The organism is Delftia sp. WSY_12, from assembly GCF_043104645.1.
GTDB lineage: Bacteria > Pseudomonadota > Gammaproteobacteria > Burkholderiales > Burkholderiaceae_C > Comamonas > Comamonas tsuruhatensis.
In genome coordinates this window covers 165,548-215,600 of sequence record NZ_JBICKW010000034.1, presented here as the reverse complement: position 1 = coordinate 215,600, position 50,053 = coordinate 165,548, and the positions used below count along the sequence as shown (strand labels likewise).

At 66.5% G+C, this 50,053-nt stretch carries 47 protein-coding genes, 1 tRNA gene and 1 pseudogene (1 of these 49 only partly in view); 12 read left to right on the top strand and 37 right to left on the bottom strand.

All coding sequences use genetic code 11. The features are described 5' to 3' along the window. Positions 1 to 1,937, bottom strand: a pseudogene (locus ACF8LI_RS21255) (hypothetical protein); the annotation flags it as partial. Between the two features lie 480 nt (positions 1,938 to 2,417). Between ACF8LI_RS21255 and ACF8LI_RS21250 the strand changes: the two are divergent. Both ACF8LI_RS21250 and ACF8LI_RS21245 read left to right on the top strand, forming a co-directional pair. Next, a complete protein-coding gene (locus ACF8LI_RS21250; RefSeq protein ID WP_227740817.1) occupies positions 2,418 to 3,755 on the top strand; it encodes a tetratricopeptide repeat protein in 1,338 nt (445 codons plus the stop codon). Further along, a complete protein-coding gene (locus ACF8LI_RS21245; RefSeq protein WP_016449811.1) occupies positions 3,755 to 5,263 on the top strand; it encodes a murein L,D-transpeptidase family protein in 1,509 nt (502 codons plus the stop codon). The genes ACF8LI_RS21250 and ACF8LI_RS21245 overlap by 1 nt, the downstream gene beginning before the upstream one ends. A gap of 12 nt (positions 5,264 to 5,275) precedes the next feature. On the opposite strand, the gene ACF8LI_RS21240 is transcribed toward ACF8LI_RS21245, so the two are convergent. The 13 genes from ACF8LI_RS21240 to ACF8LI_RS21180 form a co-directional block, all read right to left on the bottom strand. Continuing rightward, entirely contained in the window at positions 5,276 to 5,665 is a 390-nt protein-coding gene (locus ACF8LI_RS21240) for a hypothetical protein (protein WP_016449810.1), read from the bottom strand. Between the two features lie 192 nt (positions 5,666 to 5,857). Further along, positions 5,858 to 6,910, bottom strand: a complete 1,053-nt coding sequence (locus ACF8LI_RS21235; RefSeq protein ID WP_392412855.1) for a GntR family transcriptional regulator — start codon at positions 6,908 to 6,910, stop codon at positions 5,858 to 5,860. Between the two features lie 63 nt (positions 6,911 to 6,973). Beyond that, positions 6,974 to 8,164: a PotD/PotF family extracellular solute-binding protein gene (locus ACF8LI_RS21230; protein WP_374005916.1), complete on the bottom strand. Its 1,191-nt coding sequence runs from the start codon at positions 8,162 to 8,164 to the stop codon at positions 6,974 to 6,976. Positions 8,165 to 8,177: 13 nt separating this feature from the next. Further along, positions 8,178 to 9,221: a GTP-binding protein gene (locus tag ACF8LI_RS21225; RefSeq protein WP_016449807.1), complete on the bottom strand. Its 1,044-nt coding sequence runs from the start codon at positions 9,219 to 9,221 to the stop codon at positions 8,178 to 8,180. Beyond that, the gene (locus tag ACF8LI_RS21220) at positions 9,218 to 9,511 is read right to left on the bottom strand and encodes a hypothetical protein (RefSeq protein WP_016449806.1); all 294 of its coding nucleotides are present in this window, start codon (positions 9,509 to 9,511) and stop codon (positions 9,218 to 9,220) included. The genes ACF8LI_RS21225 and ACF8LI_RS21220 overlap by 4 nt, the downstream gene beginning before the upstream one ends. Before the next feature lie 182 nt (positions 9,512 to 9,693). Beyond that, a complete protein-coding gene (locus ACF8LI_RS21215) occupies positions 9,694 to 10,452 on the bottom strand; it encodes an SDR family NAD(P)-dependent oxidoreductase (protein ID WP_047217833.1) in 759 nt (252 codons plus the stop codon). Between the two features lie 11 nt (positions 10,453 to 10,463). Further along, positions 10,464 to 11,240 (bottom strand): SDR family NAD(P)-dependent oxidoreductase, encoded by a 777-nt coding sequence (locus ACF8LI_RS21210; RefSeq protein WP_392412852.1) that lies wholly within the window; start codon positions 11,238 to 11,240, stop codon positions 10,464 to 10,466. 7 nt (positions 11,241 to 11,247) lie between these two features. Beyond that, a complete protein-coding gene (locus ACF8LI_RS21205; RefSeq protein WP_392412850.1) occupies positions 11,248 to 12,693 on the bottom strand; it encodes an MFS transporter in 1,446 nt (481 codons plus the stop codon). Between the two features lie 28 nt (positions 12,694 to 12,721). Further along, positions 12,722 to 13,597 (bottom strand): polysaccharide deacetylase, encoded by an 876-nt coding sequence (locus tag ACF8LI_RS21200; RefSeq protein WP_016449802.1) that lies wholly within the window; start codon positions 13,595 to 13,597, stop codon positions 12,722 to 12,724. Between the two features lie 16 nt (positions 13,598 to 13,613). Beyond that, a complete protein-coding gene (locus ACF8LI_RS21195; RefSeq protein WP_047325908.1) occupies positions 13,614 to 15,050 on the bottom strand; it encodes an amidase in 1,437 nt (478 codons plus the stop codon). A 137-nt stretch (positions 15,051 to 15,187) separates the two neighbouring features. Further along, on the bottom strand, positions 15,188 to 15,433 hold the full coding sequence (locus ACF8LI_RS21190) for an SIP domain-containing protein (RefSeq protein WP_392412848.1): 246 nt from the start codon (positions 15,431 to 15,433) through the stop codon (positions 15,188 to 15,190). Continuing rightward, positions 15,352 to 15,960, bottom strand: coding sequence for a siderophore-interacting protein (locus tag ACF8LI_RS21185; protein ID WP_392412847.1), 609 nt, complete (start codon positions 15,958 to 15,960; stop codon positions 15,352 to 15,354). The genes ACF8LI_RS21190 and ACF8LI_RS21185 overlap by 82 nt, the downstream gene beginning before the upstream one ends. Then, positions 15,953 to 17,161 (bottom strand): arabinose transporter, encoded by a 1,209-nt coding sequence (locus tag ACF8LI_RS21180; protein WP_026062431.1) that lies wholly within the window; start codon positions 17,159 to 17,161, stop codon positions 15,953 to 15,955. The genes ACF8LI_RS21185 and ACF8LI_RS21180 overlap by 8 nt, the downstream gene beginning before the upstream one ends. 60 nt (positions 17,162 to 17,221) lie before the next feature. On the opposite strand from ACF8LI_RS21180, the gene ACF8LI_RS21175 reads away from it, so the two are divergent. After that, positions 17,222 to 17,881 carry a TetR/AcrR family transcriptional regulator gene (locus ACF8LI_RS21175; protein ID WP_013803729.1) on the top strand — a complete coding sequence of 220 codons (660 nt, stop codon included), beginning with the start codon at positions 17,222 to 17,224 and terminating at the stop codon, positions 17,879 to 17,881. A gap of 211 nt (positions 17,882 to 18,092) precedes the next feature. On the opposite strand, the gene ACF8LI_RS21170 is transcribed toward ACF8LI_RS21175, so the two are convergent. Both ACF8LI_RS21170 and ACF8LI_RS21165 read right to left on the bottom strand, forming a co-directional pair. Continuing rightward, the gene (locus ACF8LI_RS21170; protein WP_047217830.1) at positions 18,093 to 19,565 is read right to left on the bottom strand and encodes a glycosyltransferase family 39 protein; all 1,473 of its coding nucleotides are present in this window, start codon (positions 19,563 to 19,565) and stop codon (positions 18,093 to 18,095) included. Positions 19,566 to 19,816: 251 nt separating this feature from the next. Beyond that, complete coding sequence (locus ACF8LI_RS21165; RefSeq protein ID WP_047325903.1) at positions 19,817 to 20,734, bottom strand: LysR substrate-binding domain-containing protein; 918 nt, start codon at positions 20,732 to 20,734, stop codon at positions 19,817 to 19,819. 226 nt (positions 20,735 to 20,960) lie between these two features. Here ACF8LI_RS21165 and ACF8LI_RS21160 point away from each other — a divergent pair, with 226 nt between their 5' ends. From ACF8LI_RS21160 to ACF8LI_RS21140, 5 genes are all read left to right on the top strand, one after another. Continuing rightward, a complete protein-coding gene (locus ACF8LI_RS21160; RefSeq protein ID WP_047325902.1) occupies positions 20,961 to 21,929 on the top strand; it encodes a tripartite tricarboxylate transporter substrate binding protein in 969 nt (322 codons plus the stop codon). Positions 21,930 to 21,945: 16 nt separating this feature from the next. After that, on the top strand, positions 21,946 to 23,634 hold the full coding sequence (locus ACF8LI_RS21155; protein ID WP_392412844.1) for an FAD-dependent monooxygenase: 1,689 nt from the start codon (positions 21,946 to 21,948) through the stop codon (positions 23,632 to 23,634). Between the two features lie 145 nt (positions 23,635 to 23,779). Beyond that, the gene (locus ACF8LI_RS21150) at positions 23,780 to 24,904 is read left to right on the top strand and encodes a porin (RefSeq protein WP_392412842.1); all 1,125 of its coding nucleotides are present in this window, start codon (positions 23,780 to 23,782) and stop codon (positions 24,902 to 24,904) included. A gap of 77 nt (positions 24,905 to 24,981) precedes the next feature. Then, complete coding sequence (locus ACF8LI_RS21145; RefSeq protein WP_016449792.1) at positions 24,982 to 25,818, top strand: fumarylacetoacetate hydrolase family protein; 837 nt, start codon at positions 24,982 to 24,984, stop codon at positions 25,816 to 25,818. A gap of 76 nt (positions 25,819 to 25,894) precedes the next feature. Then, on the top strand, positions 25,895 to 26,872 hold the full coding sequence (locus ACF8LI_RS21140; RefSeq protein WP_047325899.1) for a VOC family protein: 978 nt from the start codon (positions 25,895 to 25,897) through the stop codon (positions 26,870 to 26,872). A 146-nt stretch (positions 26,873 to 27,018) separates the two neighbouring features. Here ACF8LI_RS21140 and ACF8LI_RS21135 read toward each other — a convergent pair whose 3' ends face one another. From ACF8LI_RS21135 to ACF8LI_RS21090, 10 genes are all read right to left on the bottom strand, one after another. After that, positions 27,019 to 27,591: a recombinase family protein gene (locus ACF8LI_RS21135; protein ID WP_197942714.1), complete on the bottom strand. Its 573-nt coding sequence runs from the start codon at positions 27,589 to 27,591 to the stop codon at positions 27,019 to 27,021. A gap of 201 nt (positions 27,592 to 27,792) precedes the next feature. Beyond that, positions 27,793 to 28,818, bottom strand: coding sequence for a zonular occludens toxin family protein (locus ACF8LI_RS21130; RefSeq protein ID WP_392412839.1), 1,026 nt, complete (start codon positions 28,816 to 28,818; stop codon positions 27,793 to 27,795). Continuing rightward, a complete protein-coding gene (locus ACF8LI_RS21125; protein WP_392412837.1) occupies positions 28,819 to 29,109 on the bottom strand; it encodes a DUF2523 domain-containing protein in 291 nt (96 codons plus the stop codon). Next, positions 29,110 to 30,405, bottom strand: a complete 1,296-nt coding sequence (locus ACF8LI_RS21120) for an IgG-binding virulence factor TspB family protein (RefSeq protein WP_392412835.1) — start codon at positions 30,403 to 30,405, stop codon at positions 29,110 to 29,112. Positions 30,406 to 30,441: 36 nt separating this feature from the next. Beyond that, the gene (locus ACF8LI_RS21115) at positions 30,442 to 30,795 is read right to left on the bottom strand and encodes a hypothetical protein (RefSeq protein ID WP_392412834.1); all 354 of its coding nucleotides are present in this window, start codon (positions 30,793 to 30,795) and stop codon (positions 30,442 to 30,444) included. Between the two features lie 121 nt (positions 30,796 to 30,916). Beyond that, positions 30,917 to 31,288, bottom strand: coding sequence for a major capsid protein (locus tag ACF8LI_RS21110; RefSeq protein WP_392412833.1), 372 nt, complete (start codon positions 31,286 to 31,288; stop codon positions 30,917 to 30,919). Between the two features lie 178 nt (positions 31,289 to 31,466). Beyond that, positions 31,467 to 31,787: a hypothetical protein gene (locus tag ACF8LI_RS21105; RefSeq protein WP_197942720.1), complete on the bottom strand. Its 321-nt coding sequence runs from the start codon at positions 31,785 to 31,787 to the stop codon at positions 31,467 to 31,469. A gap of 20 nt (positions 31,788 to 31,807) precedes the next feature. Next, a complete protein-coding gene (locus ACF8LI_RS21100) occupies positions 31,808 to 32,914 on the bottom strand; it encodes a replication initiation factor domain-containing protein (RefSeq protein ID WP_392412831.1) in 1,107 nt (368 codons plus the stop codon). Between the two features lie 408 nt (positions 32,915 to 33,322). After that, the gene (locus tag ACF8LI_RS21095) at positions 33,323 to 33,544 is read right to left on the bottom strand and encodes a hypothetical protein (protein WP_392412829.1); all 222 of its coding nucleotides are present in this window, start codon (positions 33,542 to 33,544) and stop codon (positions 33,323 to 33,325) included. Further along, positions 33,541 to 33,897 (bottom strand): hypothetical protein, encoded by a 357-nt coding sequence (locus ACF8LI_RS21090; protein ID WP_392412827.1) that lies wholly within the window; start codon positions 33,895 to 33,897, stop codon positions 33,541 to 33,543. Before ACF8LI_RS21090 ends, ACF8LI_RS21095 begins: the two co-directional genes overlap by 4 nt. Positions 33,898 to 34,178: 281 nt before the next feature. On the opposite strand from ACF8LI_RS21090, the gene ACF8LI_RS21085 reads away from it, so the two are divergent. Beyond that, positions 34,179 to 34,490, top strand: coding sequence for a hypothetical protein (locus ACF8LI_RS21085; protein ID WP_392412826.1), 312 nt, complete (start codon positions 34,179 to 34,181; stop codon positions 34,488 to 34,490). On the opposite strand, the gene ACF8LI_RS21080 is transcribed toward ACF8LI_RS21085, so the two are convergent. From ACF8LI_RS21080 to ACF8LI_RS21045, 8 genes are all read right to left on the bottom strand, one after another. Further along, positions 34,476 to 34,563 (bottom strand) — tRNA-Ser (locus tag ACF8LI_RS21080). The two genes, ACF8LI_RS21085 and ACF8LI_RS21080, sit on opposite strands and share 15 nt — an antisense overlap. Before the next feature lie 114 nt (positions 34,564 to 34,677). Next, entirely contained in the window at positions 34,678 to 36,975 is a 2,298-nt protein-coding gene (locus ACF8LI_RS21075) for an NADP-dependent malic enzyme (protein ID WP_012204029.1), read from the bottom strand. Positions 36,976 to 37,160: 185 nt separating this feature from the next. After that, a complete protein-coding gene (locus tag ACF8LI_RS21070) occupies positions 37,161 to 38,648 on the bottom strand; it encodes a nucleobase:cation symporter-2 family protein (RefSeq protein ID WP_016449790.1) in 1,488 nt (495 codons plus the stop codon). Positions 38,649 to 39,022: 374 nt separating this feature from the next. Next, positions 39,023 to 40,315 (bottom strand): M20/M25/M40 family metallo-hydrolase, encoded by a 1,293-nt coding sequence (locus ACF8LI_RS21065; RefSeq protein ID WP_252652439.1) that lies wholly within the window; start codon positions 40,313 to 40,315, stop codon positions 39,023 to 39,025. Then, positions 40,312 to 42,087 (bottom strand): 2-oxo-4-hydroxy-4-carboxy-5-ureidoimidazoline decarboxylase, encoded by a 1,776-nt coding sequence (gene uraD / locus ACF8LI_RS21060; protein WP_392412824.1) that lies wholly within the window; start codon positions 42,085 to 42,087, stop codon positions 40,312 to 40,314. Before uraD ends, ACF8LI_RS21065 begins: the two co-directional genes overlap by 4 nt. 6 nt (positions 42,088 to 42,093) lie before the next feature. Further along, entirely contained in the window at positions 42,094 to 43,050 is a 957-nt protein-coding gene (puuE, locus tag ACF8LI_RS21055; protein ID WP_016452629.1) for an allantoinase PuuE, read from the bottom strand. Then, the gene (locus ACF8LI_RS21050; protein WP_012204034.1) at positions 43,047 to 43,724 is read right to left on the bottom strand and encodes a GntR family transcriptional regulator; all 678 of its coding nucleotides are present in this window, start codon (positions 43,722 to 43,724) and stop codon (positions 43,047 to 43,049) included. The genes puuE and ACF8LI_RS21050 overlap by 4 nt, the downstream gene beginning before the upstream one ends. Before the next feature lie 86 nt (positions 43,725 to 43,810). After that, entirely contained in the window at positions 43,811 to 44,734 is a 924-nt protein-coding gene (locus tag ACF8LI_RS21045) for a LysR family transcriptional regulator (protein ID WP_392412822.1), read from the bottom strand. A gap of 124 nt (positions 44,735 to 44,858) precedes the next feature. Here ACF8LI_RS21045 and ACF8LI_RS21040 point away from each other — a divergent pair, with 124 nt between their 5' ends. The 3 genes from ACF8LI_RS21040 to ACF8LI_RS21030 all read left to right on the top strand — a co-directional run bounded on the left by ACF8LI_RS21040 (position 44,859) and on the right by ACF8LI_RS21030 (position 48,410). Beyond that, positions 44,859 to 45,965, top strand: coding sequence for a tartrate dehydrogenase (locus tag ACF8LI_RS21040; RefSeq protein WP_034391100.1), 1,107 nt, complete (start codon positions 44,859 to 44,861; stop codon positions 45,963 to 45,965). A gap of 52 nt (positions 45,966 to 46,017) precedes the next feature. Further along, positions 46,018 to 46,983, top strand: coding sequence for a tripartite tricarboxylate transporter substrate binding protein (locus ACF8LI_RS21035; RefSeq protein WP_392412820.1), 966 nt, complete (start codon positions 46,018 to 46,020; stop codon positions 46,981 to 46,983). 104 nt (positions 46,984 to 47,087) lie between these two features. After that, a complete protein-coding gene (locus ACF8LI_RS21030; protein ID WP_392412819.1) occupies positions 47,088 to 48,410 on the top strand; it encodes a glycerate kinase in 1,323 nt (440 codons plus the stop codon). A 42-nt stretch (positions 48,411 to 48,452) separates the two neighbouring features. On the opposite strand, the gene ACF8LI_RS21025 is transcribed toward ACF8LI_RS21030, so the two are convergent. The 3 genes from ACF8LI_RS21025 to ACF8LI_RS21015 all read right to left on the bottom strand — a co-directional run. Continuing rightward, a complete protein-coding gene (locus ACF8LI_RS21025; RefSeq protein WP_392412817.1) occupies positions 48,453 to 49,376 on the bottom strand; it encodes a Fic family protein in 924 nt (307 codons plus the stop codon). Beyond that, on the bottom strand, positions 49,366 to 49,704 hold the full coding sequence (locus tag ACF8LI_RS21020; RefSeq protein WP_392412815.1) for an antitoxin VbhA family protein: 339 nt from the start codon (positions 49,702 to 49,704) through the stop codon (positions 49,366 to 49,368). The genes ACF8LI_RS21025 and ACF8LI_RS21020 overlap by 11 nt, the downstream gene beginning before the upstream one ends. 95 nt (positions 49,705 to 49,799) lie before the next feature. Then, a protein-coding gene (locus ACF8LI_RS21015) for a LysR family transcriptional regulator (protein WP_016449783.1) crosses the window boundary here: on the bottom strand, positions 49,800 to 50,053 show its 3' end. Its footprint extends 664 nt past the window's final position; the window shows 254 of its 918 coding nt (coding positions 665-918); its start codon lies beyond the right edge, outside the window; its stop codon occupies positions 49,800 to 49,802.

Genomic DNA, 50,053 nt, shown 5'->3' with positions numbered 1-50,053 from the left:
TCTCCCGTGCCGCCACCCGTGCCGCCGCCGGGCACCAATCCACCCAGCAGGCTGCCGACCAGTCCGCCGAGCCCATCTTCGCCCAGGCCGTTGCCCAGGCCGGCAATCAGCTCGTTGAGCGTGCCGATCACCGGGGCCAGGCCTTCGCCGTCCACCTGGGTGAGGCCGTTGACCAGTTCGGTCAGCACACCCAGGGGGCCGCCCTCGACATTGGTCAGGTTCTCCAGCGCGCCGGTCACGGTGGACAGCAGTCCGTCCGTGGGATTGGCCAGGGCATCCAGCAACTGGCCCACAGGCGCTGCCACCGTGCCGCCCAGCAGGCCGTCCACGACGTCCTGCACGGACGTGACCACCCCGCTGTCAGGCGTGCCGGGCGGGTTGCCCGTTCCGCCGCCCACCAGGCCGCCCAGCAGGCCACCCACGCCGGCGAGCAGGCCGCCCAGCGCACCGTCTTCGTCGAGCAGGCCGCCGAGCACGTTGTCCACTACCGTGCCGATGGAGCCGCCGGAGCCCGCTTCATCCAGGCCCTTGAGCAGCTCATTGAGCGTGCTGATCAGGGGCTCCAGGCCCTGGTTCTGGATGTTGACCAGGCCGTCCACCAGCTCGGTGAGCACGCCCAGCGGCCCGCCATTGGTGCTGGTCAGGCTCTCCAGCAGGCCTGTCACCCCGGACAGCGTGCCGCTGCCGGGATTGACCAGCGTATCGATCAGGTTGCCCACCGGGCCGGCGACCGTGCCACCGGACAGCGCACCCACCACGTCCTGCACGGAGGTGATCAGGCCGTGGCCATCCGTGGGATCCGTCGGATTGGTGGGGTCCGTGGGATTGGTCGGATTGGTCGGGTTCGTCGGGTCCGTGGGATTGGTGGGGTTGGTCGGGTTGGTGGGATCCGTGGGGTTGGTCGGATTGGTGGGGTTCGTAGGGTTGGTCGGGTTCGTGGGATCCGTGGGGTTGGTCGGATTGGTCGGATTCGTGGGGTTGGTCGGGTTCGTGGGATCCGTGGGATTGGTCGGATTGGTCGGATTCGTGGGGTTGGTCGGGTTCGTGGGATCCGTGGGGTTGGTCGGATTGGTCGGGTTCGTGGGGTTGGTCGGGTTCGTGGGATCCGTGGGGTTGGTCGGATTGGTCGGGTTCGTAGGATTGGTCGGGTTCGTGGGATCCGTGGGATTGGTCGGATTGGTGGGGTTCGTAGGATTGGTGGGGTTCGTAGGGTTCGTCGGATCCGTGGGATTCGTAGGATTCGTCGGGTTGGTGGGATCCGTCGGATTGGTCGGGTTGGTCGGGTTCGTGGGATTGGTCGGATTCGTGGGATCCGTGGGGTTGGTCGGATTCGTGGGATCGGTCGGCACCGGGGGGGCTGGGTCGTCGTCGTCGTTGCTGGCTGCGGCGATCAGGCCCACGCCGCCCGCGCCGATCAGGCCGGCCAGCAGGAAGTCGCTGAGCACGGAGCCGCCGGCTGCGGCTGCGGCGCTTTCCTTGGTCACGATCAGGCCCACGGCGTCACCGTCACTGGCGGGCGCCACCTGGACGTTGCCAGATGCCAGGTCCAGCACCATGGCGCCTGCGCCATCACCCTCGCGCTGGGCCAGCGTGGCCTGGGTGCCGCCCTCGAAGGTGCCGACCAGGGTCTGGCCGTCCTTGCCCTGGAACAGCGCCTTGGCGCTGCCATCGGCGGGCACGATGATCTTGTCGCCGACCTGCAGGGCACTGCCCGGCTGGGCCATCAGGGTTTCCCCATTGCGCACGATCTGCACGCCCGGGCTGACCTGGGACAGCGTGGCGGGAGGCGTGCCCCGGGACATGACCGCTGCGGCTGCGCCGGGCTGCATGTTCGACGTATTGAGCTGCGCAAGCACAACGCTGGAGGGCTGCGGGTCACCGAACTGCACGGGGCTGACGGTGGTGTTGCCGGTGGGCTGCATCGATTGGGCGGTCATTTACTCTCTCCAGACAAGGGTTGAGACGACAAGGTCAGACGGTGGCTTGGAAGCCGTGAAAAATCTGTCGAGCCCTTTTGTGCAACATGCATGCCACGTGCACGCTGCAGGTCCGGATGGCCTAGGAATCATCCTAAGATATTGATTTGTATGGATTTATCTATTGATCACAATGTCTCATCAAGGGTCTGTTACGGCACACGTTACGTAACGCTGCCGGGTCTGCTCCGTTACTCGGGCGCCGGTGCCGCGCCATGTTTCATGGCCCTTGACTCGCGGGCCCATGCAGCGGGGCAAGATGGCTTTCGCCTATAAAATCGCTGGCTTTTGGCTGCAGGCGTGTATCGGCGCATGCAGTAAGCCCAAAAGCGAACAGGCCCGTCTTCCAACTTTCATTGCGTAGAGAGCGCCCATATGCTGATTTCGTCCAGAGTTCCGTCGCGAGTGCCGGGTCGTACCTATTTGCGGATAGCCCGGCCCGTGGCCATTGCCGCCTTCAGTCTGGGGGCGGCTTTGTGCGGGGCGTTTGCCCATGCATCGCAGGAGGCGGTGGACGAGGTCTCACGGCTGCTGGAGCAGGGCAAGGCGCCCCAGGCCGCCAAGCAGGCCGAGGCCTACCTCAAGCAAAACCCGGCCGATGTGCAGATGCGCTTTCTGCAGGGCGTGATCGCCGCGGAGCAGCGCCAGAACGCCCAGGCCATCAAGATCTTCACGGCGTTGACCCGTGACTACCCCAGCCTGCCCGAGCCCTACAACAACCTGGCCGTGCTGTACGCCGCCGAAGGCCAGGAACGCAAGGCCTCGGAAGTGCTGGAGCAGGCCATTCGCACCAACCCCAGCTACGCCACGGCGCATGAGAACCTGGGCGACCTGTATGCGCGCATGGCCAGCGATGCCTATGCCAAGGCCTTGCAGCTGGACGGATCGCGCCAGGCCATCCAGCCCAAGCTGGCCCTGATCACGCAGATCTTCCCCAAGCAAGGTGGCGCCCAGGGCAAGACGGTCCAGGCTGCAGCTGCCTCGACCAAGGTCGCCGATGCCAAGGCGGCCGATGCCAAGGCCCGCGAATCCGACGCCAAGCTGGCCGAGGCCCGCGCCGCCGAGACCAAGGCGGCAGAGGCCAAGGCCGCCGAATTCAAGGCCGCTGAAGTGAAGGCCGCCGATGCCAAGGCAGCGCAGGCCAAGGCCGCAGAAGCCAAGGCGGCGGAAGCCAAGGCCGCAGAGGCCAAGGCAGCGGAGGCCAAGCTGGCCCAGGCCAAGGCAGCGGAAGCCAAGGCCGCCGAGACCAGGCTGGCCCAGGAGAAGGCTGCCCAGGCCGCACAGGACAAGGCGCGCGCTGCCGAGGAAGCCAGGCAGGCTGCGGCCAAGGCCGCCGCCGTGACCACCACCGCTGCGGCCCCTGCCGCCGCCGCTGTGGCCGCCGCCGAGCCCGCCAAGGCAGCGCCTGCCGTCGACGAGAAGAAGGCGGCCCAGTCGGCCGCAGCGCAGGAAGTGGAGGCCGCCGTCAAGGCCTGGTCCACCGCCTGGGCCGGACAGGACATGGACCGCTACCTGGACGCCTACAGCGACCACTTCTCCCCGGCCGATGGCAGCAGCCTGGCCAAGTGGAAGGAACAGCGCCGCCAGCGCATTGTCGGACGCACCACCATCGTCGTCACCGTGCGCGACCTCAAGGTGACGGTGGACGGCGACAAGGCCACGGCCCAGTTCCGCCAGTACTACGCATCGGGCGCGCTCAAGACCACGACCCGCAAGACCCTGCGCATGCAGCGCGAAAAGGGACAATGGCGCATCACCCACGAAGGAACCGGTTCCTGATGCCTGAAAGAGCGCGCCCCCTGGCACGGTCATCCGCCGGCTTGCTGCGCCTGCATGCGCGGGCCGCCGGCGTGGCCGTGCTGCTGGCCGCTCTGTCCACGATGTCGTTCGGCACGGCGGCCTACGCCAAGCCGGCCAAGGCCTCCAAGACGGCATCCGCCAAGCCTGCAACGGGCAAGACCAGCAAGACCGGCAAGGCCGGCGCAGCCAGGCTGCGCTCGGCGTCGGGCAAGACGGCCGTGGCCGCCGCTGCGGTGGCGGCTACGGCAGGCGGCGTCGCTGCCACGGCAGGCCATGCCAAGGCGGCGGCCGGCTCGCAAAGCCAGGCGGAGGCCCGCCTGCTGGCCATCATCCGCCAGGTGGAGCAGCGGGATCTGGATGGCGCCCTGAAGGCGGCCGCCGATCTCACCGCCGAAGTCCCCAATTTCCGCGCAGCCCAGCTGGTATATGCAGACCTGCTGCGCTTCAAGACCGGCCGTGCCGGCGAGGTGCTGGCGGGCACGCCCGTGGCTGCGTCCGCCGCCCCCAGCCATCCGGGCCAGGGCGTGCTGGTGCGGCACAACCTGTCCGTGGGCAGCGTCACACGGCTGGAGGGTCCGGCCAGTCCCGCGCAGGCCCAGCTGCAGGATCTGCAAAACGAACTCAAGCGCCGGCTGCAGGCGGACAGCGGCGCGCCGCCTGCGGGTTCCGTTCCCGGCGAGTTTTTGATGCTGGGCGCATCCGTGCGGCATGCCATTGCCATCGACGCCAGCAAGTCGCGGCTGTACCTGTTCGCCCATGAGGCAGGCGGGCTGCGGCTGCTGGGGGACTTCTATGTCTCCGTGGGCAAGCTGGGCACCGACAAATGGCAGGAAGGCGACCAGCGCACGCCGCTGGGCATCTACTTCGTGGGCCGCCACATCCCCGGGCCCCGTCTGCCGGAGTTCTATGGCAAGGGTGCGCTCACGGTGAACTTTCCCAATGACTGGGACAAGGCCGTGGGCCGCTCGGGCAGCGGCATCTGGCTGCATGGCTCGCCGCCCGACCAGTTCTCGCGGGCGCCCGAGGCCAGCGATGGCTGCCTGGTGCTGGCCAACCCCGATCTCACCTTGCTCATGCAGACCGTGGACCGGCAGACGCCGGTGCTGATCCGCGAAAAGCTGCAATGGGTGGCCCCCAAGGCCCAGGCCCAGCAGAAGGCGGCAGACGCCTTCGTGCGCGTCATCGACGACTGGAAGAGCGCCTGGAACGGTGCGGACCCGCGCAAGCTGGCCGCCCTCTACGCGCCCGACCTGCTGCAGTCGCCGGCCTCGCGCACATCACAGGAGCGGCTGGCCGCCTACCTCAACCGCCCCGGCGTGACGCTGCAGGACCTGTCCATCTATTCCTGGAAGGACGCCAAGGGCGAGATCCGCGTGGTCAACCTGCGCGCCAGCAGCAAGTCCTTTGCCGAGGGCCTGCCGCTGCGCCAGTACTGGCGCAAGACGGGCGGGCGCTGGCAGCTTTTCTCCGAGGACGTGATGGGCTGAGCCCGGCGCAGCTCAGGTGTTCTCGTTGTGGCGGTTGCTGTCGAAGCGGCGCTCCGCATCGAACAGATGCTGTATCAGCACATGCGAGGTCATGTTCACGCCGATGCCGCCAATCATGGCCGGCAGAAGGTACAGCGCCGTGGACAGCTCGGAGACGAAGAGGGTGTTGTCGGACAGCGAAGGCGTCGCCTTGGCCGCCGAGGCCAGGCTTTGCAGCAGGTAGACATCCACCCCCGCCATGGCCACCAGGGCCAGCCCGAACAGCAGCACCGTGGTGCGCGAGATGCTGCGCTTGGCCAGCAGGGCGGCGTAGATGGCGCAGGGAAGAACGACCGAGAAAACCACCAGGCTCCAGAATCTGGCTTCGGTGAAGACGGTGGTGCTGATGCGCAGGGCATTCATCGGTGCGGTCTTTCGGTGCGGTCCTTCGGTACCTGTGGGTTCCTGCGGTTCCCTGTCGGCCGCCCAATATGCCGCGCTTGCGTAAACGCCCGGTGAACCCGGCGCAAACCGGTGGTTGCACATGCAACCAGGCGCACCGGTCGCAGTCTTGTCCGCTTCGGCCCTGCCTGGCCCGATGCGTCCCTCAGGGGGTCACGACTGCCGCACCAGATAGGCCGGCAGCTGCGCCTCGGGCAGCACGGACAGGACCTTGAGCTGCAGCTGGGCGCGCTTGCGTGCCTGGGCCAGGTAGTCCTGCAGCGCCTGCGCGGCCCGCTCGTACTCACCATCCCACAGGGCGTCGATGACCTGGCGGCAGTTCTCGAGCAGGGGCGGGTTGGGCGACTGCGGGAACATGCGGTCAAAGGTGCTGTGGATCAGCCACGGCATCTGGCACTGCTGCAGCATGCCCACCAGCTTGTGGTTGGGATGCCGTGCCAGCAAGGCGCCGTGCAGGTGCTGCTCCAGCCGCAAAAGCTCCTGCGCTTGCGTTGCGGCGGGGGCGTGCAGGCGGCGGCGCAGGTCTGCGAGCATGTCCCTGTCCAGGCGCGGGCCGCTTTCGCGCAGCGCCGCGGGAGCCAGCAGCGCCAGCAGCTCGAAGTCCTGGTTCACCGCGCGTGCCGTCAACGCCGCCACGCGCCAGGAGGCATAGGTGCTCTTGTCCACCAGTCCCCGGTCCACGAGCCGGCTCAGCACCTCGCGCAGGGCCACGCGGTTCACGTTGAAGTGCTCCATGGCCGCGCTTTCGTCGATCTGGAAGCGCCCGAAGATCATGGCGATGGAGATGGTCTGCTCCAGCTCGTCGTGGATGCGCTCGCTTTCCGAGGGGATGTGGATGGTGGCGTTGCCCTCCTCCAGGCCCAGGGCCCGCGCGTCCAGCGGCAGGCGCTGGGGCTGCACGGCCTGCCCGGGCCGGGCCACCAGGTAGCCGCGTCCGTCGAAGGTGCACAGCAGCCCTTCGGCATGCAGCAGCTCGAAGGCCTTGCGCACGGGTATGCGGCTGGTGCCGAAGACCTTGGCCACCGGCCCCTCCAGCAGCACCAGGCCGGGCTCGATCCGCTGCTCGACGATGGCCCCGCGCAGGCGCTGGCGTATCAGTTCATAGCGCAGCCGGCGTTCGCCGGGATCGCCGGATTCACCGGATTCGCCGGGGCCTGCTTCCTCGTCGCGGGCAAGCTGCGTGGGTGCTGGGGTGGCTCTTGTCATTCCTGCTTCATCTGCATGTACCTGTGCACCGGCCGCCGCAAAGGGGGCCGGTATCCGGCAGGACTATAAGGGGCGGGCGCGGCGCAGCAGCGTGGCCCATTGGCGCACCAGGTAGTTGTGCTCGTCCATGACGGTGTTCCAGACGGCGATGTGGCCCAGGCGCTGCTCGTAGGAGCCGCCGTCGCGCACGCTGCCGCGCGGGATCAAGATCTGTCCGTCGGTGCCCCGCAGGTCCTCGGCGGCAGGCAGGCCGGCGTACCAGTAGTCCCATTCGCTGGCGCGCAGGTGCTCGCGGCTGCGCAGCGGGTTGGAGATGTAGTAGCCCTGCCGTGCCATCGCCGCACCGGGCCAGCCGGACTGCCACCAGTTCAGGTAGCGGTAGGCGGCATCCAGCGTGTCGCCCCTGGCCTGGCTGGAGATGCCCAGGCCGCCGTACCAGGCCCGGTAGCCTTCGCGCGGGCAGGCCAGCCGGTAGTCCAGCCCCGCCGCGCGGTAGTGGGCGATGGCCGGCGACCAGTGGCTTTGTATGGCGACGCCGGCATCGATCATCAGCCGCGCCGCATCGGCGTAGTTGCCCCAGAAGCCCCGGAACTGCTCCGACTCCTGCCGCTGCAGCAGCAGGGCCATCATCTGGTCGATCTCCTCCAGTCCCAGGTTGCTGATGTCGCCAAAACGCATGTCGCCGCCGGCCTGCAGGGCCAGGGCCGCATCCAGCGCGCCGATGGCCGCATCCGCCTGCAGGGCCGCACGGCCACGGCAGGCGGGAGACAGCAGCCACGACCAGCTCTCCTCGGTCTGCGCGAACAGATCTGGCACGGCGGCGGGCAGGTAGACGAAGCTGTCGGCGTTGTGCGTCAGCGGCAGCATGCTGATGCGCGATGCGGGCGTGCCGCCCAGGGTGCCATCGGCCTGCACGTACAGGCGCATGGCCGGGTTGCAGCCCGCGCCCAGGGCCGCCTGCGGCGTGATGCGCCCGGTCTTGGGCAGGGCGTTGACCTCGTCCCAATGCGCCAGCCTGCCGATGTCTATGGGTTGCAGCGCCCCTGTCGGCCACAGGCAGTCCAGGCTGTGGAACCACTGGTCGTAGAGATCGAAGCTGTCCTGGCGCATGACGGCCTGGCGCTGCGCGTCGAAGCCGTCGAGCACCTCGAAGCGGATGCGCAGGCCCAGGTCCTGCTCGGCGCGGCGGCGCATGGCCTCGGTCAGGGTCACCGAGGTGCCCAGTACCCGCAGTTCAGGCATCTTCTTGCGCATGGGGTGTTCCTTGTCAATGGAAGGCGGCCGGGCCGGGTGCGGCGCCGGGCTGCGCCCCATTGTCCTGCGCGAAGAAACGCTGGAACGACTGCCAGGAGTCGTCCACCTGCTGCCCGTTGAGCCCCGAGGCGATGAAGACCAGGCGCGAGCGGCCGTCGCCACCGGGCCATTCGGCCAGATGCTCGGGCGCATGCATCAGATGGCCCATGCCGTGCAGCACCGTCGGCTGCCCCTGCGGCCATCCTTCGGCGGCCACGGCCACGAGCCCCTTGAGCCGCAGCACCCGCTCGCCATGGCGGTGCAGCAGCCAGGTCAGCCACAGCGTCAGCGCACACCAGTCCACGGGGCCGTCGAGTTCCAGGCAGAAGGCCTGGATGCTGCCGTGCGGCTCCTGGCCCTTGCGGCTGCGAGGCGTGCCTGCAATGGCGCGTGCCAGCCAATTGCTCTCCTGCACGGGCTGCTCCTGCCAGGCTGGCAGCGCCTGGCGGCTGTTGCCGAGCACGGCCAGCGGATTGAGCCTGGCAAGCTGCGCGCGCAGCGCCTCGGCGTCCTGCGGCCGGGCCAGGTCGGTCTTGCTCAGGTACAGCCGGTCGGCGGCGGCGACCTGGGCCTGCCATTCGGGCCGCTGCGCATGCGTGGCCGCGTGCAGGGCATCGACCACGGTGGCGACATGGGCGGGCCTGAAGACCTGGCGCAATTGCGCATCCCCTATGAGGGTGGCGATCACCGGGCCGGGCGCGGCAAGGCCCGTGGTTTCGATCAGCACGCGCTGGAACGCAGGCAGCTCGCCGCGCTCGCGGCGCTGGTGCAGCCGCCACAGCGCCTCCTTGAGTTCGCCGCGGATGGCGCAGCAGATGCAGCCGTTGTCCAGCAGCACCGTGTCGGCGTCGATGCGGCCCACCAGCAGATGGTCCAGCCCCACGGCGCCGAATTCGTTGATCAGCACGGCGGTCTCGGCAGCGGGAGAGTCCTGCAGCCATTGCCTGAGCAGCGTGGTCTTGCCGCTGCCCAGAGAACCCGTGAGCACACCCACGGGCAGGCGTGCATCGCCGGTCATGGCGCCTGCTCCGGTTGCGGCCAGGGCATGGCCAGCGGATCCAGCTCGCGGGCCAGCAGCCGCTCGGCCGCAGGCCACAACGCACCGAAGTCGGGCACCAGAACGCTGGCGCCCGTAGGCCCCTGCAGCAGGTAGGACTGGCCGTGGAAGTCGCTGAGCCGCAGCCGCCACAGCGCCAGCAGCCGGTTGGCGCGCGCAATCTGAATCAGCCGCTGGCGGCGCCCGGCCGATCCGGCCGGCGCCTGGCTCCAGTGGCCGGAGCCCTGCAGCAAACCGCACATTCCACACATGACAGAAACCCTTTCGGTTGCGAATGGAGCCGCCTGCGAAACTGGCGCAGCCAAAGAGCAGAGACACCCAGGAAGGGCCTATGCCGGCCGTGCCGCCCCGCACCGAGGGTGTCGCCGGCTGCCCGTACGCCCCCCTCCGAAGAGAGGGGGAAGGCGCGAAGCGACTCAGGGGGTGCTTCTTTTCACGGCATGACATCGCCGGAATTGGGCCCCAGCGTCTGCCCCACATACAGATTGCCGCCGGGGTCGGAGGCCAGCAGCACGGCCGTGGGAGCCACCTCGTCGGCGCGGCCGAAGCGGCCCAGCGGCAGGCTGGCCTCCTTGGCGCGTTTCCAGTCCGCGCTGATGCCGTCGACCAGCGGCGTGGCGATGGGGCCGGGGGCAATGGCATTGACCAGGACATTGTCGGGTGCCACTTCCAGCGCCAGCGACTTGGTGAAGCCGATCACGCCGGCCTTGGCCGCCGCATAGTGGCTCAGCTCCACGCCGCCCTTGATGCCCAGCTGCGAGGCGATGCTGATGATGCGTCCCCAGCGCTGGGCCTGCATGTGCGGCACTGCGCGCCGCGCGCACAGGAAGACGCTGCGCAGGTCCACGCGCAGCATCTCGTCCCACATCGCGGTGGACATGTCGGCACAGCGCGACTGGGTGAGCATGCCGGCGTTGTTGACCAGGATGTCGATGCCGCCGAAGGCCTGCACGCAGCGGTCGATGATGCGGTGGGCCGTGGACTCGTCGCCCACGTCGCCGATGACGGTCTCGGCCTGCGTGCCTAGCGCGCGGCAGCGCCAGGCCACGTCCTCGGCCCGCGCGGCATCGATGTCGGCCAGCAGCAGCCGCGCGCCGGCCTGCGCATAGGCCAGGGCGATGGCCTCGCCGATGCCGCTGCCGGCGCCTGTCACGACGGCGCGGCGGCCGTCCAGGGGCTTGGAGGTGTTCATGTCGGATGTCCTCAACTGGGCCAGCGCACGGTCAGGCCGCCGTCGGCAATGATGGATTGGCCGGTGATGTAGGAAGCCTCGTCGCTGGTCAGGAAGCGGATCAGGGCAGCGATTTCTCGGGCCTGCCCGACACGCCCCAACGGAATGCTTTTTGCCGCCTGCGCCAGGCCCGCCGGGCCCAGCGAGTTGACCGGGTCTAGCGACTGCGGCGTCTCGATCAGGCCCGGAATCACGGCGTTGCAGCGTATGCCGCGCGGTGCCAGCTCCATGGCCACGGCGCGGCACAGCCCGGGCACGCCTGCCTTGGCGGCCGCATAGTGGGCATGCTGCTCCCAGCCGTAGACGCCGCCTGCAATGGAGGAGACGGCCACCATGGCCCCGCCCGCCGCCATGTGGCGCGCGCTGGCCCGGAAGGTGCGCATGACGCCGCCCAGGTCGATGTTGATGACCTCCTGCCACTGCGCATCGCTCATCTCGGCCAGGGCCGCCTGGCGCAGCAAACCTGCATTGGCGACGGCGAAGTCCAGCCGGCCGAAGCGGTCCACGGCGACCCGGGCCAGGTGCTCGACCTGTTCGGCATCGCCCACATCGACCGCCTCCATGACGCACCGCCCGCCCGCGCGTTCGACGAGTTCCAGGGTCTGGCCGGGATCGTGCGGATCCCGGGGGTAGTAGCTGCCGGCCACGGCAATGCCTGCCTGCGCATAGGCCAGGGCCAGCGCCTGGCCGATGCCGCTGGCGGCGTCCGTGACGAGGGCCACCTTGTTGCTGGGGGTGTCCGGGTTCATGGCGGCCTCACTTCACGGTCTCGGGATCGACATGGGGCGCCAGAAACATCAGCAGGCCCGAGGCCGCGCAGGGAATGGCGCCCCAGTACAGCGCCGCCTGCACCCAGTCCGAGCCTTGCGACAGCGTCCAGGTCACGCCAAAGCCTGCCGCGATGGCGCCCACCTGGCCCATGGCGTTGACGAAGGAGCTGGCCGTGGCGCGGATGTGGCTGGGAAAGCTCTCGCCGATCAGGAAGAGGGCCGCTGCATAGGGGCCGATCAGGAAGAACAGCCCCAGCGAGTACAGCGGCACGATGCGCCAGAAGTCGCCCGAGGGCGCGTTCAGCATGAGCGCGAAGGCCAGGCCACCCAGCATCCAGCCTATGGCCACGGCGTTGCGCCGGCCTATGCGGTCACCGAGCCAGCCATGGAAGACATAGCCCAGGAAGCCCGCGAGATTGGAGATGATGAGCACCTGCAGCGCGCTGGAGAAATCCACGCCCTTGCCCGGCGTGCCACCGGCGCCGCCCAGCACCGAGGTGCCCAGCACCGCGAAGATCACGATGGCGAACCAGTTCAGAAAAAAGCCCAGGGCCAGCGACAGCGTGGGCCGCAGCGAGGCACCGCGGAACATGGCCGACAGGCCGGTGTGCTGCTCCTGCTGTGGGCTGGCGCCATGCTCCTGCGCCAGGCGCATGGCCTCTGCCTCGCGCCCGGCGCGGCGCAGATCGGCCACGCGACGCGCGGTCAGGAACTGGGGCGTCTCCACCAGCCGGCGGCCCAGCACGGCAATCACCAGGGCGGGGAACATGGCGAACACGAAGGACAGCACCCAGCCGCCGCCCTGGCCGAACCAGCGCTCGCCCAGCGGATACAGCAGGGCCACCAGCACGGCCGTGAGCACCGCGCCCACGGGCCAGCCGCCTTGCACCAGCGAGTAGATGAAGCCGCGCCGGCGCAGGGAGGCCGGGTCCGTGTAGACCAGGGAGAACAGCTCGCTCAGGTAGGTGGCGTTGATGCTTTGCTCTGCATAGCCCAGGCCCGCCAGCGAGCGCACCACGATCAGCAGCACGAAGCCCAGCCCCGCCGACAGCCCGATCACCCAGCCGGCCAGCGCCGTCAGGCCCGAGCACAGCGCGGCGCCCGCCACGGCGATGATGATGCCCTTGCGCCGGCCCAGCCGGTCGGCGATGGGGCCGATGCCGAAGGCCACGATCACCGTGCCCAGCGTCACCCAGGTGTTCAGCCGCGCCTGCTGCTCGGCGCTCCACTGGAAGTGCTCGCCCAGTTGCGGCAGCAGGGTGCCGAAGAGGATGAAGTCGTAGACGGCGAACACCCAGGCGAAAAAGCAGACCCAGGTGGCGTAGCTGACCTGCCTGCGCGTCACGGTGGGCGCGGTCCAGGGGGCATCGGTCCCGGCCGGGGCCGGATGGCCGGCGCCTGGGGCGTCGGAGGCAATGGCGGAGGTATTCATGGTGTCCTCGCTGAGGTGGGATGCGGCATCAACGCGGCTGGCGGCGCAGGAAGTCGTCGGCGATCTGGTCGCACGTCATGAAGCGCACGCCGTCGTGCGACTGGAAATGCTCGATCAGGCGCTCCAGCATCAGCAGCACCTGGGGCCGGCCGGAGACATCGGGGTGGATGGTGATGGGGAAGACCGCGTAGTCGTGCTCGCGGTAGACCCAGTCGAACTGGTCGCGCCACATCTGCTCTATGTCGCGCGGGTTGACGAAGCCGTGGCTGTTGGGCGACTTCTTGATGAACATCATGGGCGGCAGGTCGTCCAGGTACCAGTTGGCGGGGATCTCGACCAGCCGTGTCTCCTTTCCGCGCACCAGGGGCTTCATCCAGGTGTCGGGATGCTTGCTGTAGTCGATGCGGGTCCACTGGTCGCCCACGCGCACGTAGTACGGGTGGAAGTCGTTGTGCATCAGGCTGTGGTCGTACTTGATGCCTTTCTTGAGCAGCAGCTCGTTGGTGACCGGGCTGAATTCCCACCACGGAGCGACGTAGCCCGTGGGCGCGCGGCCGGCCAGCCGCGTGATGACCTCGATGCTGCGGTCGAGCACCGCTTCCTCCTGCTCGGGCGTCATGGCAATCGGGTTCTCGTGGCTGTAGCCGTGGATGCCGATCTCATGGCCCGCGTCCACCACGGCCTTCATCTGCTCGGGAAAGGTCTCGGCAGAGTGGCCCGGGATGAACCAGGTGGTCTTGAGGCCGTATTTGTCGAACAGCCTGAGCAGCCGCAGCGAGCCGACCTCGCCCGCGAACATGCCGCGCGAGATGTCGTCGGGCGAGTCCTCCCCGCCATACGAGCCGAGCCAGCCGCCGACGGCATCGACGTCCACGCCAAACGTGATCTGTATGTCCTTGCTCATTGCATGCACTCCTTTTTCACTGGGAACGGTTGAGGGAAGAAAGCGCCTGTTCGACGGCCAGGGCAATGCGCAGCAGCCGGTCGTCATCGCCCTGCGGGCGCATCAGCTGCAGGCCGATGGGAAGCCGTTCGGTGCTCGCGCCAGGGCCTTGCAGGCACAGGGCGCCGCAGGGCAGGGCCACGGCCGGCGCATCCAGGAAGCTGCCGGGCATGGTCAGGCGCAGCGTGGCGAGATTGGTCTGGGCAAACAGCGCGTCGTCTTCCAGCAGGGGCTGCAGCAGCGGCGCCGGATGGCCCACCGTGGGCAGCACCAGGGTGGCGCCGCCCAGCTCCTGCGCAAACAGCGCCATCAATGGCTGGCGCCGTGCCAGCAGTTGCAGGTAGCCGCCATGGTCCAGATGCCTTGCGGCCGCCAGCCGGCTGCGCACACGCGGGTCCATGCGCGCGGCCTGCTCCGGGGCATCCAGGCGCTCGCGGTGCGTGGCCAATGCCTCATGCGCGCCCAGCCAGCCATGGCGCTGCGTCAGCGTCTGCACCGTGTCCAGGCTTTGCAGCCGGCGCCGCTGCACGCGGGCGCCCTGCCGCTGCAGCAGGGCCAGGCCGGCTGCAATCGCGTCGCGCACCTGCGCCTGCACTCGGTCGTCGTCCAGCAGGCCGGGGTCGATGACGAACACCTGTCCCTGCAGGCCTATGACAGGGCCTGGGACGGCAGGGCCTGCAGCGGCATCGCCGGCAGGCACGGTGCTGCGCAGCACCTGGTCCAGGGCCATGCAGTCGGCCACGCCCAGGGCCAGCGGCCCCAGCGTGTCCAGGGAAGGTGACAGCGCAAAGACCCCTTGCATGGGATAGCGCCCCCGGCTGGCACGAAAGCCCACCAGCCCGTTGAAGGCTGCGGGAATGCGCACCGATCCTGCCGTGTCCGTTCCCATGGCCAGCGGCCCGCAGCCCTGCACCACGGCCAGGGCCGCGCCGCTGGAGGAGCCGCCAGGCGCCCGTGCGCGCCCACCCAGGCGGGGATTGGCGGGGGTGCCGAAGCCAGGGTTCAGGCCCAGTCCCGAATAGGCGAACTCGCTGAGGTTGGTCTTGCCCAGGCAGACCATGCCTGCCGCCGCGGCCCGCGCCACCACGGGGGCATCGGCAGGGGCTGGCGGGGCAGAGCGAAGCAGGGCCGATGCCGCCGTGGTGGGCGTGCCACGCACATCGAACAGGTCCTTCCAGCTGATGGGCACGCCGTCCAGCGGCCCGAGCGGGCGGCCCGTACGCCAGCGCTGCGTGGATTGCCTGGCCTCTTCCAGCGCGCGCTCCGCCGTGATGCGCGTGAACACGGACGGGCTTTCACAGGCCGCTTGCAGGCAATGCTCGGTGGCTTGCGTGGGCGTCAGCGTGCCGGCCGCATAGGCTGCATGCAGTTCGCAAGCCGAGGCAGGCGCTGTCCGGAGGCCGCTGTTTTTCATTGAATTTGAATGTTGTTGTCAAAGTTCATTTTTGAATTCTAGTGAGCACCTCCATCCCGTGTCCGGGTGATTACCCGGGGGATGAGGCGCTCTGTGTTGATCTGTGAAGGAGGCCGTTTTGTGCCGCTTGCGCCGCTCTAGCGGTCCTTGTGGTCCGCTTCGCCGCACTTCCAGTAGCCCTTGGCGCTCAGCTGGCCGGGTGCGATGCCACGGTCCAGGAAATGCCGCTTCAGCGCACGCATGGCGCCTGACTCGCCCGCCATCCACAGATAGCCGTTGCCCGGCGGCAGCGGCCGGTACATCAGCCGCTGGCACAGCCTATGTCCAGGCTGGCCCGGCGCGGCGGTGATCCACTCGGTGCGCCAGCGGGCAGCGCTGTCCATGGGCTGGCATTCGCCGTCATCGGTGATTTCCACGTAGGCTTCACCCGCGCGGAGGCTGGCAGGCGCGCCGCGATCGATTGCATGGCCGGCAGTGCCGAGCCATCGCCCGCCAGCATGAGCCAATCGGTGCCGGCCGGCGGGGCGAAGCCGCCGCTGCGCGGGCCGGCAATGGCCACCTGCTCGCCCACGCGGGCCTGGGCGGCCCAGCGGGAGGCGGGGCCGTCGCCGCCAGCGGAGGTGCTGTTCTCATGCTTGGCATTGAACGCATCGCCATGCAGTACCAGGTCAATGTCCAGCGTGCCGGCCTGGCGGTCCACGCTGCGCAGCGTGTACGCCCGGCCCTCGCCCGTGGGCAGGAACAGCTTGACCCAGGCGGCGGGCGCATCCACGGCAGGCGCCCGCGAGAAGGCGGCGATCTGCTCGCCACCCAGCGTGATGCGGCGCATGCGCGGCGTGACGGATTGCGCCTTCACCACGGTGCCCAGCGCGCGCTGCGTGCCGGCAGGCATGTGAATCGGCTCAGCCATGGGTGGCTCCCCGGGCTGCGTTCAAGCGCAGCAGCAAGGCCACGGCGATGGACAGCGCCACGCTCACGGCGGCGGCGAAATACACGTCTCCGACGCCCGTGACACTGGCCAGCAGCCCGGCGGCAGGGGCCGTCAGCCCCATGGACAGGTCGAAGAAGGCCACATAGGCGCCCATGGCCGCGCCGCGTGCCTGGGCAGGCGCCCGGCGGACAGCTTCCACGCCGAAGGCCGGGAAGGCCAGCGAGTAGCCGAAGCCGGTGAGCGCGGCGCCGGCATAGGCCCATGGCGCATCGCCCCCGCCCCAGATCAGCAGCAGGCCGGCGGCTTCCAGCGGAATGCTGGCCAGTGCCACCCGCACGCCGCCCAGCTTGTCCGGCAGATGGCCGAAGAGCAGGCGCGCGCCGATGAAGGCCAGGCCGAAGGCCGTGAAGGCCAGCGAGGCCGCTCCCCAGCCCCGCGATGCGAACAGCAGCGCTGCAAAGGTCGTGATCACGCCAAAGCCCACGCTGGACAGGGCCAGCCCCAAGCCGGGAAGCCATACCGTGCCCAGCACCTTGTAGAACGGCGTGCGGCGCTGGGCCGCAGCCGGCGTGGCGCGCAGGCCCCAGACCATGGCCAGGGCGGCCAGCGGCAGCACGATGGTGGCCACGGCAATGCCGGAGAAGCCCCAGGCCGCCTGCACCGCCACGCCGGCCGGCGCGCCCGCCGCATAGGCGCCGTACATGGCAATGCCCACCCAGGCCATGACCTTGCCGGCGTTTTGCGGACCGATCATGCCCACGCCCCAGCTCAAGGCCCCGGTGATGATCAGGCTCTCGGCGCAGCCCAGCAGCACGCGGCCGGCGGCCAGCACCCAGACTGCGGCCGGCCCTCCCTCGAAGGCGCGTGACATCAGGTAGGCCAGGCCCGAAACGGCCGCCAGCGCCATGCCCAGCACCACGGCCTGCCTGGCGCCGCGCGTGTCGGCCAGCGACCCGGCCCAGGCCCGCGACAGCAGGGCGGCCGCGAACTGGCAGCCCATCACCGTGCCCACCCCCAGCGTGCCCAGTCCCAGGGTCTGGCTCAGGTGCAGGGGCAGCACGGGCATGGGCATGCCCAGGCAGAGAAAGCTGACGAAGACCGCCAGCGTCAGCGGCAGCAGCCGCGCGAATGCATTCACCGGCGGCGACGCGGCCGCAGATGGCGAAATTCCGGAAGACATGTGCATTCCCTTTCAAATACGAGTAAAAACTCAGATCACATGTCCAGGAGAATATGAGCCATGGCTCGCATTGAAAACTCGCATTCGCAGGCGGCGCAGCGCCAGCCGCCCCAGCCCCGCAAGCAGCCACGGCAGGCGCGTTCCCTTGCCACGGTCGAGGCCATTCTGGAAGCTGCGGCTCGCGTTCTGGCCGAGCGCGGCTATGCCGCCACCAACACCAATCTGGTGGCCGAGCGCGCAGGCGTGAGCGTGGGTTCGCTCTACCAGTACTTTCCCAACAAGGACTCGCTGATCACGGCCTTGCACGAGCGCCACGCCGCGCAGATGTACGCGGCCATTGCCGCCGTGCTTGCGGCAGAGCGGCCGCAGGGCCTGCAAGGCCATGTGCAGGCCATGGTCCGCGCGCTGCTGGCGGCGCACCGGGTCGAGCCCGATCTGCACCGGGTGCTGGAAAAGGAGTTCCCCTTCTTCGACGCGCCGCGCGAGCAAAGCGCGGCCGACGGCGGCATCTTCCGCCAGGTGCGCCAGCTCCTGGAGCTGCACCGCAGTCAGCTCGCCCACCGCGATCTGGACCTGGCCACCTGGATGCTGCTGCAGACCATGGAGTCCCTGGTGCATGCCGCCGTCATCGATCCGCCTGCCATGTTCACCCCCCAGGCCCTGGAGGATGGCATCGTGCAGGTGCTGATGGGGTATCTGCGAGCGCCTGCCCTGGGTTGAGGATGCAAGGAGCGATTTGGCCGCCAGGTCCTCAGGGCGCGAAGACCTCCGGATCGAATGGGCCAAGCAGTCGGGCCACTTCGCCGGCGTCATAGGGCTGGCCCAGCATGTCCATGAGTTCTTCGCAAGGGGATTTCATGGGCACGGTGGAGATTCTCAGCACTGGAATCGTGCAATGCCGACAGGCGCGGCCGGCAAGCAGCGTATTCGTTCAGCTTTCGACGCAGTTGCCCGCATCCTCCTGCGGCGGGGTGACACGCCAGAAGAGGGAGGGAAAGCCTTCGCCCACCGGCTGGTGGCCGGGCGGCGGCGATGCCGCCAGCTGCAGATGCAGCACGCCGCAGGCATCCACCATGTGCTGGGAAATCCAGGGGCTGATGTCCATGCGGCCATCGATCAGCACCAGCGGCTTTTCGCGCAGCTTCAGGGCCAGGGCCTTGGCCTCGGCCGTGGGGCCTGAGATCACGCGGATGTCGCCTCCCAGTGCCTCGCGCGCGGGTTCGGCAAGCGCCTGGCTCAAGGCCTTTGAATCGAAGTTTCTCCAGTGCCGGCTGTTAAGCCGCAGTTCACTGCGCGCCGAGGTCATCTGGGCCACGAGCAGCAAGGCCAGTTGAAGCGCCACGAAGCACTTGATGGCGGTGGTGATCGATATGCGCGACGGCTGCAGCCTGGCACCGGCCAGCTCCATGGCGACGGGAACGGCCAGCAGCAGAAAGGGCGTGCCCCAGTGCAGCTGCAGCGACGAGCCCGCAAAGATGCCGATGGCGCAGGTCAGCACGATGGGCGTGAGGCCAAAGCACAGGATCAGCGCGCGCGATGCATCGGCTGTCCCGGGACGCTGCGGTGTGTCCTGCGGCGCAAGGCGGCTGCGGCGGTGCAATGCCATCACCAGTCCCAGCAGCACCCAGGCCAGCAATGCGCGGTTGAACAGCTGGTCGGCCAGCCAGTGCAAGGTATTGAGCAGTCTTGCGCCGCCGCCCAGGCTGGCGCCCAGCGAGGATTCGGTGGCATAGCGGATGGGGCCGAAGTCGTTCAGGAACAGCCAGTACAGGTGCGGCGAGATGATGGCCAGCGAAATGGCAGCGGCCAGGGCCAGGCCGATGACATGGACCCGCTCGCGCCAGGCGCCTGACGCCAGCCAGAACAGGAATACCGCCACGGCGGCCAGGATCATCTGGTACTTGGCCAGTGCGCCCAGGCCCAGGCAGCAGCCCAGGGCCGCCCACCAGTGCAGTTGCCTGCTGCCCACCGCACGCCACACCAGCAGGGCACTGGCCACGAAGAAGGGCATCAGCACCACTTCATGGTTGAAGAAGTGCAGCCGCTCGTTGTAGTAGGTGATGCACAGGGCCGCCAGCAGGGCCAGCGTGGCATGGCGGCTGCCGCGCAAGGTCTGCATCAGCTTCCAGAAGACAAACAGGCCGGCCAGCGTGAAAAGCGCGCCCGTCACATAGCTGGTGCGGGCAGACAGTCCGAACACATTGACCGGCACCGAGAACATCCAGGTCGGCAGCGGTGGATGCTTGTAGTAGCCCCACTCCAGGCTGTGCACCCAGGTCAGCTGCTCGAGGTTGTCCTTGGGTGCCGTGAGGCTGGAGCTGTCGATCTGCAGCAGCCAGACCACCGTAAAGAGAAGGAGGCCAATGAGGACCTTGATGTCCAGGGAAAGCGACGGTGCGGGCATGGCCAGCGGAGCGCTTCGCGTGATCGTGCTCGCTGCTTGTGAGGGGACGGGATGGGTCATAGGAAATGCCAGCGGCGATGACAAGTGCGCTGGCACAGGGGAAATTCCCAGGAAGGCGGTCGAACGGGAGCTTCAGCGTTGGCTACGGACTCTTGGCTTACGCGAGGCGCTATGAGTCCGGCAGAATATGTCTGCCTGGTCAATGCAATGTAAAGATTGTATGAAGATATTGTGGAGACGCCGGCCGCGGCTCAGGCGCCGGCCGGCTCGCCGAAGTCGTGGACTGCCGCGCGCAGCAGCAGCATCGACAGGCGTTCCGCGGCGGGCGTCAGAGGCAACGCAGCACGCGTGACCTGCACGATGTCGGGTGCCATCAGGTTCTCGCGCACGGCAATGGGCTCCAGCACACCGTTGAAGAGGGGCGTATCGGCCCACTGGCGCGGCAAGAAGGCGAGGGCGTCGCTGCTGGCCAGCAGCGCCAGCAGGGCCATCAACGATTCGGCGACCGTCACCACGCGCGGGCTGCGCAGGCCGAGCGCGGAGAACTGCTCCTCGAACTCTTCCTCGCGGCGCTCGCGCAGGCCGGTGACGATCCAGTCCGCCTCCAGCAACGCCTGCAGGCTGCCGGCGGTGCGCAGCGGATGGCCGCGGCGGGCCAGCACGACACGCTCGTTGCGGTGAACCAGGGCCACCTGGTAGCTGGCGCTCAATTGCCTCTCGGGCCGGGGGCCCAGATAGAAGTCCAGCCGGCCGTCGCGCAGCGCCGGCTCGACGGCCGGGAACAGGCCTTCGACGAAACGCAGGTGCACATCCGGCCAGTCGCGCCGGAACTGGGCATAGGCGCGGGCCAGCAGCGACAGCACGGGGGCGCTGGACAGAGCGACGGCGACATGGCCCTGCATTTCGCCGCGCGCCTGGGCGGCCTCCTCGCTGCCGCGACGCAGTTCCTCGAGCGCGGCCTGCGCGCGCAGCAGGAATCGCTCTCCCGCCACGGTCAGCGATACCCCGCGCGCATGGCGCTGGAACAGCGCCACGCCGAGCTCGGCTTCCAGCTCGCGCACGCTGCGCGTCAGTGCCGGCTGGGTCAGGCCCAGGCTGCGGGCGGCGCTGCGCAGGCTGCGTGCCCGGGCAATGGCGACGAAATTGCGAAGGTGATGAAGTTTGGGCATCGGTCGGAGCGTGTTTATGCCCGTTTCCGAGCGCGCCAAGGCCAGGGGATTTCCCGCAGGGGCCGTGCACGCGGGCTCCGCCGCGCCTGAGCCGCTGCGGAACGCTCCAGTGATAACAGCCATGCATCGCTGAGGCGTTTCTGCCCTCTGCCGCAGCCGGCCTGCCAGACCTAGCATGCCCTCCATAACGTCGGCGCAGCCCGGCGACCCATAGGAGACAAGCAGCATGAGCATGAGGAAATGGGCCGGCGCCTGTGCGCTGGCAACCCTGGCGGCGGGCTCCGTCGCCGCGCAGACGGCCGCCGGCGGAACGGTGCGCATCACCAGCGCCTTTCCCGCGGGCAGCGGCCCCGACGTGGTGGCCCGGCTGGTCGCCGACAAGCTCTCGGCGCAATGGAGGCAGCCGGTCGTCGTCGACCCCAGGCCGGGTGGGGCCGGCGTGGTGGCCATCAATGCGATGAAGAACGCGCCGCCCACGGGCAACGACCTGGTGGTGGTGGACGTAGGCCACTTGTCCATCAATCCGCTGGTCTTGCGCAAGCTGGCCTATGACCCGCAAAGCGAGCTGACGCCGGTGGCGCTGCTCTACAAGACCGCCTTCTTCGTGGTGGTCGGCGCGCAAAGCCCGTTCCACAGCCTGGCCGAACTGATGGCGGCGGCGCGGCGCAGGCCCGGCATGACCTATGGCTCCAATGCGGTGGGCGGGCCGCTGCATCTGGGCGCGGCCCGGGCCGCGACCGCCATGGGTGTCGAAATGATGCATGTCCCCTACAAGGAGACTTCGCAGCTGTACGCCGCCGTGTCGACGGGCGAGGTGGACTGGGCTTACGGCAGCATTGCGACGTCCGGCCCCCTGCAGCAGGCCGGCAAGCTGCGCTTTCTTGCCGTGGCGGACAGCCAGCGTTCCCCGGCGCTGCCCGATGTGCCGACCGTGCAGGAGGCCGGTGGTCCGGCCGGCATCGATGCGCTGACCTGGGTTGCGCTCATGGCGCCCAAGGGCACGGCGCCGGCCGTCGCCGAGCGCATCAACGAGGCGGTGAACCGGGCCCTGTCCGCGCCTGACGTCAGGGATCGCCTGGCCGGTTTTGGCTTCTTCACCAGCATCGGCCCCGCAAGGCAGGTCGCTGACCTCATGCAGGCCGACCGCGAGCGCTATGCCCAAGTGCTGCGCCGCGTCAAGGTGACCGTCGATTGAGCCCCGGGGAGACGCCATGAAGACCGAAGTTGCGATCATCGGAGGAGGGCCTGCGGGTCTGATGCTGGCCATCGAGCTGGGCTGCAGGGACATACCGTGCGTGCTGATCGAGGAGCGCAGCGGGCCGCCGACGCTGCCCAAGGCCAATGCCACCTCGTCCCGGACCATGGAGCATTACCGCCGCCGGGGCTTTGCCGATCAGGTGCGCAGGCTGGGCCTGCCGCCCTCGCACCCCCAGGACATCGTCTATTGCACGCGGCTCACGGGGCCCGAGCTGGCGCGCTTTCGCATTCCCTCGGCCGAGGAGGCCGCCTCGGGCACGGCCTATGGCGACTACGGGGAACAGGCCTGGCCCACGCCCGAGCTGCCGCATCGGGCGCAGCAGATGTTCATCGAGCCCGTGCTCAGGGCGCAGGCCGAACGCCATGCCAGCGCCGTGCTGCGTTTTGGCCTGAGGGCCGAGGCGGTGCGGGACACCGGTTGCGCAGTCCAGATCGAATGCCGCGAGCCGGACACGGGCCGTACCGAGTTGCTGCAGGCCGCCTATGTGGTCGGCTGCGACGGGCCGCGCAGCCTGGTCCGCCAGGCCATGGGCGTCGTCTACGCAGGCCATGGCAGCGAGCGGCGGGACTTCCTGGGCGGCCAGATGATGTCCATCTACTTCCGGGCTCCCGGTCTGTACGGGCTGATCGGCAAGCCCAGGGCCTGGCAGTACTGGGCCGTCGGTCCCGGGCAGCGCGGCCTGCTGTGCGCCATCGACGGCGTGGACCGGTTCGTGCTGATCGTGCAGTTGCCCCAAGGCACCCAGCCTGCCGATTTCCATCCGCAGCAGGCGCTGCAGGCCGTCGTCGGCCGGCCTTTTGCGCACGAGCTGATCGCGCTGACCCCCTGGAACGCGGGCTATGCCCTGGTGGCCGAGCGCCTGCGGCACGGCAGGATGTTCATCGCCGGCGATGCGGCGCACCTGTTCACGCCCACGGGCGGCATGGGCTACAACACCAGCGTGGACGACGTCGTGAACCTGGGCTGGAAGCTGGCGGCGGCCATCCAGGGGGCGGCCGGCCCGGCGCTGCTGGACAGCTATGAGGCCGAGCGGCGGCCGATCGCCCAGCGCAACACCCGTTTTGCACGCAGCATGGCCGACAGCATCGGATGCCTGCCGGTCACGGCCGCAGTGGAGCAGGAGGGGCCCGAGGGCGACAGCGCCCGCCATGCGCTCGGGCAGGCACTTTCGGAGCATGTGGCACGCGAGTTCAACATCCCGGGGCTGCAACTGGGCCTGCGCTATGCCGACAGCCCCGTCGTCGCCCGGGAGTTGGCCGAGCCCCCGCCGGACGAGCCCAACCGCTACCTGCCTGGAGGTTATCCCGGCACGCGCGCTCCGCATGTGGCAACGGGGCCGGACCGGTCCCTGCTCGATGACTTCGGACGCGATTTCACACTGCTCGCATTCGGCCCGGACGGCCCGGACGGCCCGGACGGCCCGTACGGGCTGGAGCCCTGGAGGCAGGCTGCTGCGCAATACGGCATCCGGCTGGATGTGGTGAGGAGCGAAGACGGGCAGACGCGTGCGCTGTATGGCGCCGACCGCGTCCTGATCCGCCCGGACCACCACATCGCCTGGCGCGGCGACGGTGCGGCGCCGCCGACCGAGGTCCTGGCGCTGGCGCTGGGCCATCGCACCCCGCCGGTGGGGCCCGGCTAGCCCCGGCCCATCCGGCCGCCTGCCCCCCGGGCCGTCCGGCCTTTCGCGTTCCTGACCCTGGCCAGTCCGGCCGGGGGACGCCGGCCTGCGCCTGAGTCTGCGCTTTCGCCGTCCTTGCCGACATCCATCACTTTCAGGAGACAACATGCCACATCCCTCCTTTCCTGTTCGCGCCGCGCTATCCGCGCTATGCCTGGCCGGTGCCGCTGCCGTGCCCTCGGCACCCGCCCTGGCCCAGGGCGTCACGCTCTATGGCCTGCTCGATGCATCCGTCGAGCACCTGACCGATGTGGGCCAGGGAGGCGCTTCGCTGAACCGCATACCGGGCCTCACCGGCAGCGTGCCGTCGCGCATCGGCCTGCGCGGCTCGGAGGACCTGGGCGGCGGCCTGCGGGCCCTGTTCACGATGGAGCAGGGCCTGGCGCTCGACGCGGGCGTGCTGAACCAGGGCGGGCGCGCCTGGGGGCGCCAGGCCTTCGTCGGCCTGTCCGGCGACTGGGGCAGCCTCACACTGGGGCGCCAGTACACCATGCTGTACTGGTCCCAGCTCGATGCGGACATCCTCGGCCCGAATGCCTACGGCGCGGCATCGCTGGACAGCTACCTGCCCAATGCGCGCGCGGACAACGCGCTTGCGTGGCGCGCCGGCCTTGGCGGCTTCACCGTCGGCGCAACCTACAGCCTGGGCCGTGATGCCGTCAATGCGGGCCCCGGTCCCGCGGGAACCAACTGCCCCGGCGAGCAGCCGGGCGACTCCAGCGCCTGCCGGCAATGGTCGGCAATGCTCAAGTACGAGGCCAAGGCCTGGGGCATCGCGCTGGCCGTCGATGAAATCCGTGGAGGCCCCGGCGCCTTCGCAGGCCTGACCAGCAGCGCGCGCAAGGACCGTCGCTCCACCGCCGCGGGATGGGTGCGCTGGGGGGCTTGGAAGCTCGGTGCCGGGGTCATTGCCCGCCACAACGACGGCCGTCCCGACGCGCCACGCAGCGATCTCTGGTACCTGGGCGCCAGTGTCGCCGCCACACCGGCCCTGACCCTCGATGCGCAGGCCTTGGATCTGCGTTTCAGGCGAAGCGACGACGGGGCCCGGCTCTTTGCCCTGCGGGCCCGGTATTCGCTGTCCAAGCGCACCACGCTGTATGCGACCGCAGGGCATCTGTCCAACGAGGGAGCACTTGCGCTGTCGGTCAGCAATGCGGCGCCAGGCGCCGCGCCCGCCACCGGGCGTTCGCAGAACGGCTTCGCTGCCGGCGTGCGGCATAGCTTCTGAGGCTCCACCCGCATGCAGGGTCCGCGTCTCGATCCATTTCCTTCCCACTTTCCACTTCCCGTCCCAGGAGACAGACCATGAAACTGATACGCCACGGCGCCAGCGGCTGCGAGAAGCCCGGCGCCATCGATTCCCAAGGCCAGGCGCGCGACCTGTCGGACCTGGTGCCCGATTTCACGCCCGAGTGGATGGCGCCCGGCAGGCTGGCCGCGCTGGCCGCCGTCGATCTGCAGCGGTTGCCGCTGGTGGCGCAAGGCAGCCGCCTGGGGCCCCCTGTCGCCGGCACGCGCCAGTTCGTTGCCATCGGGCTCAACTACCGGCGGCATGCCGAGGAGTCGGGTCTCGACATTCCGAAGGAGCCCGTGGTCTTTCACAAGGCGCTTTCATCGCTGGCCGGGCCGGACGACGAGGTGCGCCTGCCCGAAGCGTCGGTTGCCACCGACTGGGAGATCGAACTGGGCTTTGTGATCGGCACGCGCGCAAGCCGCATCCCCGTGGAAGGTGCGCTCGCGCATGTGGCCGGCTACCTGCTGGCCAACGACATCTCCGAGCGTGACTGGCAGATCAAGCGCAACGGCCAGTGGGGCAAGGGCAAGAGCTTCGATGGCTTCGGCCCGGTCGGGCCGTGGCTGGTCACGGCCGACGAGCTGCCCGACCCCCAGGCCATCGAACTGACGCTGTCCGTCAATGGCGAGGTCATGCAGCGCAGCAGCACGGCAGACATGATTTTTCCGGTGGCCTGTCTCGTGTCCTATCTGAGCCAGTTCATGACGCTGCTGCCCGGCGACCTTGTCATCACCGGCACGCCGGCAGGTGTCGGCCTGGGCATGAAGCCGCCCCGCTTCCTGAAGTCCGGCGATGTCATGACGCTGGACGGCGGGGTTCTTGGGCGGCAGCTCCAGCGGGTGCGGTGATGGCCTCGCCCGCCCACCGGCCGCGTGGCGGCGTCCGCCGGTCTTCGCACAGTGAACATGCAAAGGAGGGGACACCATGAACAGCCTTCCCACGCCATCTGGAACGACACCTGGAACGCCGTCCGGCACGGCCGGGCAGCCGGCCGTGCATTCGATCGATGAGTTTGTCTTCAGCGTGCCCGATCTCGAAGCGGCGCGGCATTTCTACGCCAGTTTCGGGCTCGAGGTGCGCGACATCGACGGCGCGCTGGCGCTGCACACCTACGGGCATCCCCACCGCTGGGCGCGGGTGCTGGAGGCCGCAACGCACAAGAGGCTGCAGTGGCTGAGCCTGGGCATCCATGCGGCCGATCTCGATGCCTTCTCGCACCGGATCGACGGCGCGGGGATCGCACGCATTCCTGCGCCGGCCGGTGCGCAGACCGACGGTATCTGGATCGCCAGCCCCGACGGGGTGCCCATCCAGTTGCGTGCAGCCGCCAAGAGCTCTCCGTCGGCGCCCGCACCGCACGTGCTGCCGCCGGCCTGCCGCAATGCCGGCCGCGCGCCGGCTCGCAGCCTCATGCCGCAGATCCGGCCGCTGCACCTGTCGCATGTGCTTTTGTTCTGCGCCGACGTGGATGCCGCGCTGGCGTTCTACACCGAGGTGCTGGGACTCAGGCTCTCGGACCGCTCGGGCTCGGTCATCGCCTTCCTTCACAGCCCGCACGGCAGCGACCACCACCTGCTGGCACTGGCCGCATCGCATGGACCCGGCCTGCACCACAGCAGCTGGTGCGTGCCTTCTGTCGACGCCGTGGGCAGCGGCGCCCGGCAGATGGCCGAGGCGGGCTATGCGCAGGGCTGGGGCGTGGGCAGGCATGTGCTGGGCTCCAACTTCTTTCGCTATGTGCGCGATCCCTGGGGCAGCTTCGCCGAGTACTCCTGCGACATCGACTTTGTCGAGGCGGGCGCGGTGTGGCCTGCGGCCGACCATCCTCCCGAGGATTCGCTCTACGTCTGGGGGCCGGACGTGCCCGCCGACTTCGTCACCAACCACGAGCCGCCACGCTGAGGCGCCCGCCAATGCCCCAGACGCAGGAACGCCCCGCTGCCTTGCGGCATCGGGGCGCTGTGCAACAGGGCCGGCTCTTTGGCCGCCTGTCGGTTGATACAAGGATCTGGCGGAGACTGTCCCTTTCGGACAACGTTGCCATGCTGCTACGAGCGATAGTCAGGCTTGGTCTTCTTGTAAACAAGACGCTTGACAACAGACTCCGACACACCAAATCGCTGCCCTACGCCCTTCAACGTGTATAGACCAGATTGATACGCATCGACGATTGCAGCGGCCGTTGCGTTGTCAACAGACAGCGCCCGCCCCATACGAACACCACGAGCCGCAGCCTCGCGCTGGCCCGCAATCGTCCGCTCCCGGATCAAGGTGCGCTCAAACTCCGCCATCGCTCCCAGAATCTGAAGCATCAGTCTGCCAGCTGGCGAACCGGTATCGATGGGCTCAGTAAGCGACCTTATTGACGCCCCCGCGCGCTCCACACAGTCAACGATCCTCAGCAAGTCAGACAGGGATCGAGCGACACGATCCAACTTATAGAAGACGAATTGGTCACCGGACCGCAAGGCTCCGAGACACTCCCAGAGGACTGGACGATCAATTTTCGCACCGCTTGCCTTTTCCTCGAACACCCGGACAACGCCAGCAGCACGCATTGCCTCAAGCTGTAGTGCTGTATCCTGATCCTGCGTAGACACGCGAGCATAGCCTACCAACATAAAACACCCCCATACTGTATGTACGTACAGATGCTATGCGGCGCAGCAGCCAGCACTAACCCAAACAACAAGTAACCCACGCGAGCACAATAAGACCGGGAACGAAATTCAGGGAAGCAATCCACGACATAAGCGACACGCTAGGAGGAAACATGCTCAGATGGCTTAAAAAGCTTTTCAGAAAAAAGAACCCACCACTACTCAAGTCGCGCCGGGAACAGGAACGCTTTGACCATCACTCGATCCAGTACGATCCGAAACGCCATCGCCGTCAACGAGGACCGACTCCGCATCGTAAGGATTAAATGGCCGCTGGATGCGCCATTCGTCACAGGCAACACTACTCACATCGAGCAACCGGCGAGAACCATTGAAACACACGCAATGGTCATTGATGCACATCGCGCCAGTAATCAGAGGCATCGCAACGACTCGCCGAATTTCGTCATATGCGGGAGCAGTCCAAGGGCGATCTGAAAGCCTTGGAATAAATGCGACACGCTCATCAGGAGCAACAACAGGGGACGAGACAGGAGCAACTGAAGAATCCTGCCGAGAAGGCCCAGACGCAGCATTAGGAATAGCAGAAACTGGCTCAGGCGCGACAGGATGCAAACGAGCATTAACAGCCCTATACGCAAACCAGGACATTACAAACACCGTGACAAGAGCCAGGACCATAACAACAAGCATCCACGGGAACGAGCGCACAGGCTTAACATGGATACTCGCGCTTTTGTATTTTCCGAAGACGCTTTTAGGCAGCCTATAACGCTTCTTAATCGGAGCGTTTTTCCATCCAGTACGGCAATTGTCAGCACACTCAGGCCACTCATACCACCAGCGACCAAGAATACCGAGATCGCGCAAATGCACATGGCGACCAATCAAGGCGCGCACATTGGCATGAATGAGATTCGGTCCCTGTGTAATGATGTAGAAATCAAGCCCGCGATGCCGGTGCGTTTCAAGCAACGCAATCATGTCAGGTACCTTCTGACCAGGACCAGACGGACGCCAAATGCGCTGAACCTCATCAATGATGATGACGGAACCATCAGGCACCGTTTCATGCCACTTCTCAGGCTCTGTCAATTCGATATGCGGAATGAGCAATTCGGGAATGCCATTCACATATAGCTGACGATCTTTACCGAGCTCATCCAGCATGGCGACCAGAGCAGCGCTCTTACCGGTCCCAGGATTTCCAGTAATAAGCGTGAGCATTTAAGCACCCTGTCCCGTTGTCTGCAGAGCAAATCGCTTCATGACCATCCAGGCGAGACCGGAAACGATACCGCCGCTCGTAATCGACATGGCATCAAAGAATCCAGCCATTGCAAGCAACTGCAGGACTTCGGCGCCTAGACCAACAAAGGCACCCTTAGCTGCATCGATAGCAGACGTAAGCGCGGCATCAGCCCCTTCATAAGTCGTGTAACCAAATCCAAGCGACACAAGCACACGGGAGACTAAAGGCCACGATATGCTAGCGAGCCATTGCGCGATACCTTCCATTTAATCACCCCGCCTTGTTAAGCCAACGAAAGCCAATGCAGCCGATAGCCAAGCAAACCCGATTAACAGAGGCCTTATCCCATTTGCAAAATCACAGAGCAAATCCCATTGAAACGCCATTTGCTTACCCATGATTTCAAATTGCCTTGGAGCCGGGCAAGTGCCGTTTTCGGGACCAATGTTTTCCTTGTCGATGGACATAGAGACTGTTTTCTTTGGCAACTCCTTAGCATCGATATTGCCCAGCTTCTGACATGCAACGATATCAGGATACATCTCGCATAAACCGGGGTCCTTTTCCTTTGGCTTATCGTCGGGATTCCCCTCACCATCAGGCTTGGGATTGGGGTCAGGATCAGGGGAGACAACGGGCCTATCAACCGGCTGCACATCGACTTGCCACGGACTCCCAGGGACAGGAGCCGGAACGACCCTGACGCCCGGCTGATTCCAAGGCTGATTACCCGGACCAACCTGCTGAGATGGATCAAAGTTAGGGTTAGGGACCGGATTGCCTGTAGGAATAAAAGTCGGCTGAATTTGCGGAAATTCAATGGGCAACGGCTCTGGCAAATCCCGAGGCATAGTCTCAGGCATAGGACTACGCCTAATTATCTCATCAAATTCCTCTTCACCAATAGGGCGCCATTTAGCCTCTGCGCCAGCGTTAGGATTATCCCGGCGACTTACATAAATACCATCCTCAAACGCACTGTTATTGTATACAGCCCTGTAATGGCAAACCAAATCATTTGGAAGGTACCGAATAATAACAACACTCTGATACCCGGGCCTACCAGAAAGACCCGACGCCCATTTATTGCAAGCTGTCTCGAATTCACCGACCCAACCAGTATCAACACCAATATTATTTACACGGTACTCAAAGCGACCAGTATTAACTGTGTCATCTTTGACTTTCCATTTCTTTTCAGCAATATCCCAAATGATTTGCCCCACTCCTAGCCACATAGCGACAGACGCCGCAAGCCTGAGAGTCGGATTCATGAAAATCAACGCAGAAGCGACCCGAGGCGCATTCGCAGCAAAGCGCACTGTGGCCGGAATACTGACGGCACGTCCGCCAACATTCAAAGAAGCATTAGTGCGCACCGTGCCATTGACAAGCTGCGCACTATTAGCAGCATTAGGAAAATTGAAGGCGCCACCAGCGCCCGAAGCCAAGCCACTGCCAGGAGACCAGCCAGTAGGCGGGGCCAACTGCGCATACCCAGCATGCGCAACACCGGAAAAGAAAGCCGATACAGCTATTACCAACGCCCGCAAATCAGCCATACAGCCCCCAGAACGCCAATAAAGGCAGCGTAAAACTCAGGTGTTGCCATCATTACCCCCGTCACCAACATGGAAGACAGTGCGTGCAATAAACATCAATCCATAAACGACGATCCAGACCCCACCGACCATCCAGCCAAGCGCAAGGCCATCAGCGGCCTGGAGCAAACCGCACGGCTGAGCCTCAAAAGTGCTCACCACTTCAATCAGAGGACCACCAGAGACAGGTCTAAGGCCATATGTGATAGAGGTTGGATTTATGGACCTCATCTCAACAACATGAGCCGATCCGCCTTGCTGCACGATGCTGCCAACCTGAGAACTGGCAACAACTTGGGCAGCCTGGATCTGAGTCGGGTAGCAAGCAGAACCCACTTGAAACGAAGGCATTACAAACTCCGCGACCTAATAAAACGGTGAGCAAACAAAGCGACACGGGCAGATAGCACCGCTGCAGATACCCATGCGGCATTGACGCCCATTTCAATCAACAGCGGCACTATCAGTTGCATTACAGCCCCTTGCGGATGAACTTGAATGCGTAGACGGCCACGATGGCCGCCAGCACGATACCCGCGACCTTCAGGGCGTCAGTAGACAGCGACCCGAGAGCGGTCTCGACTTCGGTAGGCAGCACAGCATGAGCATTGCCCATAGCCATGATGGCCACAGCAGGCACAGCAGCAACGCGAGTGCCGTACTTGCGGGCAACGGAGAAGGTTTTTTCGAACATATAAAACTCCAGTTGAAAAGAGAAACGATGCTGCGAATCAGCACCAGCAAACCCCGCACGCGAGGCTTGCGGAAACCGCTCGCTAGCCCTTTTCCAATTGATAGCAACGGAACACGACAGCCTCACCGCCGCAGTGATCGTGAACAGCATCCACAGCCGCCTCAGGCGTCGCGAATGGAGTTGCATTGATGACGAGCGGCGTGAAGTCCACACCGCCCTCACCATCAGCGCGCAGGAACATATAGTCGTCAGTCGACTGCACGTAGTAGCGTGTTGAGATTTGCATACGTGTTCCCGGGAACGTAATGCGATCTCTAACGGCCAATAGTTAGGTAGCCGCAGCCGACTTGCCGCCGCCTGCAACCGCCTTCGGGGTGAGCTTGTGCATAACGGTTTTCATGGTCTTGCCATTGCTGACCATCTCCATTTCCACATCGGCCACGAAGGGAAACGGGAGGTGCTTGTACGCATCAAATTCCGCCGCTGTACCGAGGTTGAACTCAGTTGCAGATGCACCCTTGGCGTTGCCCTTGGACGTGTCCAGGTCAATCAGGGCATAGACCTTGGTGCTGTCGTATGCCGTGCCGTTTTCGAGCGTGCCTTTGCTGGCCTTCATGCCCACGACCTGGATGGTTTGATTGAATCGCATGTTGTTTCCTTTGATCCGGCTTATTGCAAAAGACCCACGCCGGCCGGTACGGCGGGATTCATGAATTGGGTGAATTTGCTCAGGGCCTCAGTGACCCCGTGCGACATGGATTGCAGACTCAGGCCGCGCAAGCTGCGAGGCACTTTTCGGTGCGCTTGATCCAGCACGATGCCGTGCAGCCAGTCCTCATCCGGCATGATTTTTGTGATCTGCGCGAGACTTGGCGCCACAGTGCGAACGATCCACCGGACAAACTTGTCCGCTGATGCTTCGCCGGTTTTGACGCTTGTTGGAATGACCGTTCCTGTATCCCGATCACAGAGCAATTTGAGAGCCTCATAGCCCCCTGCGTAGTACTCTGCCGCGTTGACGACAGCATCCCAGGGGATGACACGGCCAGCATTGCGAAGCTCCAGTTCAGCGCGCAGCCAGGACCCCGCGAAATTGCCGTACTGGTGATCTTTTTCGTAGAAGCGGGCAAGCTTCCCGGACTCGCGTTTGCCCACTTGGAATGTGCGACTGTGACCGTGCAGCGGGATGTCATCGACGGTGCTGCCAAGCTCCCAAGCCCCATGAGTGGTGTACTTGGGCATGCGCTTGCGGTAGCTGAATTTGTGGTCTTTGTAGAGGCCCACGACCTCTTCAATGGTCACTTCGCCCGCGAAAAAATCCTTTGCCGCATCGATGCGGGTGATGGTCGGCACCATGTCCGCGAAGTAGTCGTGGACACGCTTTTCCCAGCCTGGACGGGCATGCGTGCAGCCCTCACCCTTGAGCGTGAAACAGATGGTGCCGCGCTGGCTATCGCCGCCTGCGCTGACGCTGGCCACTTCGTGACCGTTTTCGTTATCGACCGTGTACGTGTGATCGTAGTAGTCACGACCAGGACGTTCTATGCCCAGCTCGAAGCCCAGCAGGTTTGCGAATATCAGCGCGTAGTACTTGACTAGGTCACGGTCCTCAGACTCGCGCGGGATACGCTTGGTGTCAGGGATCAAATCACGCTTGATGGTGAATCGCAGGTAGTCAACGATGACGCCGCTTTGAGCCTTAGCCGCCAGCTGGCGACGTTCGCACAGCAGCTTGACGCGACCGCCTTCAATGACCAATTTTTCTTCGTTATTCATAACGCCCCGCGCCCTGAACTTTGTTTACCCCCGTGTTACTCGGGGGGGTATGAAGACGTGCCGCTGCGGCCGCAGCGCCTGCGCTAAAGCTGCATGTCACCGCGGCCGCAGCGGCATCGCACAAGGCCCCTGCATCGCAATTTCCAGCGGCAAACGAGGCAGGGCGCATCCCTTCGGGACCGGGCTCTATGGCTTCGCCACCAAGCCCCGCAAGCGGGTCTTGGCCCAATCGGGTAACGATCCCTTGCGCGGGAGAACGAGTAGCCGCGACGATGACGACGGGCACGTGTTGCACGACGGTTGACATGGGGGGTCTGCACCCCCATACCCCCAGCCCCGCAGGGCCGACACAAGGTCGGCAAGCGGGTCCCCGGTTGTCTCCAGGACAGGGGGCCGCTTGGATCGCGGTCATTGGCGCACCCCCTGCATGGCCTCAAGTCGGTACAGAGCGGCCGCGCTGCGGTCTGCATAACGACCGGTGCGCGCGAACTGCGTGACCTGCGCAATGCAATCCTTGTATGCGCGGACGGACACAACATCAGCCTGCGCAATGCTTTTCGGGACGGGGCGCGAAATGGCAGCCTGAGCGCGAATGCGCAGATCCTGACGCGATGCGATGAAGTCGCTCATTGAAGCGCCCCATCACGGCGCGCACCGTAGAGGCCCACCTGCTTCCAATTGCGGTTGCACTCCGCAAAGCGGACCATGCTCTGCAGCAGCTCGTTTACCGAGCAGTCCAGCTCGGCAGCCGTCTCCTTCAGCTTGGCAATGATCTCGGGCTTGTCTGTGTAGTCAACGCGGGCCTTTGCAGCCCTGTACGCAGCCTTGCGGGCTGCAGAGTCGGCGTGGGCTGCTGCACGACCCTTGCGCTTTTCGTTCCCGGTGCAGCCCTCATCGCTGCTCTGAGCCACCAGAGCCAGGGCGGGCCTGGACACGACGGGGCTGCATTCAATCTCGGGAAAAACAAGCTGCGTAGCTGGCATGGGTGGCTCCATGAGTTAACGACCAGGACAAAACTGCAACCAGCAAGGAACCTTGAAACGTGGGCTCTTTCACATGCATAGCGCATGACGCCAACGGCCTAGGCCGCCACCCCTGGGAACGCCTTGTTCAGACTCGGGATGTAGTTCGCTTGCTTGACCTACACGGAGCCCGTCGATGCTTCTGGCTGTAGCCCCGAAGGGCGCGACCGACTCTGTGCAAGAATTACCAAATTGGTACAGTAAGCAATTTGGTAACTGCATCATAAACCGGAGTAAGCAAAATGGCAACTCAAGAAGAAATAAATTTGCTGATCGACAAGGCCGCAGCCGTGGCTGGCAACCAAGTAAGGCTTGCAGAGCTACTGGGGATGCCCAAGAGCAACATCACTCAGATGAAGCAGGGGAAACGCCATGTCAACTGGCGTGTGAGAGGAAAGCTACGCGCCATTTTGGGCGAGGACCCTGCACATGCCTTCATGGCATCGATGGTGGAGGACCTGGAGACGTCAGACAACGAGGACGAAAAAAAAGCCGCCGATGGCTTCAAGACCATGCTGGCGGCGTTTCCTGCTGTTGACTGGCGGAGACTGTGAGATTCGAACTCACGGACGGTTGCCCGTCGGCAGTTTTCAAGACTGCTGGTTTAAACCGCTCACCCAAGTCTCCGAAGCTCCGTATTCTAGCCGGGCTTGCGTGGGTCCCGAGGGATGCGTGCCGATGCACGACCCGCAATCAAAAAGGCGCCCCTTCGCAGGGGCGCCTTTCGGGGGGCGCAGCGGATCAGCCGCGGGCAGCGATGGCCTGGGCTGCGGCCAGGGCCGTCATGTTGACCACGCGGCGCACGGTGGCGGAGGGGGTCAGCACATGGGCTGCGGCAGCACCGCCCAGCAGGATGGGGCCGATGGTCGTGCCGTGGCCGCCCGTGGTCTTGAGCACGTTGAACAGGATGTTCGCGGCGTCCAGGTTGGGGCAGATCAGCACGTTGGCCTCGCCGTGCAGCGAGGACTCGAGCAGGGCGCGGTCGCGGATGGCTTCGGACAGGGCGGAGTCGCCGTGCATTTCGCCATCGCATTCCACGTCGGGGTTGGCGGCGGCGAACAGGTCGCGCGCAGCGCGCATCTTCAGCGCCGAGGGGCGGCTGGACGAGCCGTAGTTGCTGTGCGACAGGAAGGCCACCTTGGGCGGCAGGCCGAAGCGGGCCACTTCCTCGGCCGCCAGGCGGGCGATGTCGGCCAGCTCGGTGGCGTTGGGCGCCTCGTTGATGTAGGTGTCGGCGATGAACAGCGTGCCGCTGTCCAGCATCACGGCGTTGACGGTGGCGAACTCGCCAGCGCCTTGCTTGAGGCCGAGCACGTCGCGCACATGGGCCAGGTGGCTGTCGAACTTGCCGACCAGGCCGCAGAGCATGGCGTCGGCATCGCCCAGGTGGACCATGAGCGCGGCGATCAGCGTGTTGGAGCGGCGCACGGCGGCCTTGGCGGTCTCGGGCGTGACGCCGTTGCGGCCCATCAGGCGGTGGTAGGTTTCCCAGTACTGGCGGAAGCGCGGATCGTCCTCGGGGTTGCAGATCTCCACGTCCTTGCCCAGCACCAGGCGCAGGCCGGCCTTGGCGATGCGGGCCTCGATCACGGCGGGGCGGCCGATCAGGATGGGCTTGGCCAGGCCGTCATCGACGGCGACCTGGGCGGCGCGCAGCACGCGCTCGTCTTCGCCTTCGGCATAGGCCACGCGCTGCTGGTTGGCCTTGGCGGCGGCGAACACGGGACGCATGAACATGCTGGTCTGGTAGACGAAGCGGGTCAGGCTCTCGCGGTAGGCGTCGTAGTCGGCGATGGGGCGGGTGGCGACGCCGGACTCTTCGGCGGCCTTGGCCACGGCCGGCGCGATGCGCAGGATCAGGCGGGTGTCGAAGGGCGTGGGGATCAGGTAGTCGGGGCCGAACTTCAGCTCCTTGCCCTGGTAGGCGGCGGCGACTTCATCGCTGACGTCCTGCTTGGCCAGTGCGGCGATTTCGCGCACGCAGGCCAGCTTCATGGCTTCGGTGATCTTGGTGGCGCCGCAGTCCAGCGCGCCACGGAAGATGTAGGGGAAGCACAGGACGTTGTTGACCTGGTTGGGGTAGTCCGAACGGCCCGTGGCCATGATGCAGTCCGGGCGCACGGCCTTGGCCAGCTCAGGGCGGATCTCGGGTTCGGGGTTGGCCAGGGCCAGGATGATGGGCTTGTCGGCCATGGTCTTGACCATGTCGGCAGTGAGCACGCCGGGCGCCGAGCAGCCCAGGAAGACGTCGGCGTCCTTGACGGCATCGGCCAGGGTGCGGGCGTCCGTCTTTTGCGCGTACTGGGCCTTGGAGGCGTCCAGGCCACCGGGGCGGCCTTCGTAGATCACGCCCTTGGAGTCGCACATGAAGACGTTTTCGCGCTTGACGCCCAGTCCCACCATCACGTTCACGCAGGCGATGGCGGCGGCGCCGGCGCCGGAGACGGCGATCTTGACGTTGCCGATCTGCTTGTCCACCAGCTCCAGCCCGTTGAGCAGGGCGGCGCTGGAGATGATGGCCGTGCCGTGCTGGTCGTCATGGAACACGGGGATGTTCATGCGCTTGGACAGTTCCTGCTCGATGTAGAAGCACTCGGGCGCCTTGATGTCCTCGAGGTTGATGCCGCCCAGCGTGGGTTCGAGCGAGGCGATGATCTCGATCAGCTTGTCCGGATCGCGCTCGGCCAGTTCGATGTCGAACACGTCGACGCCGGCGAACTTCTTGAACAGGCAGCCCTTGCCTTCCATCACCGGCTTGCCGGCCAGCGGGCCGATGTCACCCAGGCCCAGCACGGCCGTGCCGTTGGTGATGACGCCGACCAGGTTGCCGCGCGCCGTGTATTCGGCGGCCAGCGAGGGGTCGGCCTGGATGTCCAGGCAGGGGTAGGCCACGCCGGGCGAATAGGCCAGCGACAGGTCGCGCTGGTTGGACAAGGGCTTGGTGGGCGTGACGGAGATCTTGCCCTTGTTGGGGCTGCGATGGTATTCGCGGGCTGCGTCGCGCAGGGCTTGTTCGGCGTTGGACAGGTTTTGGGTCATACAGGAATTCTCTGCAAATGCTCTCGGAGCTTACCGGATAGCTACAGCCTATGAGGGTCAGGACAGTTTTGCCTCAGGGATTTCGACAACAAGCCCCCTGGCGCCTATGGACGGCAGGGGGCGCACGGCCCGGCGGGTAGGCCGGGCGGTTGTTGGGCGTGCCCGCCAGGGCGGGCACTGTTTCATCAGTGGGCGTCTGCCTGGCGTGCGGCCCGGACGGCAGCAGAGGTGTCGCTGCTGGCTCCGTTGAAGAAAATGTTCAATGCCACCGCGGTAATCGAGGCCAGCAGGATACCGGATTCGATCAACGGATGAATGCCGTGGGGCATCCATTGGCGGAAATTCGGCGCCACCAGCGGAATCATGCCCACGCCGATGGACACGGCGACGATCATGGCGTTGTTGCGGTTGGTCTGGAAATCCACGTTGCTCAGGATGCGGATGCCGGTGGAGGCCACCATGCCGAACATCACCAGGCCCGCGCCGCCCAGCACCACGGTGGGCAGGGACTCGACCAGGGCGCCCATCTTGGGCAGCACGCCCAGCACGATCAGGATCACGCCGCCGGCCACGCAGACCCAGCGGCTCTTGACGCCGGTGACGGCGACCAGGCCCACGTTCTGCGAGAAGCTGGTGTAGGGGAAGGTGTTGAAGATGCCGCCGATCAGCGTGCCCAGGCCGTCGGTGCGCAGGCCGCGGGTCAGCTCGTCCTGGCTGATCTTGCGATCGGTCATGTCGCCCAGGGCCAGGAACATGCCGGTGGACTCGATCATCACCACCACCATCACCAGGCTCATGGTGAGGATGAGGATGGGGTCGAACACCGGCGTGGCGATCTCGAAGGGCAGCACCATCGTGAACCATTCGGCCTTGGCGACCTTGCTGAAGTCCATCAGGCCCATTGCCACGGACAGCACGCCGCCGATCAGGATGCCCATGAGCACCGAGACGTTGGCCAGGAAGCCCTTGGCAAAGCGCGCGATCAGCAGGATGGACAGCAGCACGATGGCCGAGATGCCCACGCCGGTCAGGTCGCCGTACTTGGGGTTGGGAATGGTGGGCACGACCGCGAAGCCCTTGGGCACGGGCGGCAGCGAGGAGCCCGGCGCGCCGGCCGTGGCCTGGGCGTCGGCCAGCCATTTCAGGTGCTCGGGGTTGGGCACGCTGGGCGCGGTGGGGCCGACGGGGTTGCCGAAGATCCAGTTCACGCCCACGCGCATCAGGCTGATGCCGATGACGGCAATGATGGTGCCGGTCACCACGGGCGGGAAAAAACGCAGCATGCGGCTGATCAGCGGGGCGATGAGGATGGACACGATCCCCGCCCCGATCACCGAGCCGAAGATCAGCCCCGCGCCCGCCGAGCCGCCCGTGGTCTGCGCCATGGACACCATGGGCGCCACGCTGGCGAAGGTCACGCCCATCATCACGGGCAGCTTGATGCCGAACCACTGGGTCGCGCCCATGGCCTGGATCAGCGTGATCAGGCCGCAGCAAAACAGGTCGGCCGAGATCAGGTGGGCCACCTGCTCGGGCGGCAGGTTGAGTGCGCGGCCGACGATCAGGGGCACGGCCACGGCGCCCGCATACATCACGAGAACGTGCTGCAGGCCCAGCGCCGTGAGCTTGCCTGCGGGCAGCATCTCATCGACGGGATGAACGGAAGATTGCATGGGGATTTGTCTCCTCGGGATTTATGGGAACGGACGCCGGCGTGACAGGGTTTGGCACCAACATCCATACAAAAAGTGTATACAGATCATGGGAAATTTCTGCTCCCGGTAAACCCTGTTGCGGCAGTCGCGCCAACCCGTTTTGGTGCGCATCGCCTGCCAGGGCGGGAGTGCCATGGTGCATTGCAAGATGGATGCCAGCCGCCAGGCAAGCGCCAAGCAAGCAACAGGCACCGTGCTGGTGCCTGGCGGCCGCTGTGGCGCGGCTCGGGTGCACGGCATGGGCTGCGGAGGTGCACGCGCCCCGATGCGGTGCCCGGACGCAAAAAAGCCCGGCGGCGCCGGGCTTGGGGGTCAGGCCTTGATGCGGGCCGTCAGGCCGTCAGGTCGCACAGCATGCGCGCGATGACCTTGGTGGCGCGGCGCAGGTCCTCCAGCACCAGGCGCTCGTCGGCGCGCTTGGCATGGGACTCCAGCACGGTGCGCGGGCCGGCGCCGTAGATCACGCCGGGAATGCCGCGCTCCACATACAGGCGCACGTCGGTGTACAGCGGCGTGCCCACGGCTGGGGGCTTTTCGCCGAACACGGCTTCGCCATGGGCCTGGATGGCGTCCACCAGGGGCTTGTTGCCCGCCAGCGGCGTCATGGCATTGGCCAGCAGCAGGCGCTTGATGTCCACGCGCACGGCATCCTCGCCCGTGTAGCCGCCCTTGGCGTTGAAGTCGGCAATGGCCTGGGCGATGACGGCGCGGATGCTGGCCTCGACCTCGGAGGGGTTCTCCTCGGGGATCATGCGGCGGTCGATCTTGAGCACGACCTTGCCGGGCACCACGTTGGTGTTGGTGCCGCCTTCGATGCGGCCGATGTTCAGGTAGGGGTGCTTGATGCCCGGCACCTTGGAGGTCACCTGCTGGTACTTGGTGTTCTCGGCGTACAGCGCGTTCATCAGCACCACGGCGGCCTGCAGCGCGTCCACGCCCGTGTGGGGCACGGCGGCGTGCGCCATCTTGCCCTGCACGGTCACTTCCATCTGCAGGCAGCCGTTGTGGGCGGTGACGACTTCGTAGCTGAAGCCGGCCGCGACCATCAGGTCGGGTTGGGTGAGGTTGTTGGCCAGCAGCCAGCCGGGGCCCAGGATGCCGCCGAATTCCTCGTCGTAGGTGAAGTGCAGTTCCACCGCGCCCTTGGAGGGCTTGGCCACGGCTTCGAGCGCACGCACGGCGTAGGTGAAGGTGGCGAAGTCGCTCTTGCTCACGGCGGCGGCGCGGCCGTAGAGCTTGCCGTCCTCGATGGCGGCGCCATAGGGGTCCTGGGTCCAGCCCTCGCCGGGCGGCACCACGTCGCCGTGGGCGTTCAGCGCAATGGTCAGGCCGCCGCCGGCGTCACCTGCGCTGCCATAGGGACGGCGCACGATCAGGTTGGTGATGGATTCCATGCCGTAGGCCTTGACCTCGGCCTCGGGCACGGTGTGCTTCTCGGCCTCGTAGCCGAAGGTCTTGAGCAGCTCGGCCGTGCGCTCGGCGTGGGGGGCGTTGTTGCCGGGCGGGGTGTCGGTCGGAACCTGGACCAGGGCCTGCAGGAATTGCACCTCTTCATCGAAATGCTGGTCGATCCAGGCGTCCAGGGCGGCGTAGGTGGCTTGCTTGTCTTGGTTCATGTTGGTCATTGCTGCTCTTGGGCCAGTTGGTTCAGTACGTGGGAGAAGGCATCGACGGACAGTTGCATGTCGTCGGCGGTGGAGCTTTCCAGCGGGTTGTGGCTGATGCCGGCGTTCAGGCCGCGTACGAACAGCATGGCCTGGGGCATGATTTCATGCAGCTTCATGGCGTCGTGGCCGGCGCCGCTGGGCATGCGGTACAGGGGCACGCCCAGGGCGTCCACGGCGGCTTCCCAGCGCTGCTGCCATTCGGGGGCGCTGGGAGCGGCGGCGGCCTTCATGGCCAGCTCGGTGCTGTAGCGCAGGCCACGGCGCTGGGCGATGGCCTCGATCTCGGCCAGGATGTCGGCCACCATGGCGTCGCGCTGCTCGTTGGTGGGCGCGCGCAGGTCCAGGCTGAACTGGCAGCGGCCGGGAACCACGTTGACCGAGCCGCTGGGCACATTGAGCTGGCCCATGGTGGCCACCGAGGTGCCGTCGCGCGCGGCGCGTTTTTCGATGTACAGCGCCAGCTCGGCCACGCCGCAGGCGGCATCGCGGCGGCGGTCCATGGGCGTGGTGCCGGCGTGGCTGGCCATGCCGATCATCTCGCAGATGTAGCGCGCGCTGCCGTTGATGGAGGTGACGATGCCCAGCGGGATGTCCAGCTCGTTGAGCACCGGGCCCTGTTCGATGTGCACCTCGATGAAGCCCAGGTAGCGGGCCGGATCGCGCTGCAGCTTCGGAATGTCGTCAATGCACAGGCCGGCATGCTGCATGGCCTCGCGCAGGGTGATGCCGTCGGCGTCCTTTTGCTCCAGCCATTCCTGCCTGAAGTCGCCGATCAGCGCGCCCGAGCCCAGGAAGGTGGCCTTGTAGCGCTGGCCCTCCTCTTCCGCAAAGCCCACGACCTCGATGTGGAACGGCAGGCGCCTGCCCTGGCGGTGCAGCTCGCGCACGCAGGCCATGGGCACGAAGATGCCCAGGCGGCCGTCGTACTTGCCGCCGTTGCGCACGGTGTCGTAGTGGCTGCCGGTCAGCAGGGTCCTGGCATCGTCGGTGGCCGCCTTGTAGCGGCCCACGACGTTGCCCACGGCGTCGATCTCTACCTCGTCGAAGCCGCAGTCGCGCATCCAGTGGCTGATGCGCTGGGCGCAGGCGCGGTGGGCGTCGGTGAGGTAGGTGACGGTGAGCTGGCCCTTTTCGGCATAGCCGGGGTCGCTGTGCTGGGCCAGCTTTTCCTGCCAGTCCCAGACATCGTTACCCAGCTCGGGCGTGTAGCCGAACTTGTCGTTCAGGCGGATCTCGGCAATGCGGTGGATGTTGCGCAGCGCCTCGCCCAGCTCGAAGTCGGGGTGGTTGTGCAGGCGGCGCTCGAAGGTCTCGATGATCTCGGCCTTGGCCAGGCCCGCGCCGCGCGGACCGCGCACGGCCAGGATGAAGGGAAAGCCGAAGCGCTTGCCGTACTCGGCGTTGAGCTTGCGGATGTGCTCCAGCTCCTCGGGCGTGCAGCGGGTCAGGCCGGCCTTGTTCTGCTCGTTGGTGGATTCGGCCGTGAGCGTGTTGGTCTCCATGGCCTTGCCGGCCAGCTCCGGGTGGGCGCGGATCAGGTCGAGCTTGGCCTGCACGGGTGCCTTGTCCAGCACCTGGGCCATGGCGTACTTGATCTGTGCCAGCGAGCGGAAGGGGCGCTGGGCCAGTGCGGCCTCGGCAATCCAGGGCGAGTGTTCGTAGAGGCCGTCCAGCAGACTGGCGGCGGTGGCCAGGTCGGCGGCGTTGAGTTGTTCCAGCGTCAGAGCCATGCTGCGTTATTCCTTGTCGGGATGGTGGTGCGCCCAGTGGCGCGCGAGGTCGATGCGGCGGCAGACCCAGACCTTGTCGTGCCGCTGAATGTGGTCCAGAAAGCGCTGCAGTGCCGTGATGCGGCCGGGGCGGCCCAGCAGGCGGCAGTGCATGCCAATGCTCATCATCTTGGGGGAGTCATCGCCGGCCGGATCGCCCTCGGCGTAGAGGGCGTCGAACGTGTCCTTCAGGTATTGGAAGAACGGGTCGGCGTGCGAGTAGCCCTGGGGCAGGGCGAAGCGCATGTCGTTGCAGTCCAGCGTGTAGGGCACGATGAGCTGGCTGCGGGTGCTGCCGTCGCTCTTGCCGACCTTCATCCAGAAGGGCAGGTCGTCGCCGTAGTAGTCGCTGTCGTAGGCGAAGCGGCCGTCGTCGGCCACCAGGCGGTGGGTGTTGGGGCTGTCGCGGCCCGTGTACCAGCCCAGGCCGTGGTCGCCATCGTGGCCATACAGCTCGCCGAAGATCTCCATGCACTGGCGCATGTGCTCGCGCTCGACCTCGGCGGGAATGTTCTGGTAGTGGATCCACTTGAGGCCGTGGCAGGCCACTTCATGGCCCAGCTCGTGGAAGGCGGCGGCCAGTTCGCGGTGCTTTTGCAGGGCCGTGGCCACGCCGAACACGGTCAGCGGCAGGCCGCGCTTCTCGAACTCGCGCAGGATGCGCCAGACACCGGCGCGCGAGCCGTACTCGTAGATGCCTTCCATGCTCATGTGGCGCTCGGGGTAGGCGGCCGGATTGAACATTTCGGACAGGAACTGCTCGCTGGCGGCATCGCCATGCAGCACGCAGTTCTCGCCGCCCTCTTCGTAGTTGAGGACGAATTGCACGGCCACGCGGGCCTGGCCGGGCCAGCGGGCGTGGGGGGGCGTGCGACCGTAGCCGATCAGGTCGCGGGGATAGGGGGCAGTGGCGTCGTAGGTCATGCGGATACGGAGGAAAGGGCCATCGAAAGATCGCTGGTCGGCATGTCGCGGTCGAAGGTCAGGCCGGCTTCCACGTGGTCCAGGTGCTGCTGCATGAGCTGCACGGCGTGGTCGGCGTCGCCGCCGGCCAGGGCCGTGACGATTTCGGCATGCTCGTCATGGGAGTGCTCGGCGGCCGTGCTGGACTGGTACATCAGCGTGATCAGCGCGCAGCGCGAGATCAGTTCGCCCAGCAGCTGGGCCAGCACCTCGTTGCCCATGAGTTCGGCCATGCGCACGTGGAAGTCGCCCAGCAGCTCGGTGCGCTGGCCGACGTCGTTGCCGTCCATGGCCTTTTTCTCGGCCGCCACGTGCTGCCGCAGCGCGCGGATCTTGGCCGGCGTGCTCTGGGCGATGAAGGCGCGCACCATCTCGGCTTCGAGCATGCGGCGCACGGCGAAGACCTGGCGCGCCTCGTCCACCGAGGGCGTGGCCACGAAGGCCCCGCGCGCGGGTTCGAGCCGGATCAGGCGGTTTTGCGACAGCTGGAACAGCGCCTGGCGCACCAGGGTGCGCGAGACGCCGAAATGGTCTGCCAATTTCTGCTCGGCCAGCTTGGTGCCGGGCAGAAGACGGTGTTCGACGATGGCCCGGGTCAGGCTCTCGACAATGAAACTGGTGGTGGAAGTCTCCATTCAGCCATCATAGCGGCTGGCCACAAGAGTTGTATACAGTTTCTGTCTACTGCTTATTGGCGTTTCCCCGCATACGGCATGCCTTTTCAGAAACCGGGCGCGGCCGTATCGAAGTGCCGCGCCAGGTGCTCGACAAAGCGCTGCACGCGCTGGGTTGCCGCATGCCGCTGCGGATAGACCACATGGATGTCGGCCGGTGCCGTGGCATGGTCGGCCAGCACCTGCACCAGGCGGCCGCTGCGCAGGTAGCGGGCGATATCCCATTCGGCCCGCATGACGATGCCAAGGCCGGCCAGGGCCCAGCCCACGGCGATCTCGCCATCGTTGGTGCTCAGGCTGTCGCGCAGGCGGATGGCTTCGGTCTTGCGGCCGGGGCCGTTGTGGGTGAAGCGCCAGACGCCGTGGGCGTCGTCGCCCTGGCGGATGTCGATGCAGTCATGCTGCATCAGCTCGCGCGGGGTGGCCGGCGTGCCGCGCCGCGCCAGGTAGGCGGCAGACGCGCACAGCAGCCGCCGGTTGGGCGCCAGGCGCCGCGCGATGACGCGCGCGTCCGGCGGCTCGCCAAAGCGTATGCACAGGTCGAAGCTGTCATCGACCAGGGGCGGCGGCGAGGCCGACAGCTGCAGCTGCGCCTGGATCTGCGGGTGCCTGCGCACGAAGCTGGCGATCAGCGGCGCGATATGGCTGCGCCCGAATCCCAGCGTGGCATTGATGCGCAGCAGGCCCTGCGGCTGCCCGGGCATGCCGGCCACGGCCTGCTCCATGGCGGCAATGTCGTCCAGGATGCGCCGCGCATGGGCCAGGTAGGTCTGGCCCTCATCGGTCAGGCCCAGGCGCCGCGTCGTGCGGCTGACCAGCTGCACGCCCAGCCGCGCCTCCATCTGGGACAGGCGCTTGCTGGCCGCCGGCGTGGTGATGCCCAGCTCGCGGGCCGTGGCCGACAGGCTGGCGCTGCGGGCCAGCAGGCAGAAGAAGGCCATCTCCGATGGCGCCGAGACGGGTGTGCTCATTGTTGAATCAAAGTGAACGATGCCATCACTCTAGAGGCGCGCGCGGCGTTGTTCCATCGATAGATTCACGGACAAGGCCATGGATCCGCATGGCGCTTCATCCACCGCAATCCAAGGAGCCCTCATGACAAAGACATACCGCATCGCCTGCATTCCCGGCGATGGCATCGGCAAGGAAGTGGTGCCCGCAGGGCAGGAGGTGCTGCAGGCGCTGGCCGAAACCCAGCCCGGCCTGGGCTTTGCCTTCACCAGTTTCGGCTGGGGCGGCGACTGGTACCGCGCGCACGGCGAGATGATGCCGGCCGACGGGCTGGACGCGCTGCGCGGCCAGGACGCCATCCTGTTCGGCTCGGCCGGCGACCCGCACATTCCCGACCATGTCACGCTGTGGGGGCTGCGCCTGAAGATCTGCCAGGGGTTCGACCAGTACGCCAATGTGCGGCCCACGCGCATCCTGCCCGGCATTGATGCGCCGCTCAAGCGCTGCGCACGCGAGGACCTGGACTGGGTCATCGTGCGCGAGAACTCCGAAGGCGAATACGCGGGCGTGGGCGGCCGCGCCCACCAGGGCCATCCCATCGAGGTGGCCACTGACGTGAGCATGATGACCCGCGCGGGCGTGGAGCGCATCATGCGCTTCGCCTTCCGCCTGGCGCAGTCGCGGCCGCGCAAGCTGCTGACGGTGATCACCAAGTCCAACGCCCAGCGCCATGCCATGGTGATGTGGGACGAGATCGCGGTGCAGGTGGCCGCCGAGTTTCCCGACGTGCGCTGGGACAAGGAGCTGGTGGACGCGGCCACGGCGCGCATGGTCAACCGCCCCGCCTCCCTGGACACCCTGGTCGCCACCAACCTGCATGCCGACATCCTCAGCGACCTGGCGGCCGCGCTGGCCGGCAGCCTGGGCATTGCGCCCACGGGCAACATCGATCCGGAGCGCCGCTACCCCAGCATGTTCGAGCCCATCCACGGATCGGCCTTCGACATCATGGGCCAGGGCCTGGCCAACCCCGTGGGCACCTTCTGGAGCTGCGTGATGCTGCTGGAGCACCTGGGCGAGCACCGTGCCGCGCAGCGGCTGATGCAGGCCGTGGAGCAGGTGACCGCCGATGCCGCGCTGCACACGCGCGACCTGGGCGGCAAGGCCACCACGCGGCAGGTCACCGACGCGGTCTGCGCACGGCTGCGCGCGCAGACCGCCGAGGCCCAGGCCGAGCCCGTGCCAGCCTGAGCGCGCGCTGCATGGTCCGATAACCCACAAAAGAACAGACAGGAGACAAGCCATGAACCGCATCACCAGGGTTGCCGCAGCGTGCGCGCTGGCCGCCGCCTTCCCTGCAGCCTGGGCCCAGGCCTGGCCGGCGCGCCCCGTCAACCTCATCGTGCCGTTTCCCGCAGGCGGCACCACCGATGTGCTGGCGCGCGCGCTGGGCCAGGAGCTGTCCAAAAGCCTGGGCCAGCCCGTGGTCGTGGAAAACCGCCCCGGCGCGGGCGCCACCCTGGGCGCCGACCATGTGGCCAAGGCGAAACCTGACGGCTACACCCTGCTCATGGGCGCTGTGCACCACACCATTGCCACCAGCGTCTACCGCAGGCTGGGCTATGACTTCCAGAAGGACCTGGCGCCCATCACCGTGGTGGCCGTGGTCCCCAATGTGCTGGTGGTCAATCCGCAGGTGCCCGCCAAAACCGTGCCGGAGCTGCTGGCCCAGGCCCGCGCTCAGCCCGGCAAGCTGGCCTATGGCTCCAATGGCGCGGGCACGGGCCAGCACCTGATCGGCGCGCAGTTCGAGTCCATGGGCGGCGTGCAGCTGCTGCACGTGCCCTACAAGGGCAGCGGGCCGTTGACCACGGATCTGCTGGGCGGGCAGATCGCCATGTCCTTCGATACCGTCACGCCTGTGCTGCCCCACATCAAGGCCGGCAAGCTGCGCGCGCTGGCCGTGACCACGGCCAAGCGCTCGGTGGCCCTGCCCGATGTGCCCACGCTGGACGAGGCCGGCCTCAAGGGCTTCGACATGGGCACCTGGTTCGGCGTGCTGGCACCGGCCGCCACGCCCCGGGAGGTACTGGCGCGGCTGGGCGCGGACATGAACCGCATCATCGAGTCCCCGCAGTTCCGCAGGAAGATGGAAGAGATAGGCGCCGAGCCCATCGGCGGATCACCGGAGCAGATGGCGCGCCAGATCCGCGACGACACCGACCGCTTCGCCAGGCTGGTCAAGGACGCCAAGGTGGCCCTGGATTGAGTTGAGTTGGCACGAGGAACGAGGCCGGGCGAATCAGTTGTGACTTGACCGCATGCCACCGCCGGTGCAGGAAATTCCATAATGCCCGGCGGAGACAACACACCATGACCAGCACCACGGACCTGCACCTCACCGATCCCCAAGCCTTTCTGCTCGACCTCTACCGCGCTGCGGTCAAGGATGCGCAGCCCCTGTACAGCATGGCCCAATGCCTGCCAAAGCCTCCCAAGGGCCGCACCCTGGTGCTGGGCGCGGGCAAGGCCGGCGGCTCCATGGCCCAGGCGCTGGAGGCGCTGTGGCCAGCGGACGCGCCGCTGTCCGGCCTCGTGGTCACGCGCTACCACCACATCCCGCCGCGCCCCGAAGGCCTGGCGCAGCGCATCGAAGTGGTCGAGGCCGCCCACCCCGTGCCCGATGCGGCAGGCCTGGCCGCCGCCGAACGCATCCTCGCGCTGACCGAAGGGCTGACCGAGGACGACCTCGTGCTGTGCCTGATCTCGGGCGGCGGCTCGGCCCTGCTGACCCTGCCGGCCGAAGGCATCGACCTGGAGGAAAAGCAGCGCATCAACCGCGCCCTGCTGGAAAGCGGCGCCGCCATCGGCGAGATGAACTGCGTGCGCAAGCACCTGTCGCGCATCAAGGGCGGGCGCCTGGGCGCGGCCTGCGCACCTGCGCGCGTTGTCACGCTGACCATCAGCGACGTGCCGGGCGACGACCCCTCCATCATCGCCAGCGGCCCCACCGTGCCCGATGCCAGCAGCTGCGCCGACGCGCTGGCCATCCTCGCGCGCTACCGCATCGAAGTGCCCGAATCCGTGCGCCGCGCGCTGGAGGCAGGCGAGCTGGAAACCCCCAAGCCCGGTGACGCGCGCTTCGACGGCCACGAGGTCCACATGATCGCCACGCCCCAGCACTCGCTGGAGGCGGCCGCACGCGTGGCCGAGGCCGCAGGCCTGCGCACCCATGTGCTGTCCGACGAGATCGAGGGCGAATCGCGCGAGGTCGCCAAGGTCCACGCCGCCCTGGCGCGCGCCGTGGCCCGCCACGGCCAGCCGTTTGCAAAGCCCTGCGTGATCCTGTCCGGCGGCGAGACCACGGTCACGATCCGGCAGCGCCCGGCCGGCACGCCCAAGGGGCGCGGCGGCCGCGCGGGCGAGTTCTGCATGGGCCTGGCCCAGGCCCTGCAGGGGCAGGACAAGGTCTGGGCGCTGGCGGCCGATACCGATGGCATCGATGGCGTGGAAGACAACGCGGGAGCGCGCGTGTCGCCGGATACGCTGGCGCGGGCCCAGGCCCAGGGCATGCGGATTGCCGAGTACCTGGACCGCAATGATGCGTATGGGTTCTTTGATGCGCTGGGGGATCTGGTGGTGACCGGGCCCACGCATACCAACGTGAATGACTTCCGGGCGATTCTGGTTCTTTGAGAAGATCCGGGCCGTAGCCATTAGGGGCGTTGGCGTTCGCTTTTACCTTTTCTGGCTATGGCCGAAGTCGACGGTCTCCCCGGCGTTCAGGCAGTTCTGAACATGGTTCATGACTGACTGAATGCCGGCTTCCTGCGCCTCGGGGTTGCCCGGCATCTGCGAGGCCAGGCGGGTCGCCGCTGCATGGATGACCTTGTATGCCGCTTCAAGCTCGGGGTACTCATGCAAGGCTTCCCGCTCGTTCAACCGCTCGAAGGCCAAGGCGCGGCTCGGCCGTACTGCGTCGCGCAGCAAGTCGGGCAGGGGCGGATGGGCTTTCAGCCTGTCCTGCGTGCGCAGGATTTTTCGCATGGTGTTTTCGTGCTGCACGTGTGGCTTCGCCAGCTCGTTCACGCTGCGGTCGCGGGCGATATGGAGAAGATCTCGCCCGGTCTCGCTGTGTCCGAATCGTGCCCAATCGACCTCATATCCAGCTTCCCTGGCGAGCTGCCGGGTGAAGGTGCGAAGCGTGCGGCTGTTGCCATCGCTGAATGGATGGGCGTAGTCCAACTCGATGTACATCCTGGCAAGCCGTGCCGTGAATTCAGCGGTCTTCAAGCCGCGCAGCTCGTCGGGGCTGGCTTCTTCGAGGGCCTTGTCGAGTCTGGCCATGGCCGCGTCGTCCATGCGTGAATAGACGACATGGAAAGTGCCTCCCATGGTCGATAGGCCGCGCTGCTTCATCCAGTCCTGGCCATGGGGCACCTGTGTTCTGAATTCGCCAGGCGTGACCTCGTGGAAGCCGGCGTCCGGCAAGTCCTGGAAGATGCGATGGTGGACTGCCTTCAGGTGGGCAGCGTCGAAGCTGCCACGCACAGGCTCCAGTTCCAGCTCGACAAGCCGTTTGAATGTGTGATCGGCTTCGAGTTGCTGACGCTGCGCTGCAGTCAACGTGCTCGCGGATGCAGGCGGGAGCTCATCGCGCATTGACCTTCACCTGGACGAAATCGGCAAGCTGGATATCACCCCGGATAAATTGGCGTGCGCCGGTCTCAGCAGCTTCGGAAGGGGTGAAGCCTTCCAGCCCGACGGACGCGCGGGCGAAGTTGACGGCTGCTTCGCGCCGGCGTTTCTCCGTTGCGGAAATGGCGGCGTTCACAGGGCCGCTGACGCGTTCACGCGATTGGTTGACATAGGCGCGCATCAACTCGCGCAGCACTTGTGCTGCGGGGCGGTTTTCCAGCAAGGCGGCGTCGGCAAACTCCGAGCGCAGTTCGGGCTCGACACGAAATGTCATTTGCACTTCTTTGGACATGGCGGTCACCTCGCAAGACGGAAATCAGACATGCCGTTCGGGCGGCATTCCTATCAATGTACATACATTGCATTGCCAATGCGCAGCGCCTGGCCTCACGCCCCGCGCGGCAGCGTCTCCCACCATTCAGCATCGAACCGCCCCTGCAGGAAGGCGATGAAGGACTGCACCTTCTGCGGCACCAGGCGTGGCGAGGGGTAGACGGCGTGGATTTCCTGCTCGGGCAGGCGGCAGGTCTTGAGGACTTCGACCACGCGGCCGGCCTGCAGCGAGTCGTGGGCCACGTAGCGGGGCAGGGCGGCGATGCCCATGTGCGAGCGTGAGGCCGCCAGCAGGGCCGAGAGGTTGT

What these genes read in the sequence shown, in the direction of transcription:
- ACF8LI_RS21245 (WP_016449811.1), top strand. Translation starts at nt 3,755, where the DNA reads ATGCCTGAAAGAGCGCGCCCCCTGGCACGGTCATCCGCCGGCTTGCTG.
- ACF8LI_RS21240 (WP_016449810.1), bottom strand. Translation starts at nt 5,665, where the DNA reads ATGAATGCCCTGCGCATCAGCACCACCGTCTTCACCGAAGCCAGATTC.
- ACF8LI_RS21235 (WP_392412855.1), bottom strand. Translation starts at nt 6,910, where the DNA reads ATGACAAGAGCCACCCCAGCACCCACGCAGCTTGCCCGCGACGAGGAA.
- ACF8LI_RS21230 (WP_374005916.1), bottom strand. Translation starts at nt 8,164, where the DNA reads ATGCGCAAGAAGATGCCTGAACTGCGGGTACTGGGCACCTCGGTGACC.
- ACF8LI_RS21225 (WP_016449807.1), bottom strand. Translation starts at nt 9,221, where the DNA reads ATGACCGGCGATGCACGCCTGCCCGTGGGTGTGCTCACGGGTTCTCTG.
- ACF8LI_RS21220 (WP_016449806.1), bottom strand. Translation starts at nt 9,511, where the DNA reads ATGTGTGGAATGTGCGGTTTGCTGCAGGGCTCCGGCCACTGGAGCCAG.
- ACF8LI_RS21215 (WP_047217833.1), bottom strand. Translation starts at nt 10,452, where the DNA reads ATGAACACCTCCAAGCCCCTGGACGGCCGCCGCGCCGTCGTGACAGGC.
- ACF8LI_RS21210 (WP_392412852.1), bottom strand. Translation starts at nt 11,240, where the DNA reads ATGAACCCGGACACCCCCAGCAACAAGGTGGCCCTCGTCACGGACGCC.
- ACF8LI_RS21205 (WP_392412850.1), bottom strand. Translation starts at nt 12,693, where the DNA reads ATGAATACCTCCGCCATTGCCTCCGACGCCCCAGGCGCCGGCCATCCG.
- ACF8LI_RS21200 (WP_016449802.1), bottom strand. Translation starts at nt 13,597, where the DNA reads ATGAGCAAGGACATACAGATCACGTTTGGCGTGGACGTCGATGCCGTC.
- ACF8LI_RS21195 (WP_047325908.1), bottom strand. Translation starts at nt 15,050, where the DNA reads ATGAAAAACAGCGGCCTCCGGACAGCGCCTGCCTCGGCTTGCGAACTG.
- ACF8LI_RS21190 (WP_392412848.1), bottom strand. Translation starts at nt 15,433, where the DNA reads ATGGACAGCGCTGCCCGCTGGCGCACCGAGTGGATCACCGCCGCGCCG.
- ACF8LI_RS21185 (WP_392412847.1), bottom strand. Translation starts at nt 15,960, where the DNA reads ATGGCTGAGCCGATTCACATGCCTGCCGGCACGCAGCGCGCGCTGGGC.
- ACF8LI_RS21180 (WP_026062431.1), bottom strand. Translation starts at nt 17,161, where the DNA reads ATGTCTTCCGGAATTTCGCCATCTGCGGCCGCGTCGCCGCCGGTGAAT.
- ACF8LI_RS21175 (WP_013803729.1), top strand. Translation starts at nt 17,222, where the DNA reads ATGGCTCGCATTGAAAACTCGCATTCGCAGGCGGCGCAGCGCCAGCCG.
- ACF8LI_RS21170 (WP_047217830.1), bottom strand. Translation starts at nt 19,565, where the DNA reads ATGCCCGCACCGTCGCTTTCCCTGGACATCAAGGTCCTCATTGGCCTC.
- ACF8LI_RS21165 (WP_047325903.1), bottom strand. Translation starts at nt 20,734, where the DNA reads ATGCCCAAACTTCATCACCTTCGCAATTTCGTCGCCATTGCCCGGGCA.
- ACF8LI_RS21160 (WP_047325902.1), top strand. Translation starts at nt 20,961, where the DNA reads ATGAGCATGAGGAAATGGGCCGGCGCCTGTGCGCTGGCAACCCTGGCG.
- ACF8LI_RS21155 (WP_392412844.1), top strand. Translation starts at nt 21,946, where the DNA reads ATGAAGACCGAAGTTGCGATCATCGGAGGAGGGCCTGCGGGTCTGATG.
- ACF8LI_RS21150 (WP_392412842.1), top strand. Translation starts at nt 23,780, where the DNA reads ATGCCACATCCCTCCTTTCCTGTTCGCGCCGCGCTATCCGCGCTATGC.
- ACF8LI_RS21145 (WP_016449792.1), top strand. Translation starts at nt 24,982, where the DNA reads ATGAAACTGATACGCCACGGCGCCAGCGGCTGCGAGAAGCCCGGCGCC.
- ACF8LI_RS21140 (WP_047325899.1), top strand. Translation starts at nt 25,895, where the DNA reads ATGAACAGCCTTCCCACGCCATCTGGAACGACACCTGGAACGCCGTCC.
- ACF8LI_RS21135 (WP_197942714.1), bottom strand. Translation starts at nt 27,591, where the DNA reads ATGTTGGTAGGCTATGCTCGCGTGTCTACGCAGGATCAGGATACAGCA.
- ACF8LI_RS21130 (WP_392412839.1), bottom strand. Translation starts at nt 28,818, where the DNA reads ATGCTCACGCTTATTACTGGAAATCCTGGGACCGGTAAGAGCGCTGCT.
- ACF8LI_RS21125 (WP_392412837.1), bottom strand. Translation starts at nt 29,109, where the DNA reads ATGGAAGGTATCGCGCAATGGCTCGCTAGCATATCGTGGCCTTTAGTC.
- ACF8LI_RS21120 (WP_392412835.1), bottom strand. Translation starts at nt 30,405, where the DNA reads ATGGCTGATTTGCGGGCGTTGGTAATAGCTGTATCGGCTTTCTTTTCC.
- ACF8LI_RS21115 (WP_392412834.1), bottom strand. Translation starts at nt 30,795, where the DNA reads ATGCCTTCGTTTCAAGTGGGTTCTGCTTGCTACCCGACTCAGATCCAG.
- ACF8LI_RS21110 (WP_392412833.1), bottom strand. Translation starts at nt 31,288, where the DNA reads ATGCTGTTCACGATCACTGCGGCGGTGAGGCTGTCGTGTTCCGTTGCT.
- ACF8LI_RS21105 (WP_197942720.1), bottom strand. Translation starts at nt 31,787, where the DNA reads ATGCGATTCAATCAAACCATCCAGGTCGTGGGCATGAAGGCCAGCAAA.
- ACF8LI_RS21100 (WP_392412831.1), bottom strand. Translation starts at nt 32,914, where the DNA reads ATGAATAACGAAGAAAAATTGGTCATTGAAGGCGGTCGCGTCAAGCTG.
- ACF8LI_RS21095 (WP_392412829.1), bottom strand. Translation starts at nt 33,544, where the DNA reads ATGAGCGACTTCATCGCATCGCGTCAGGATCTGCGCATTCGCGCTCAG.
- ACF8LI_RS21090 (WP_392412827.1), bottom strand. Translation starts at nt 33,897, where the DNA reads ATGCCAGCTACGCAGCTTGTTTTTCCCGAGATTGAATGCAGCCCCGTC.
- ACF8LI_RS21085 (WP_392412826.1), top strand. Translation starts at nt 34,179, where the DNA reads ATGGCAACTCAAGAAGAAATAAATTTGCTGATCGACAAGGCCGCAGCC.
- ACF8LI_RS21075 (WP_012204029.1), bottom strand. Translation starts at nt 36,975, where the DNA reads ATGACCCAAAACCTGTCCAACGCCGAACAAGCCCTGCGCGACGCAGCC.
- ACF8LI_RS21070 (WP_016449790.1), bottom strand. Translation starts at nt 38,648, where the DNA reads ATGCAATCTTCCGTTCATCCCGTCGATGAGATGCTGCCCGCAGGCAAG.
- ACF8LI_RS21065 (WP_252652439.1), bottom strand. Translation starts at nt 40,315, where the DNA reads ATGACCAACATGAACCAAGACAAGCAAGCCACCTACGCCGCCCTGGAC.
- uraD (WP_392412824.1), bottom strand. Translation starts at nt 42,087, where the DNA reads ATGGCTCTGACGCTGGAACAACTCAACGCCGCCGACCTGGCCACCGCC.
- puuE (WP_016452629.1), bottom strand. Translation starts at nt 43,050, where the DNA reads ATGACCTACGACGCCACTGCCCCCTATCCCCGCGACCTGATCGGCTAC.
- ACF8LI_RS21050 (WP_012204034.1), bottom strand. Translation starts at nt 43,724, where the DNA reads ATGGAGACTTCCACCACCAGTTTCATTGTCGAGAGCCTGACCCGGGCC.
- ACF8LI_RS21045 (WP_392412822.1), bottom strand. Translation starts at nt 44,734, where the DNA reads ATGAGCACACCCGTCTCGGCGCCATCGGAGATGGCCTTCTTCTGCCTG.
- ACF8LI_RS21040 (WP_034391100.1), top strand. Translation starts at nt 44,859, where the DNA reads ATGACAAAGACATACCGCATCGCCTGCATTCCCGGCGATGGCATCGGC.
- ACF8LI_RS21035 (WP_392412820.1), top strand. Translation starts at nt 46,018, where the DNA reads ATGAACCGCATCACCAGGGTTGCCGCAGCGTGCGCGCTGGCCGCCGCC.
- ACF8LI_RS21030 (WP_392412819.1), top strand. Translation starts at nt 47,088, where the DNA reads ATGACCAGCACCACGGACCTGCACCTCACCGATCCCCAAGCCTTTCTG.
- ACF8LI_RS21025 (WP_392412817.1), bottom strand. Translation starts at nt 49,376, where the DNA reads ATGCGCGATGAGCTCCCGCCTGCATCCGCGAGCACGTTGACTGCAGCG.
- ACF8LI_RS21020 (WP_392412815.1), bottom strand. Translation starts at nt 49,704, where the DNA reads ATGTCCAAAGAAGTGCAAATGACATTTCGTGTCGAGCCCGAACTGCGC.